This window comes from Endozoicomonas arenosclerae, assembly GCF_001562015.1.
Lineage (GTDB): Bacteria > Pseudomonadota > Gammaproteobacteria > Pseudomonadales > Endozoicomonadaceae > Endozoicomonas_A > Endozoicomonas_A arenosclerae.
In genome coordinates, this window is the sequence record NZ_LASA01000068.1 from 1 (window position 1) to 42,486 (window position 42,486).

Annotated in this window: 43 protein-coding genes and 1 pseudogene; 27 read left to right on the top strand and 17 right to left on the bottom strand. The window is 48.1% G+C overall.

Translation table 11 applies throughout. The annotated features are described in order from the left end of the window. On the top strand, window positions 1–197 hold a 197-nt coding region (locus tag WG89_RS29305), incomplete at its 5' end, for a transposase (RefSeq protein WP_172806770.1). On the opposite strand, the gene WG89_RS10120 is transcribed toward WG89_RS29305, so the two are convergent. Genes WG89_RS10120 through WG89_RS10130 form a run of 3 tightly spaced genes read right to left on the bottom strand, consistent with a single transcriptional unit; the run spans window position 147 to window position 2,337 of the window. Next, window positions 147–797: a LysE family translocator gene (locus WG89_RS10120; protein WP_245662895.1), complete on the bottom strand. Its 651-nt coding sequence runs from the start codon at window positions 795–797 to the stop codon at window positions 147–149. The two genes, WG89_RS29305 and WG89_RS10120, sit on opposite strands and share 51 nt — an antisense overlap. Continuing rightward, the gene (locus WG89_RS10125; RefSeq protein WP_062265129.1) at window positions 794–1,603 is read right to left on the bottom strand and encodes a PhzF family phenazine biosynthesis protein; all 810 of its coding nucleotides are present in this window, start codon (window positions 1,601–1,603) and stop codon (window positions 794–796) included. Before WG89_RS10125 ends, WG89_RS10120 begins: the two co-directional genes overlap by 4 nt. Further along, the gene (locus WG89_RS10130) at window positions 1,600–2,337 is read right to left on the bottom strand and encodes an alanyl-tRNA editing protein (RefSeq protein ID WP_062265132.1); all 738 of its coding nucleotides are present in this window, start codon (window positions 2,335–2,337) and stop codon (window positions 1,600–1,602) included. The genes WG89_RS10125 and WG89_RS10130 overlap by 4 nt, the downstream gene beginning before the upstream one ends. A gap of 122 nt (window positions 2,338–2,459) precedes the next feature. Between WG89_RS10130 and WG89_RS10135 the strand changes: the two genes are divergently transcribed. The 6 genes from WG89_RS10135 to selD all read left to right on the top strand — a co-directional run bounded on the left by WG89_RS10135 (window position 2,460) and on the right by selD (window position 9,364). After that, window positions 2,460–3,857 (top strand): aminotransferase-like domain-containing protein, encoded by a 1,398-nt coding sequence (locus WG89_RS10135; RefSeq protein WP_172806771.1) that lies wholly within the window; start codon window positions 2,460–2,462, stop codon window positions 3,855–3,857. A gap of 11 nt (window positions 3,858–3,868) precedes the next feature. Beyond that, window positions 3,869–4,393, top strand: a complete 525-nt coding sequence (locus tag WG89_RS10140; protein ID WP_062265144.1) for a DUF2878 domain-containing protein — start codon at window positions 3,869–3,871, stop codon at window positions 4,391–4,393. 250 nt (window positions 4,394–4,643) lie between these two features. Further along, the gene (locus WG89_RS10145; protein WP_062265147.1) at window positions 4,644–5,129 is read left to right on the top strand and encodes a hypothetical protein; all 486 of its coding nucleotides are present in this window, start codon (window positions 4,644–4,646) and stop codon (window positions 5,127–5,129) included. 250 nt (window positions 5,130–5,379) lie between these two features. Beyond that, window positions 5,380–5,736: a hypothetical protein gene (locus WG89_RS10150; protein WP_062265150.1), complete on the top strand. Its 357-nt coding sequence runs from the start codon at window positions 5,380–5,382 to the stop codon at window positions 5,734–5,736. A 387-nt stretch (window positions 5,737–6,123) separates the two neighbouring features. Then, window positions 6,124–8,208, top strand: a complete 2,085-nt coding sequence (locus WG89_RS32695; RefSeq protein WP_172806772.1) for a S8 family serine peptidase — start codon at window positions 6,124–6,126, stop codon at window positions 8,206–8,208. A 106-nt stretch (window positions 8,209–8,314) separates the two neighbouring features. After that, entirely contained in the window at window positions 8,315–9,364 is a 1,050-nt protein-coding gene (selD, locus tag WG89_RS10160; protein WP_245662896.1) for a selenide, water dikinase SelD, read from the top strand. Between the two features lie 142 nt (window positions 9,365–9,506). On the opposite strand, the gene WG89_RS10165 is transcribed toward selD, so the two are convergent. Together WG89_RS10165 and WG89_RS10170 are read right to left on the bottom strand one after the other, a co-directional pair. Beyond that, window positions 9,507–9,752: a hypothetical protein gene (locus WG89_RS10165; RefSeq protein WP_216638466.1), complete on the bottom strand. Its 246-nt coding sequence runs from the start codon at window positions 9,750–9,752 to the stop codon at window positions 9,507–9,509. A 225-nt stretch (window positions 9,753–9,977) separates the two neighbouring features. Continuing rightward, the gene (locus WG89_RS10170; protein WP_062265156.1) at window positions 9,978–10,409 is read right to left on the bottom strand and encodes a secondary thiamine-phosphate synthase enzyme YjbQ; all 432 of its coding nucleotides are present in this window, start codon (window positions 10,407–10,409) and stop codon (window positions 9,978–9,980) included. 74 nt (window positions 10,410–10,483) lie between these two features. Here WG89_RS10170 and WG89_RS10175 point away from each other — a divergent pair, with 74 nt between their 5' ends. The 3 genes from WG89_RS10175 (at window position 10,484) to WG89_RS10185 (ending at window position 11,526) form a co-directional block, all read left to right on the top strand. Further along, window positions 10,484–10,933, top strand: coding sequence for a hypothetical protein (locus tag WG89_RS10175; RefSeq protein WP_062265159.1), 450 nt, complete (start codon window positions 10,484–10,486; stop codon window positions 10,931–10,933). A 79-nt stretch (window positions 10,934–11,012) separates the two neighbouring features. Continuing rightward, entirely contained in the window at window positions 11,013–11,246 is a 234-nt protein-coding gene (locus WG89_RS10180; RefSeq protein WP_216638467.1) for a CopG family ribbon-helix-helix protein, read from the top strand. Continuing rightward, window positions 11,236–11,526 (top strand): type II toxin-antitoxin system RelE/ParE family toxin, encoded by a 291-nt coding sequence (locus WG89_RS10185; RefSeq protein ID WP_062265165.1) that lies wholly within the window; start codon window positions 11,236–11,238, stop codon window positions 11,524–11,526. The genes WG89_RS10180 and WG89_RS10185 overlap by 11 nt, the downstream gene beginning before the upstream one ends. A 59-nt stretch (window positions 11,527–11,585) precedes the next feature. On the opposite strand, the gene glpK is transcribed toward WG89_RS10185, so the two are convergent. Next, entirely contained in the window at window positions 11,586–13,067 is a 1,482-nt protein-coding gene (gene glpK / locus WG89_RS10190) for a glycerol kinase GlpK (RefSeq protein ID WP_079253763.1), read from the bottom strand. Window positions 13,068–13,365: 298 nt separating this feature from the next. On the opposite strand from glpK, the gene WG89_RS10195 reads away from it, so the two are divergent. Both WG89_RS10195 and WG89_RS10200 read left to right on the top strand, forming a co-directional pair. Continuing rightward, entirely contained in the window at window positions 13,366–14,643 is a 1,278-nt protein-coding gene (locus tag WG89_RS10195; RefSeq protein WP_062265171.1) for a sensor histidine kinase, read from the top strand. Window position 14,644: 1 nt separating this feature from the next. Further along, entirely contained in the window at window positions 14,645–15,208 is a 564-nt protein-coding gene (locus WG89_RS10200; RefSeq protein WP_062265174.1) for a response regulator transcription factor, read from the top strand. Between the two features lie 120 nt (window positions 15,209–15,328). Here WG89_RS10200 and WG89_RS10205 read toward each other — a convergent pair whose 3' ends face one another. Continuing rightward, window positions 15,329–16,789, bottom strand: coding sequence for a PepSY-associated TM helix domain-containing protein (locus WG89_RS10205; RefSeq protein WP_062265176.1), 1,461 nt, complete (start codon window positions 16,787–16,789; stop codon window positions 15,329–15,331). 159 nt (window positions 16,790–16,948) lie between these two features. Between WG89_RS10205 and WG89_RS10210 the strand changes: the two genes are divergently transcribed. The 3 genes from WG89_RS10210 (at window position 16,949) to WG89_RS10220 (ending at window position 21,232) form a co-directional block, all read left to right on the top strand. Then, entirely contained in the window at window positions 16,949–18,094 is a 1,146-nt protein-coding gene (locus tag WG89_RS10210) for an AraC family transcriptional regulator (protein ID WP_062265178.1), read from the top strand. 166 nt (window positions 18,095–18,260) lie between these two features. Beyond that, window positions 18,261–19,817: a hypothetical protein gene (locus tag WG89_RS10215; RefSeq protein WP_062265180.1), complete on the top strand. Its 1,557-nt coding sequence runs from the start codon at window positions 18,261–18,263 to the stop codon at window positions 19,815–19,817. Window positions 19,818–19,828: 11 nt separating this feature from the next. Continuing rightward, window positions 19,829–21,232: a sulfatase family protein gene (locus tag WG89_RS10220; protein ID WP_079253768.1), complete on the top strand. Its 1,404-nt coding sequence runs from the start codon at window positions 19,829–19,831 to the stop codon at window positions 21,230–21,232. Here WG89_RS10220 and WG89_RS10225 read toward each other — a convergent pair. Next, window positions 21,229–22,104: a LysR family transcriptional regulator gene (locus WG89_RS10225; protein WP_216638468.1), complete on the bottom strand. Its 876-nt coding sequence runs from the start codon at window positions 22,102–22,104 to the stop codon at window positions 21,229–21,231. The two genes, WG89_RS10220 and WG89_RS10225, sit on opposite strands and share 4 nt — an antisense overlap. A 135-nt stretch (window positions 22,105–22,239) precedes the next feature. Between WG89_RS10225 and WG89_RS10230 the strand changes: the two genes are divergently transcribed. Together WG89_RS10230 and WG89_RS10235 are read left to right on the top strand one after the other, a co-directional pair. Beyond that, window positions 22,240–22,920 carry a pirin family protein gene (locus WG89_RS10230; protein WP_062265188.1) on the top strand — a complete coding sequence of 227 codons (681 nt, stop codon included), beginning with the start codon at window positions 22,240–22,242 and terminating at the stop codon, window positions 22,918–22,920. A gap of 296 nt (window positions 22,921–23,216) precedes the next feature. Further along, window positions 23,217–23,924, top strand: a complete 708-nt coding sequence (locus WG89_RS10235; RefSeq protein WP_062265191.1) for a glutamine amidotransferase-related protein — start codon at window positions 23,217–23,219, stop codon at window positions 23,922–23,924. 32 nt (window positions 23,925–23,956) lie between these two features. Here the strand turns inward: WG89_RS10235 and WG89_RS10240 are convergent, their stop codons facing one another. From WG89_RS10240 to glnK, 4 genes are all read right to left on the bottom strand, one after another. Further along, entirely contained in the window at window positions 23,957–24,781 is an 825-nt protein-coding gene (locus WG89_RS10240) for a TauD/TfdA dioxygenase family protein (RefSeq protein ID WP_062265194.1), read from the bottom strand. 35 nt (window positions 24,782–24,816) lie between these two features. Further along, the gene (locus WG89_RS10245; protein ID WP_062265197.1) at window positions 24,817–26,358 is read right to left on the bottom strand and encodes a BCCT family transporter; all 1,542 of its coding nucleotides are present in this window, start codon (window positions 26,356–26,358) and stop codon (window positions 24,817–24,819) included. 265 nt (window positions 26,359–26,623) lie between these two features. Next, window positions 26,624–27,865 carry an ammonium transporter gene (locus WG89_RS10250; protein WP_414630390.1) on the bottom strand — a complete coding sequence of 414 codons (1,242 nt, stop codon included), beginning with the start codon at window positions 27,863–27,865 and terminating at the stop codon, window positions 26,624–26,626. 237 nt (window positions 27,866–28,102) lie between these two features. Further along, window positions 28,103–28,441, bottom strand: coding sequence for a P-II family nitrogen regulator (gene glnK, locus WG89_RS10255; RefSeq protein WP_034841855.1), 339 nt, complete (start codon window positions 28,439–28,441; stop codon window positions 28,103–28,105). Between the two features lie 356 nt (window positions 28,442–28,797). Between glnK and WG89_RS10260 the strand changes: the two genes are divergently transcribed. The 5 genes from WG89_RS10260 to WG89_RS10280 all read left to right on the top strand — a co-directional run bounded on the left by WG89_RS10260 (window position 28,798) and on the right by WG89_RS10280 (window position 33,196). Then, entirely contained in the window at window positions 28,798–29,061 is a 264-nt protein-coding gene (locus WG89_RS10260) for an accessory factor UbiK family protein (protein WP_062265201.1), read from the top strand. Between the two features lie 213 nt (window positions 29,062–29,274). Beyond that, the gene (locus WG89_RS10265; protein WP_062265204.1) at window positions 29,275–29,967 is read left to right on the top strand and encodes an isochorismatase family protein; all 693 of its coding nucleotides are present in this window, start codon (window positions 29,275–29,277) and stop codon (window positions 29,965–29,967) included. A gap of 330 nt (window positions 29,968–30,297) precedes the next feature. Continuing rightward, window positions 30,298–30,699, top strand: coding sequence for a DUF2541 family protein (locus WG89_RS10270; RefSeq protein ID WP_062265207.1), 402 nt, complete (start codon window positions 30,298–30,300; stop codon window positions 30,697–30,699). Window positions 30,700–30,816: 117 nt separating this feature from the next. Then, a complete protein-coding gene (locus WG89_RS10275; RefSeq protein ID WP_079253766.1) occupies window positions 30,817–31,536 on the top strand; it encodes a hypothetical protein in 720 nt (239 codons plus the stop codon). A gap of 148 nt (window positions 31,537–31,684) precedes the next feature. After that, window positions 31,685–33,196, top strand: a complete 1,512-nt coding sequence (locus tag WG89_RS10280) for a YifB family Mg chelatase-like AAA ATPase (RefSeq protein ID WP_062265210.1) — start codon at window positions 31,685–31,687, stop codon at window positions 33,194–33,196. Here WG89_RS10280 and WG89_RS10285 read toward each other — a convergent pair. From WG89_RS10285 to phnW, 5 genes are read right to left on the bottom strand one after another with little or no spacing between them, the layout of a single operon-like run. Beyond that, window positions 33,193–34,551 carry an MBL fold metallo-hydrolase RNA specificity domain-containing protein gene (locus WG89_RS10285; RefSeq protein ID WP_062265213.1) on the bottom strand — a complete coding sequence of 453 codons (1,359 nt, stop codon included), beginning with the start codon at window positions 34,549–34,551 and terminating at the stop codon, window positions 33,193–33,195. The genes WG89_RS10280 and WG89_RS10285 overlap by 4 nt on opposite strands. Window positions 34,552–34,587: 36 nt before the next feature. Next, window positions 34,588–35,298, bottom strand: coding sequence for a redoxin domain-containing protein (locus WG89_RS10290; protein WP_172806774.1), 711 nt, complete (start codon window positions 35,296–35,298; stop codon window positions 34,588–34,590). A 57-nt stretch (window positions 35,299–35,355) separates the two neighbouring features. Next, window positions 35,356–36,417: an aspartate aminotransferase family protein gene (locus tag WG89_RS10295; RefSeq protein WP_245662897.1), complete on the bottom strand. Its 1,062-nt coding sequence runs from the start codon at window positions 36,415–36,417 to the stop codon at window positions 35,356–35,358. After that, window positions 36,374–36,724: an aminotransferase class III-fold pyridoxal phosphate-dependent enzyme gene (locus tag WG89_RS32065; RefSeq protein ID WP_245662898.1), complete on the bottom strand. Its 351-nt coding sequence runs from the start codon at window positions 36,722–36,724 to the stop codon at window positions 36,374–36,376. Before WG89_RS32065 ends, WG89_RS10295 begins: the two co-directional genes overlap by 44 nt. A gap of 4 nt (window positions 36,725–36,728) precedes the next feature. Further along, a complete protein-coding gene (phnW, locus tag WG89_RS10300; protein WP_216638469.1) occupies window positions 36,729–37,883 on the bottom strand; it encodes a 2-aminoethylphosphonate--pyruvate transaminase in 1,155 nt (384 codons plus the stop codon). A gap of 245 nt (window positions 37,884–38,128) precedes the next feature. On the opposite strand from phnW, the gene phnR reads away from it, so the two are divergent. The 5 genes and pseudogenes from phnR to WG89_RS10325 form a co-directional block, all read left to right on the top strand. Then, window positions 38,129–38,845, top strand: a complete 717-nt coding sequence (gene phnR, locus WG89_RS10305) for a phosphonate utilization transcriptional regulator PhnR (protein ID WP_062265217.1) — start codon at window positions 38,129–38,131, stop codon at window positions 38,843–38,845. Window positions 38,846–38,945: 100 nt separating this feature from the next. Continuing rightward, complete coding sequence (locus WG89_RS10310; protein ID WP_062265220.1) at window positions 38,946–39,614, top strand: phosphonatase-like hydrolase; 669 nt, start codon at window positions 38,946–38,948, stop codon at window positions 39,612–39,614. A gap of 263 nt (window positions 39,615–39,877) precedes the next feature. After that, complete coding sequence (locus tag WG89_RS10315) at window positions 39,878–40,900, top strand: putative 2-aminoethylphosphonate ABC transporter substrate-binding protein (protein ID WP_062265223.1); 1,023 nt, start codon at window positions 39,878–39,880, stop codon at window positions 40,898–40,900. A gap of 88 nt (window positions 40,901–40,988) precedes the next feature. After that, window positions 40,989–42,050 (top strand): putative 2-aminoethylphosphonate ABC transporter ATP-binding protein, encoded by a 1,062-nt coding sequence (locus tag WG89_RS10320; RefSeq protein ID WP_062265226.1) that lies wholly within the window; start codon window positions 40,989–40,991, stop codon window positions 42,048–42,050. Between the two features lie 12 nt (window positions 42,051–42,062). Further along, window positions 42,063–42,486 (top strand): annotated as a pseudogene (locus WG89_RS10325) (hypothetical protein); the annotation flags it as partial.

Below are 42,486 nucleotides of genomic sequence, written 5' to 3' on the forward strand. Positions count from 1 at the left end.
TCAAGAAAAACCCTGAAGTTAAGCAAAAGTTATGGGGTGGAGCATTCTGGAGTTCAGGATATTTTATGAATACTGTCGGCCAGCATGGTAATGAAGATGTAATTGCAAATTATGTCAAAAACCAAGGCAATGCGGAGTACAAGCAGCTACACCGGAAGGAAATAAGTCCGAACCAAATCAGTCTGTTTATGGACTGACCACTCAAGTTGCACTGAGGATACCCCGCAGCTTGCTGCGGGGTAGTTCATTGCTCTTTGATACGAGGGTTGTTGCAACACCCTTTTCAGTCGAACCCCGAAAAACAGCCAGGCCCCAACACAGGGAACCGATGCGACTAAAAATGCTAAAGCAATGACCAATACCTGAAGAAAGACATCGCCAGACACTGTTGTATAGGCCGCCACAGCACCCGTAGCCATTATCCATGCCTTTGGGTTGACCCATTGAAACAGTGCTGACTGCAAGAAGGTCAATGGCTTGGACTGGCTACCCTGTAAATTCGATGGCTCTGACTTAGCAATGAGCCAGGCGAGATACAAAAGGTAAGCCACCCCAAGCACTTTGATGACATCGTGGAGAACCGGAAAAAGATCAAAAACAGCACCCAGTCCCAGCCCAACAAACAGAACCATTAGAGGGAAGCCGAGACAGATGCCTAAAAAGTGAGGCATGCTCTGACGGGTACCGTAATTCATACCTGATGTCATGATCATCACATTATTGGGCCCTGGTGTAACCGTGCTTGAAAAAGCAAAAGCCAGCAGAGGCCACAAAACAATACTCAACTCGCCCGTCACGTTGAACCTCCCGGCAGAGTTATTTGCCCACGCATATAAAGGACTGCATTTCCACGAATCAGTACTCTGCTGTCTTGCCACTCACATTCCAGATAACCTTTTCTTTGGGAAATCTGCTCAGCGGTGAGCACTTTCTTATCTAACTGTTCAGACCAGTAGGGGGCCAGCATGGTATGAGCGGAGCCTGTTACCGGGTCTTCTTTTATGGCCACTTCAGGGCCACCAAACCAGCGAGAGACAAAGTCCACTCCGGCTCTTTCAGAGCGAGCAGAAATGACTACACCACGAACCCGACTGTTTTCAAGAACAGTAAAATCAAGATCCAGCTGTGACACTGTCTGCTCATCGGGAGCAACAATGAGCAGGTCATCCCTGTTAAATCTTGAGTCGACAGGCTGGAAAGGCAGTTCTTTTGCCACTTCCTCTGGAACGGGCTCCTGCGTGAAAGAAGCCGCAGGAAAATCCAACTCAATTAAATCGTCTATAAATCGAACTTTTAAAACACCGGACAGGCTTTCAAATGAAAGCTCTTCAGAGCGATCACCCAGCTCATGGCGAATGATATAGCTGGCTGCCACTGTCGCATGACCACAGAGGCTGACTTCTGTCCCCGGAGTAAACCAGCGAATATGGTAATGACCCTGGGCACCACGAATAAAAGCAGTCTCTGAAAGGTTATTTTCCAGAGCAATGCTTTGCATCAGCTCTTCTGAAAGGTCTTCCTCAACAGGACAAATCGCTGCAGGATTGCCACCAAACAATTGTTGAGTAAAAGCATCTACCTGATAAATCGGAAGCTGTTTCATGGTGACAATTCTCCAGATGTGTCATCAAAAACAATTTGAACTCTTTTATTTTGTTTTCCTTTGCTCTCAACTTTGGCCACCCTGACTCGACCTATTTCGCCAGTCCTGACTACATGGGTACCGCCGCAAGGCTGGAAGTCTGTTTCGTGTACTCTAATCATCCTGAGCAGGCCAGTTCCCCTTGGGGGCTGAACGGACATGGTCTTCACGAGCTCAGGCTGGTCATCCAGAATGCTTTCATCCAGCAGTTCAACGGTGACAGGAAGATCTCTCTCAATCAGACTGTTCAAGGAATCAGTTAGTTCCTGCTTATCAGGCAATCCATTCTGAAGGCAGAAGTCCAGCCTTCCCTTTTGATCCGTCATCCCTCCCCCCGTCACACTCTCGGGAATCACAGCACACAAAAGATGTAAGCAAGTGTGCATCCGCATATGGGCATATCTTCTGTCCCAATCCAGCTGCAATGTGACCCTATCAGCCGACTTCAGAGAGACTGACGCCTCTTCAAAAAAATGAAGCACTCGACCTGACTCCCTGCAGCGACGGGTATCCATTATTTTTAGTGTCTCGCCACTTTCAGTCATCAGATAACCTGTATCACCCGGCTGCCCACCTCCCGTGGGATAGAAAATCGTATCCACTAGAACCAGTTGATTCTCCGAAACCTCCACTACGGCGGTCTGAAGTGTTTTCAAATAGGGATCAAGATTATAGGACTGGCTGGTATTGGACATGGAATTGTCACCATACAATTTTATTTTTATATGAATTACTGAGTTGATTGCAGTCTAGATGCTGCCTAAACTGGTGAAAATATTTTTATTGTCACCATGACAATCTAAAAACAATGACAATCATGACAAACTGGATCCCTAAGCTGGATCGTTTTTCAGGTCCCAAATACAAGGCTCTTGCAGACGCGATTGAAGTCGCCATAACCGAAGGTGAACTCAACAGTGGCGACAGACTCCCGACGCACCGCTCACTGGCGGATAAACTGGGCGTCACGATAGGTACCATTACCCGAGGTTATGCTGAGGCTGAACGTCGAAGACTGGTCACTGCCAGAGTGGGCAGTGGTACATTTATCCTGGGCAAGGTGTGGGAAAAAAGAGACTTCACCATACCAGAGCCCCAGGAGACAGACTTCATCGACCTGAGCCTGAGCCTGCCCGTTCCAGCCCGCAGAGAGCAAATTCTGGCCAAAAGTTTATCTTCCATTGCAGAAGAATGGGGCCGCCTTTCACCTTTGCTGGATTACCACCCGGAAACAGGGATTGCCAGACACCGTGAGGCCATGGCTCGCTGGATGCGCTATCACGGCATGGAGGCCGATCCGGACAACATCCTGATCACATCAGGGGGGCAACAAGCCAATATGCTCACCCTTCAGGGGCTTTTGAGACCTGGTGATATTATTGCTTCAGAGAATTTGACCTATAGAGGCTTTACTAATGCCGCCCGCCAATGGCAGCTTCGTCATATGGGCTTAGCCATGGATAAGCATGGTCTAACCCCGGAAGCTCTGGAGCAATGCTGCAAACAATTCAGCCCCCGTCTTCTTTATCTGACGCCTAATCTGCAGAACCCTACTGCAGCAGTCATGCCACTGGAGCGACGACAGGAAATTCTGGAGGTTGCCGGCCATCATAATGTTGTGATTCTAGAAGACGACGTTCAGTTTATTCCGCCTGAAAACAGACTTCCTTCTCTCTACAGCCTGGCACCTGATCGGGTGGTTTATACCTCCAGCTTTTCAAAATCATTGGCTGGCGGGCTGAGAGTGGGTTTCATCTGCAGCCCGGATGATCTGAACCAGAAAATCAGGGTGGCCATGCGTAATAACTGCTGGAGCTCTCCGCCATTGATGTCAGAGGTGGCTACTGAATGGATTGACTCAGGAGAAGCCTGGCAACTGACTGCATGGCAACGGGAAGAAATACTGCATCGCCAGAAAATTCTGGAAGAAACGCTTGGCCATCTTGATATTCAGTCTCAGCCCTACAGTTTTCATGCCTGGTTAAAACTGCCTGAGCCCTGGCGAGCCGAAACTTTTGTACAACAGCTGGAAAGTAAAAATGTTAAAGTGCTGCATTCTGAAGTGTTTGCAGTGGGCAGCTCACCAGCACCACAGGCAGTGAGAATCTGCATCAGCAGTCCATCTACAAGAGACCGGCTCAGACAGGGCCTGGAAATCATCAGCGACATGCTGGCCTCTGATCCCAATCCGATATTAAGACCCATAGTCTTTTAAGTGGTTTTTAAATGAAACAACTACACGCTTCCCTGTTGAATGCTTCACTGGCTCTGGCAGGATGGTTGATTTGTCTGGTAACCCAATCAACTCTGGCTGTTTTTGCTGCCGCCATCATTGTCGCCATTCATCTGTATTTCTTCGGCTCCTGGAAAAAGGAACGGGAGATTCTCGCTATCACCCTGATTCTTGGCAGCGCTCTGGACAGTGTCATGAGTAATATGGGCGTTCTTCACTTTCTAGGAGAAAGCCGCATTCTTCCTCCCTGGTTAGCTTGCGTGTGGGTTATGCTGGGTATCACGATTCGTCATAGCCTTAGCTGGGCAGGAAAGAACAGGCTGGCAGGTAACTTATTAATTGTCGTATTAGCGGCCGCGCATTATTTGGCATTGATACAATTCTCCGATATTTCAGTGACTATGCCGCTGTGGCAAGCCATTATGATTCTTTCTATTTCAGCAACAATTCTCATCAACATTATCCTTACATTTTCTGCTGTTTGGTTAGAAAAATACCGAAGACAGAACCCGGAATAATTATCAGTTAATGTTTGGGTTCAGCGTAAGATTGAGCCCAAGCCTTGATTCATTCATTAATTAAACAGCCATGGGCGAAGAAAAAGAATGCACTAAACAAGGGCACTGCTGGTGAAGTTTACATAAAACTATCATTTTCCCTACATAAAATATTGCAAGATGCAGTCATTTCTGTGTAGCCTGACAGCATTGTCAGGTGATGGGCGCAAGATTTTTTTAGCGCACGAACAATAACAAAGGAACGTATTTGATGACCGTCTCAGCATCCCCTGTTAATGCCGGTGACTTTCTGAATCAAAAGGCAGTTGATATCAAGTCCTGGTATGAATCCGACATTCAACCTATAGAAGGCCTGAATGTTCGAAAAATGCCGGCCCGTGCTGAACCTCTTAACTTTATCCCGAGCAGTGGTAAGGCAAAGAACAAGGCTCGCTTCGAGCTAATCGTCAGTAAAAACTTCAAACTCTGGTCCATCAATCTTGAAATGAGTTTCTTCTGCCAACCCTGGTTAAGCAATGATGGTATTGCCAACCCTCCCGGCTTGTTATTCTCGGTCATAGACGATGAAGAAAAAGCCCACCCAGTTGAATACCTTCCAGTTGTTTTTGACCATGAAGAAGATGAAATGAATGCCCCTCAATGGTTCAGTTTCTGGATCCAGAAGATGCTTAAGAGGCCTTCTATCAAGATTGTTTTTGCCTATAAACAACTAATTTCTTCTGAACTGGATGATTAAGTCGTCTTGAAAAGTCGAGACAACCTTTTGAACAGCTTAAGGATGAAAGGTCATTCAAGATAGAACCTATATCCATCGTCCCTCATACCCAGCAAGTCCCCTCTATGAAGCGGAGCCTTTTCTGTAACTGGATTATTACCAGAAACAGGCTCCTCGTTTTTCTAGTGGAATAGAGCCCCCCCAGAGCATACAATAAATTCATGACACCTTTGAGCACTGATGTAAAACTCATTTTCTGCCTGACAATAAAATGATCTGGCATGAAGCTCAATATAAGGAAAAAAGCATGTGGAAGACATTCACAATTGTTATTGGCCTTTCTCTCTCACTTTCTTCGATTGCAGAATTCAGTCAATCGCCCTATCGCTGGATTGCAGTTTTCAACCCTGACTTTGTAGAAAGTTGTAATGACGAATATCTTTTTGAAAAGCTGAATGACCTGGCCTCAGCAAATCTATCTTTGATCCGCCCTTTCAATAACTGTGGAATTATTTTAGTGTCTGATAAACCATTAGATATTAAAGCCTTGGAGAAGAACCCATCGATTCGATACATCGAACAGGATGGAGTTAACCAGCCTCTTCCGGTTCCCCCACCCATTGAATAATAAATCTTTCATAAAAGTCTGATAATAATTTAAGCATACTGCTTATACTGACTTTTATAAAAATCGTTGAAATATAAGTATCACTATAAAAACAAACCAATATACGACTATGTAACCATTAATAATAATGATATTTAAAATTCATCCTTCCATCTTGATTCCATTAAATCGCCAACAGATGCACAAAAAATGCAAACGCAATTAAAAATCATTTGAATTTCACCCACTCATGCTGATTTAATTTATTCTCTCTCAATATCCAGCTTTGGTTTTGAGAGGTTATTCGATAAATGCTGAATCCCAGCATCTTATGGATAAACAATACCCTCAAACACGGAAAACCCTTTCGAACCTGCAGGGTGTTAAATACGGATATCAATAAAAATAATGAAAACAAAAAAACAAGCACTATCAAAACTGGCGGGCTCAATATTGCTATCAACAGTAACCACTGTTGCTATAGCAAATGAGGTGGATAATTTATCAAACAGCACAAACCGTTTGATTATCAAATACGCATCGCCAATGAGCGCAATGGCTGTTTCTTCTGATCCAGTTATTGCGAATATCACGGGGCAACAGTTACTGAATGTTCGATCTCTGACTAATGGCGCCAGCGTCGTTGATCTGGGAGAGCTCAAGTCACTGGATGACATGCAGGCATTGGCGGCAGAAATTGCTCAGCAATCCAATGTTCTTTACGCAGAGCCTGATTACATGATGTACCCCATGGCTACGCCTAACGATACTCGCTACAACGAGCAATGGCACTATTTCGAATCAGCCGGCGGTATTAACCTGCCTGCGGCCTGGGATATCACGACGGGCTCTCCCAGCGTCACTGTGGCTGTTATCGATACCGGTATTCGCGCCCACGCTGACCTGGCACCCAACCTGGTTTCCGGTTACGACTTTATCACCGACACGAATGTTTCTCAGGATGGAAACGGTCGGGACAGTGATGCATCCGATCCGGGTGACTGGACACCTGCCGGTGCCTGCGGAAATGGCTACCCACCCTCAACAACCAGCAGCAGCTGGCACGGAACACACGTTGCCGGCACCATTTCTGCTGCCAGTAATAACGGCACTGGTATTGCCGGCGTCAGCTGGAATACCAAAATCCAGCCTATTCGTGTCCTGGGACGCTGTGGTGGTTACACTTCCGACATCGTCGACGGCATGCGCTGGGCTGCTGGTCTTTCAGTCTCTGGCGTTCCTACCAACCCCACTCCTGCCAAAGTACTTAACCTGAGTCTGGGTGGTGGTTCTCCATGTAGCCAAACCTATACTGATGCAATTAATAGCGTCAGGGCAGCAGGTGCAACCATTGTTGTTGCTGCCGGTAACAGTAATCAAAATGCTTCCGGCTTCTCACCCGCCAGTTGTGACGGGGTCATTACCGTTGCTTCCAACAAGCGCGACGGTGGCCGTGCATATTATTCCAACTACGGAAGCGTTGTTGATGTCACTGCACCTGGCGGTGAAACCCAGAACCCTGCCAACGGTATTCTTTCCACGCTTAACAGTGGTTCCCAGTCTCCTGGCAATGACAGTTATGCCTTTTACCAGGGCACCAGTATGGCTGCACCTCACGTAGCCGGTGTGGCTGCATTGATGTACTCGGTTAAGTCCGATCTGACCCCTGATCAGGTTGAGACCACTATTGAGAACACAGCCAGAGCCTTCCCTTCTGTGAGCACACGTCAATGTTCCACCAGCAACTGTGGAGCAGGTATTGTTGATGCTCATGCTGCTCTTGAAGCGGTAAACGGCGGTGGCACAACACCTCCTCCATCAGGTAATGCTCTGGAAAAAGGTGTGGCTAAATCCGGCCTGAGTGGGAATTCTGGCCAGGAACTGGAGTACACCTTTGAAGTACCAGCCGGTGCTACTAACCTGTCGTTCAATATGTCAGGTGGCACAGGTGATGCTGATCTCTATGTTCGCCGTGGCAGCAAGCCTACCACCAGCAGCTACGACTGCCGTCCATACCGTTCCGGTAACAGTGAAAGCTGCTCATTCAGCTCTCCTGGTTCCGGCACATGGTACGTTATGCTGAGAGGCTACAGCGCCTTCTCTGGCGTATCACTGGTAGCTGATTACACTGCTTCCAGCGGTGGTGGATCTTCCGATGAGTTCTCAAACACCACACCTGTGGCCATCCCTGATAACAACACTACCGGTATCACCAGCACTGTGAACAGCACTCGCAGCGGTGACTCAGGTACTGTGACTGTCAGCGTGAACATTACCCACACTTACCGTGGTGATCTGAAGATTCAGCTGGTTGCCCCCAATGGTCAAACCAGTGTTCTGAAGAATGTCAGCAATGACGGCACTGATAACCTGGTGACCAGTTACCAGGTCAATATGTCGGGCGTTGAATCCCAGGGCACCTGGAGCCTGAAGGTCAGCGACCACTACAGAAGGGACACCGGCACCCTGAACAGCTGGAGCATCAAGTTCTGATACTGATGCAGCAGGAGCCCTCGTGGCTCCTGTCTCTCCTACTTGCTTCTACTTCTGTTAGTGCTAGAGTGCATAGCTTTCCTCTATTCCCCTCTTGAGCACTTCAATGACTTCTGTAGACATTGCCAACATCAAGCTGACTGAATACAGCCATGGCGCAGGTTGCGGCTGCAAGATATCTCCCGAAATTCTCGATGGCATCCTGAAAACCAATCTTCAATTGCCTGATTTCCCCAGTCTGGTTGTGGGCAACTCCAGTAAGGATGACGCCGCAGTGTTTGATATAGGCAATGGTGAAGGCGTTGTCAGCACCACCGACTTTTTCATGCCGATCGTGGACGATCCCTTCGATTTCGGCCGAATTGCTGCCACTAACGCAATCAGCGATATCTATGCCATGGGTGGTAAACCCATGATGGCCATTGCCATTCTTGGCTGGCCCGTGAATATTCTGCCGCCTGAAATAGCTGCAAAAGTGGTGGATGGTGGCCGTCAGGCCTGTGCTGATGCGGGTATCCCATTGGCAGGAGGGCACAGTATTGATGCTCCCGAACCTATTTTCGGACTGGCTGTAACCGGTAGAGTACCGCTAGAAAAGTTAAAGCGTAATGATCAGGCTCGAGCGGGCAGCAAACTCTATCTCACAAAACCCCTGGGAGTTGGGATTCTCACTACCGCCCAGAAGAAAAAACTGTTGCAGGAAGAACACAGTCATCTGGCTCGTGACGCCATGTGTACTCTTAACAAAATCGGTGCAGAACTGGCCGAACTGCCTGGTATCAGCGCAATTACCGATATCACCGGCTTTGGTCTGCTTGGCCACTTGATTGAAGTTTGCGAAGGCAGTGGTGTCACCGCCAGGCTTTCCATGGAAAAACTGCCTCTTCTGCCTCATGTCCAGCATTATCAGGAGCTGGGCTGTATTCCCGGGGGCACCCATCGCAACTTTGACAGCTACGGTCACAAAGCAGGTTCCATCACTGAACAGCAGAAACAGATTCTCTGTGACCCTCAGACCAGTGGCGGCCTTCTGGTAGCCGTTGACCCGGACTCCGAGCAGGACTTTCTCAAGGTCACTCAAGACCATGGACTGGCTCTGGAAGCTATTGGCACACTTGAGGAAGGACAAGAAGGAGCTCTAGTTACTGTTAACTGAAGAATAATGGTGCTTCAGGAAGGGTCAGCTATCAAAGAGTCTGAGTGAGTCTATAGAACCCCAGAAATTGCTCCTGCATTTCTGGGATACATTACATCCATGTAAATAAAAAAGCCCGACAGTGTCGGGCTTAAAAAGCGCATCAGATTGGGCGGTTACCGTATTCGCTCGAAGGCTTTTTGGGCGGATCCGCAGTAACGTTTGATGGAACTTCTTCTATTTCGCCGCCAGATTTGAGAAAGGCCTGAATCTGAGCATCAAGACTTTCTCTGAGTTTCTTCCGGGACTCTACAGTACGTTGATCGGCTGGTTCGTCTCGACTCCCCAGAAAACCGATATCAACCCCATCAAAACCAGCAGCAGCTTTTTTCGGCGTTTTCCGTGCCATAGCTCTTTCCTCTTGGATACTGGTCAGTGGAGCAATCTATGCTCCAACCCATTGATTTATGACTTTAGTTCCGATTTTTTTTAGTTATAGTCCAGCGCTGTAAAAACGCCAGTCGGTTTGAGTCCTCCATTGATATTCTTGTTATTAATCAGCCCTGAGCGGCTGAACACTTTCTTGTCACCATTGGGGACAAAAAATTCATATAAAAAGCCAATAAAATTATAATTACCTATATAGCTGACCTTGTAAAGTCACAATAAGACGCCTGCTTCCCCCATGCTCCCTGTGCTCTCCAAGCCATATGCCTTGCCAGGTACCCAGATTGAAACGTCCCTCCGAAACAGGAATCGTCACACTGACACCCCACAGGCTGGACTTAACGTGAGCCGGCATGTCATCAGGCCCCTCAAGAACATGGCGATAGTAGTCGGCATTATCCGGAATAGCTTGAAGGGAAAATGTTTCCATATCGTGACGTACATCCGGGTCTGCATTCTCATTCAATGTCAGGGAAGCCGAAGTATGTTGAATAAAAACATGAGCCAACCCCATCTGATAATTGGAGAGCTCTGTCAATTGCGACTCAACCTCATCCGTAATCAAATGAAAGCCTCTTCGCTTGGGTGACAGCTGAATCTTTTTCTGAAACCAGCTCATAAAGTCTTCTCCTGCTTTGCCGAACTGCCTTGAGCAGCTGAGTCAGTTTTTTAATAGCTTAACAGGCAAACGGAATGTACTTTAAATACCCAGTCACGCTCTTCCTCAGTTTTTTTCTTACTATTCCCGCCCACTCAACAGAAGATCTCAATCACTTTGGTTGTGATTTTATGGATATGCAGTCTTTCTATATGGATGAACTCGGTATTACCGGCGTCAGTATTCAATATCTCACCAAAAGAATGGATAGACCGGGATTGAAAGGCTATGCCAGAAAACTGGGAGCAAGGAAATATCTGATAGCACTGGCTGAAGGTCTGGAGCCCAGTGAAATAAGAGTCACTATGGCCCACGAACTGGTACATGTTCGCCAGCTCGAAGAAGGCTCAATAGAAAAGAAAGAGTTTGAAAAGCATTACCTGGACCGGAGCTTTGAAGATGAAGCCTTCCGGCTCAGCCTGCCACTGGCTGCCCGGTTTTACACTGAGCATCAATGTGATGAGCCTGACAAACCTCTCGAGTAAAACCAAAAAGCCCTAAACCAGTAAATGTATTATATTGTGTACATTACCGCACAATTGAGTACTTCAAATGAGCAGCACAATGACTGTAAGGCTCGAGGAGAGCTTAAAAGATCGACTGGAAAAGCTCGCAGAGGCTACCCAGCGCTCCAAGTCTTTTCTTGCCGCTGAGGCTATTCGTGAGTTTGTTGAGCTTAACGAATGGCAGATAGAGGAACTAAAGGCAGCAATCAGAGAAGCTGATTCAGAGGATTTTGCCAGCAACCAGGACGTTGACAACGTAATGGAGCGCTGGAGAAATTCTGGTGGAAATTAAATGGCTAAAAAAAGCCCTTTTAAATCTTGAGGCAGAAGCCGAGTTCATTGCCCAAGAAAATCCCCAAGCCGCTAAAACAACAGTTGAAACTATTTTTCATTCAGTAACTTTACTTGCAAACAACCCTGCTCAAGGCAGACCAGGACGTATTGCAGGAATCAGAGAGCTTGTGGTTCCTGGGACCCGGTACATAATCCCATATAGAGTGAACATCAGAAAAAACAGAATTGAAGTTCTACGAGTCTTCCATACTTCTCGAAAGCCACCCACCCACTGGTAACAGAGAATAAAGCCTGAAAAATATGACTTTATTCTCTGAAGCAAAACGACTCCTCTGAATCAATCACTCCAGTGCTGACTGCGCTCAACAGCTTTTTTCCAGCCTTTATAGAGCTCTGAACGTTTTTCGTCCGCCATTTCAGGTTCAAACTGTTTATCAACCTGAACCAGTTTTGACAGCTCTTCTGTACTTTCCCAGAAGCCAACAGCCAGACCAGCCAGATAGGCTGCACCAGCAGCAGTGGATTCAATCAGCTCAGGTCTGGAAACGGTCACACCCAGAATGTCGGACTGGAACTGCATCAGGAAATCATTAGCCACAGCACCACCATCGACTTTCAGCTGACTGAGCTTGATACCGGAATCCTGCTCCATGGCATCAATCAAATCACGGGATTGATAAGCAATGGCTTCCAGAGTGGCACGTACAATGTGATTTCGATTGGCACCACGAGTTAATCCGAAAATAGCACCACGAGCGTATGGGTCCCAATATGGAGCACCCAGTCCAACAAAAGCTGGCACTACATAAACACCATTGGTGTCTTCTACTTTGCTGGCAAAGTAAGCTGTATCTGCTGCATCCCTTACCAGACCCAGTTCATCTCTAAGCCATTGGACAGAAGCACCTCCCATGAAAACAGAACCTTCCAGGGCATAGTTCACCTGACCATTCAGGCTGTAGGCAATAGTCGTAAGCAATCCATGGGTAGACTTTACAGGTTTATCACCCGTATTTTTCAACAGGAAGCAGCCCGTGCCATAAGTATTCTTGGCCATGCCCTCCTCCAGACACATCTGCCCGAACAGAGCAGCCTGCTGGTCACCGGCAATACCGGCAACGGGGATATCGCTTTTGCCTACACGGGTATGTCCATACACTTCTGAAGAGCTTTTCACTTCAGGCAACATGCTGCGGGGAATGCCCAGCTTTTCCAGAATGACGTCGTCCCAGTCCAGGTTATGAATATCAAACAACATAGTGCGGGAAGCGTTGGAAGCATCAGTGACATGCACTCTGCCATCGGTGAGCTTCCAGGTCAGCCAGGTATCAATGGTTCCGAATAACAGTTCGCCACGCTCTGCCTGCTCTCGAGCCCCTTCAACATTGTCGAGAATCCACTTCACCTTGGTTCCGGAGAAATAGGCGTCAAGAACCAGTCCGGTCTTGTCACGAATGCGATCTTCGAAACCTTCTTTTCTTAACTGTTCACAGATCTCTGTCGTACGACGGCACTGCCAGACAATAGCGTTGTAGACCGGCCTGCCAGTCTCTTTATTCCAAACGACTGTTGTCTCACGCTGATTGGTTATGCCAATAGCCTTGATTTCTTTGGAAGAGATCCCTGTCTTGGCCAGCACTTCCGTTAATACCGCTCGTTGAGTCGCCCAGATCTCCATAGGATCATGCTCAACCCAACCCGGCTCTGGATAATGCTGGGTGAATTCCCTCTGCGTCACTCCGGCAATCTGACTTTTTCGGTCAAACAGAATTGCCCGGCTACTGGTTGTCCCCTGGTCAATGGATAGAACGTAGCTCATTTGCATCACGCCTTATGTTTTTCACCTCACCATGGCTCTGAAAAATGCGACAGCCAGGCTGAGGGGCTACTTAAACGAACAGCCATCTGTTAAAAGCTATTCCGTTTATGAGCGTAAATTAGTGTTTTTTCATCAATAGTTAGTCATCAGGGTATTTTTAATCACACAAGATCACAATACCGGACAGGTACGTATAGCTATTAAGACAACTGCTAAAAGCTCATTTAGAGAGTTACTGATAGAAAAACAAAGCACTTGTCAGGTACCATTTCTATTAACTGCTTATTGAGTAACCTGAATGGCTTCATCCCTTCACGCAGGACTGAGGAATCTTAAAATCCTCAACATTATAAGATTGATTATCCTGCTGACAGAAGCCGGGCTGCTGGCAGTCGCTGACTGGTATTTTGGTATCAAACCAGTCTGGCCTCCCGTTCTATTCGCTTTTTTCCTGACAGCCATTCTCATCATTTACACCGGGCTGAGATATCAGCATCAGACCAGCATTTCTTCCAGAGTCCTGTTTACTCAATTACTCTGTGACACTCTGCTGCAAACGACGCTGCTCTATTGGAGTGGGGGTGTTATGAACCCACTGATATCAGCCTATCTGCTAACCGTTGCAATCAGCGCCACACTTTTGCCACTGAAGCGACGATGGATGATTACCACTCTGACCATCGTCTGCTACACACTGCTTCAAAACTGGTATCAGCCACTCCAGTTTGAAAACACCTCGAATCACAGCATGACGGCTCATGGAATGATGGGCTCAATGATGATGCTTCACCTGGCCGGCATGTGGCTTGTTTATTCGCTCAGTGCCTGCCTGATCACGGGTCTGGTGGCCAGTATGGCAGACAGAATCAGAACTCATCGCGCAGAAATAGCCGTCAGCCGGGAAAATCAACTTCGCAGCGAACGCATTTTGAGTGTCGCCACCATGGCAGCCAGTGCAGCTCATGATCTGGGAACAACTTTATCAACGATGAGCGTCGTATTGGGTGAAATGGCAGATGATCACAAGGGAAATGCTGAACTCAAGGACGATATTGCCCTGCTTCGCTCTCAGATTGAGATATGCCGAAGCCGTCTGGCTGGTTTGGTAGCCACCAGCCAGGAGCAGAAACCTGTAGTTCAGAATGCCCACGAGTTTGGTCTTCAGGTGCTTGATGAATGGCAACTGCTCAGACCGGGCATAGAGATTGGTTTTCACTGCACCGCTTCACAGCCTCTCAATGTGGAAGCTGACTCTTCGTTGAAAGCCGCTCTGATTAATCTTCTTAACAATGCTGCAGACGCCAGCCCAAATCATGTAGAGCTGGAACTGACCCATGAAGAAGACATGGTCCTGTTCAAAATCAGGGATCAAGGCGCAGGCTTTGTGCCAGATATTTCTGAAAGACCTGGTTATACCACGATCTCTACCAAGGAAGAGGGCTTTGGGCTTGGCCTGCAACTGAGCGCAGCCAGCATAGAAAAGCTGAACGGCATTGTGAGACTATATAACGCCTATACAGGAAACAATCCGGAGCCTTGCGGTGCTATTACCGAAATAAGGCTGCCCAAATATTAGAATGAATGATTCAGTACCCACAGCCAGTAATCATCACCCGAAAATTCTGCTTGTCGATGATGACCAGACCTTTTGTCAGGTTCTGGCCAGAGCCTTCAGAAGAAGAGACCTTGACGTCAGGGTCGCACATTCTGCCGAACAGGGTGAGGACATTTTAAACCAATTCCAGCCAGACCTGGCCGTGATTGATTTAAAAATGTCGGGCGCCAGTGGCCTGACTCTGATTCCTCACCTGCTGAACAGCAATCCAAAAGTACGCATTCTGGTTTTGACAGGATACGCCAGCATCGCCACAGCCGTTGAGGCCATACGACTGGGTGCCACCAACTACCTGTGCAAACCAGCGGACGCAGAACAGATTCTTGCAGCATTATTCTCCCAGCCAGAAATCCCCCACGAAGTTCCGGTACCGGAAAAGCCCATCTCCCTGGAAAGGCTGGAGTATGAACACATACAAAGAATACTGCTGGAAAACGAGGGTAATATCAGTGAGACAGCCCGGCAGTTAAATATGCACCGCCGGACCTTGCAGAGAAAGCTGGGAAAGAACCCGGTAAAAGCTTAAGAACTCGTCTGAAGAAAACCTCTCAAAGCCCGTTCGGGCTGAGCCTGTCGAAGCCCAATAACACCCCCCTTCGACAAGCTCAGGGTGAACGGACCCCGTGTATAACTCGGGAAGTTAACCCTAAGAGCTTTCCAAAGCCTTCTCTCCTCTTCCTTCATTGAGGCCTAGCAACCAATCTACAGCAAAAAACAGCAGCATGGCGGCGCCCGATAATGGGAATAGAACGCCTGTAGCCAATGTCAGAATGACAACCACTTTCTCTCCACCAGACCTGGCAGAGAGAGGCTGTTTTGGTGGTGGATTCAAGATGGTGTCTGTAGTCGCAGTCCGTCTTTTCCACCAGAGAATAGTGCCGGTAATGGACAATAAAATCACACCGACGCATACCAGAATCGCCAGCACCAGATTCCACCAGCCCGCATCCCCTTTATGCAGAGCCACTCCAGCCGCCATAGCTTTGGCCGCCAGGTTGTAATCCTTCCAGCCAACATCCACCAGTACATCGCCTGAATATTGATCCAGATGCACTGTTCGGTCACCCAACGGATTATTGATGTCACCATACATAGTGACAGACATAATCGAATAGACGCCCAACTCATCCCTTGGCAAAGCTATTCGAAAAGACTGACTGAAGGCTCCTTCCTGAGTCTGTTTGAAACCCAGCCCATGAGCTGTTGAAAACACCTGATCCAGAGTTATAGAGCGACCACCATTCCCACTCAATTCGGAAACAGGCATTGGCGTCAGTTCCAGATTCCAGGGCACTTCATTTAACGTTTCGGTATTGAGGTCAGCATGGGTTTTAACTGCGGGTGTTTCCTCCGCGCTGGATTGCCAGAAGCCAGCACTTTCTTCAGCCGGAAATGAATTATATGGCTGAACCAGTTTCGCTCCCCAAATACCGGTCCACGACATACCGGTGATAAGAAAAAACAATAAAAATATACTGAGATAAAAACCGATTGAAGAATGGATATCTTTCCAAACGCCACGTTTGCCTTCGCTGACTGCTTTTCTCCAGGTGGAAGGCCTGATGAATTTTGGTAACAGGAGGGTTCTGGCGGCAGCCCCCGTTTTGGGCCAGTGAAGGTAAAGCCCGGTAATTAACAACAAGATTCCGAGCCCTGCTGCCACTTCAATAAAAGCGTCACCCGTTTTTCCCAATAGCAATGTTCCGTGGATCTCGTCACTGATGCTGTACCAGCGATCGGCATTGCTGAAATCTCCCAGAACCTCTCCCGTATAAGGATTAATAAACACCAGAAGTGTATTACCTTCAGACCCTACCACTTTAAACTGAGCTGACTGAGTTTCATAAACCGGCGAATCGTACTCTGCAACGGTATAGTCAGGGTAAGCTTTGCTGACGATCGCCCTCTGCTGTTCCAGTAAAAGCGGTTTATCCTGAAGCTCTGTAGCAGTCACTATTGTTAATTCTTCACCGTATTGCCAGTTATCAACCCAGGGAGCAGCCAGCATAACTAAGCCGGTAATACAGAGCATCAGCAAAAAGGGAATTACGTAGAGTCCGGCAAAAAAATGCCAGCGCCATATTGAGAGGTAAAATTTTTTGTTCATCGAGCACTTGGATTGAATCATCTTCTGATACGAAAATCATAAAGTGCCTGACTGACTTGGGAAGGTGACAAAGTGTCGCAGGAAAGGCCGCTCTGATTTCGGTTCAGTCATCCTGGGCTTTTCGTTAAACTCTTTCCCTGTTGAAGGGGGAAGTGTTGAATGGTTCTTAACTGGGTCAGTGTACTCACACTGGTTGGATGTTCTCAGGGAATTCTGCTGGCAGCCGTGCTGATGACGCTGCCATCCGGCAATTTGAGAGCCAATCGGATACTGGCAGCTATCGTTGCGGTACAAACAGCGACACTGGGCGTTTTTTTCCTCGTATACACTCCTGTTGATCAACCCTATCCTTTCTTTGTATTTCGCCTGGCCACAATCCATTTTCTCACGGGGCCACTCCTCTACTTTTACATACGATACCTGGTTAAGCCCGATAATCCGCTTGTCTGGCGAGACTGTTTGCACCTGCTTCCCTTCCTGCTGGCCTTTATCTCAACTTTTTTGATGGCAGGCCCGGAACAGTTTCAACACGCCCCTTTCGAGCAGTTAACTCACGACATCAAAATAGAACTGGCACTTCGAAGCCTGATAGGTGATCTGGTCCTGCTGACGTATGCCGCTGTTTCTCTGATAAAACTCAGACAACACCGGAAAAGCATTGAGCAGCAATTCTCCTCTCTGGAGAAAGTCACTCTTCAATGGCTACAGGTCCTCGTACTTATTTGTGTGATGGGAGCTTCGCTGAGTTTAATGTTTGAACTGGTCGGTGTTTTGTTTGGCATTTTCCTTCCTGAAGTCAGAGTAGTAGCTGTCGTCTACCGTGTAATACTGCTTTACGGCATCGGTTTTATGGGTATGAGACAACCTCTGATTTTTGAGGCCGGAAGCCGGTCAACACTCAATAGTCCACCTGAATCTGAGAGCAATAAAACAAAATACCAACGCTCAGGGCTGACTGAACAAGATGTACAGCGCTTATGGCAAAAGCTTGAATCGCATATGGCCACCGTTAAAAGCTATCGAACCCAAGGATTGAAAGTGGGTGATCTGGCGGCTGAATTGGGCATGCGAGAGAACTATCTCAGTCAGGTCATCAACAGTTGCGCCAGGAAAAACTTTTTTGAGTTCATCAATGAATACCGGCTCAACGAAGCCCGAAGCCTCCTGATTGAAGCTCCGGAAAAACCCATTTCAGAAGTAGCCCTTGAGGTCGGTTTTGCCAGTCAGAATGCTTTTAACAACCAATTCAAAAAGCATCTTCAGCAAACACCCAGCAGTTTCAGAAAGAATTACAGTGAAAATTAAAAGCTATACTTTTCAATGAGTTAAAATTTTTAACGTCACCGCGTGGAAGCAGTGAAATACTGGATTTCACGCTTGCTGGCGGTCTGGCCCAGCATTTTCCATCATCCACCATGCCCAATAAAAAAAGGGGGCTTGCCCCCAAACAAAAAAGTCATGGACACCCAAAATGAAAAAGTTTGTTCCAGTATTAGCATTACCTCTGGCCGTAGTCGTTGGTGCTCTTGGATATACGGCATGGGATAAAGTAGAAAGAATTGTTGACCTGATGACAGGTGTTGGGGAACTTGGAACACTGGCCGATGGCAGCGGCCAGGCCAACATCAAACTGAAAGAAGGCATTACAGTACCAGCCCGCAAGGGTAACCAGCCACTGGCGTCTAATCCGTTACCGCCACTGCCTATGGAAGATCATCCTTACATGCTGGATGAATACAATAGTGCTGGTGTACATGGCGACAGTTACAACTCCAGTGTTTCGTCTTTACCAGGACCCTTCGGTCAAAACCCTGCAACGACCTATCAACCCGCTTTGCCAGGTGATGATCTGGCCATGTGTACTCCACTGCTGAGAAACCTTGATGACTTGATGGCATCTGTCTGCATTGCCATCAGTGGGCCCAGTCAATTAGTACTGTTCGACCCCAAAGATAACTTCAACGTTCTGGCCCAGACCGATATTCCTGAACGTAAAAGCCTGACAGATCCTGCAGGAGGCTGGTATACCCGCATGGATAATCAGGGAAGACCTGTGGTGGCCACTCCAGATCAGGATGTGCGGGTCTATGAAACAGTAAAAAAGGATCAACAATATAGCTGGCAGATCGCTGAAACCTGGGATCTCAAGGAACACCTTCCTGAAGGGGTATCACCACTGGACGTTATTCCAGACTGGCAGGGTAATTACTGGTTTATGACCGGCTATGGCCATGTGGGTTATATCAACCGGAAAACAGGGGGTGTAAATGTCATCCAGCTGGGTGGTGAGAAGGACAAGTTTGGAACAGCCATGGCTGTTACCCGTGACGCATCCTTTATTTTAAGTACCCGCTCGCTTTATCGGCTTGAAGTAGATAAGGACAGTAAAGTTAACATTCGCTGGCAATACGACTACGGTCAATCATCTACCACTAACGGAGACCTGACAGCTCCTACCCTTTTTGATGAGGGGCGTTTGATTGCTTTTGGACTTAACGACGGCCGAGAACAAGGGCGCACCGTTGTCCTGAAAACCACAGGGGAATCCATCGATAATCGGGTTGTTTGCCAGCAACCCATGTTCAAACCGGGAAAAAGCTTTCTGGATAACACCATGGTGGGCTACGACAAGAGCCTTGTTGTTCAGAACAACTTTGGCGGTGTTTTCTATGAACTGGTCGAATACGAGCCAGGTCTGGCCCGTGTTGATGTCCGCGTGGATTACAGTGGCTGCGATACTGTCTGGGAAGATTACACCGTTTCTTCTCAAACACCTCCCCGACTCTCAACCGGTGACGGCCATGTTTATCAGTATTCCAGAAAGATGGGAACGCCGGATGATGTTCATGCCTGGTATCTGAGCGCCCATGATTTCGAAACCGGAAAAGTCAGCTCTGAATTGTTTGTAGCCAGTGGTGAGCGGGCTGACAATCCAATGCTGTCCATCGACTTTATGCCTGGCAATGTCATGGTCAGCGGGGTTCGCAACGGTATCCTGGTACTGAGCGATAACGAGACGGCCCAGTGAGAGGTTCAGCAATGAAAACTATACGCTTTTGTATTGGCTGCCTCCTCATGCTGGCCCTATCTGCGCAAGCATCAAATCGCCCAAACATTATTCTGATTCTGGCGGACGACCTGGGAGTGGAGAACCTGGGTGTTTACGGTGGCGAGTCCTACAAAACGCCCAATCTGGATCAATTGGCCCATGAAGGCATGCGGTTTGAAAGGTTTCACAGTAATCCATTGTGCACTCCGTCACGGGTAAAACTGATGACAGGCAAGTACAACTTCCGTAATTATCAGGACTTTATGGTGCTGCCCAAAGGAGAAACCACCTTTGGTCATGCCATGACAGAGCTTGGCTATCGAACCCTGATCGCTGGTAAATGGCAGTTGCACAGCAGTGGTTTTGAAGAACAGAAGGGAATGCTCCCGGAAGAATCAGGGTTTGAAGATTACCGTCTGTGGCAGGTAAAACGTGAGGATCGAGGTTCGCGTTACTGGGGCCCTACTCTGGTCACTAATGGTCAACCTGAAACTTTTCCGGAGGATCACTTCGGACCTGATCTGATAAACGACTATGTACTGAATTACATAACAGAGCATCAAAATGAGCCATTCTTCATCTACTATCCGATGATTTTGCCTCATGATCCTTTTGTTTCTACGCCTGACCACCCGGATGCTGACAGCAAGGAAGAAAAGTATGCAGCCATGATGTCATACATGGACAAGCTGGTAGGAAAAGTGAAAGCCAAACTGATAGAACAGGGTCTGGCCGATAATACTGTACTGCTTTTCCTAGGCGATAATGGCACCAGCTATCGCATCAGCTCGATGCGTAATGGCGTCAACATCAATGGCGGCAAGGGTCAGACCACTAACAACGGCACTCATGTTCCTTTCATTGCCTGGTGGCAGGGTACTATTGGCTCGGACAGCGTCAATCATGAGCTAATCAATCTCAACGACTTTTTTCCTACCTTGCTTGAACTTGCGGGAGGTAAATCCAAAACTGATCTTAAGCTGGATGGCACCAGTCTGGCACCCCTCTTTTATGGCCAGCCAAGCCTTGGACGACAGAGTGTTTTTATTCACTATGACCCCAAAGCCTATCTGTTTAAATCGGCTCGCTATGCCTTCAATGAAGACTGGAAGCTTTACGAAGATGGACGATTCTTCCACACAACCAGTGACCCACAGGAAAATAACGATCTTAGCCTGGCAGTAATGGATGATACCCAACAGGCTGCTCATGATTTATTGCAATCTCGTCTGGCAAGTATGGGAGGAGAACCTGTCAGCGGCTTTTACTCGCTCCCAGCCAAAATAATAACCCGTGCATTCCAACTGGGCGCAGTGATTCTGGTGCTGATTCTGGGTGTCATGACATGGCGCCGTTTCCGGAATAAACGAAAATCAGCCAACAGGACAGGTTAGGCCAGTGCCTGACTCAAATAATCAACCATAGCCCTGACTTTAGGTGTGGCTCCCCGGTGACTTGGATAAATGGCGTACAAGTTCACCGGTTCAAACTGCCAGCTTTCCAACACCCGAATCAATTGACCCGATTCGAGCAAATCTGTTGCCATGTAGTCAGGCAGTTCAGTGATTCCAACACCATTGGAAGATAATTGCTTCAATACTAAAAAGTCATCCGCTCTTACCAACGGTTTGAATGCCAGCTTCACTTCAGAACCCCCAGAAATTAAAGACCAGACGGGTTTTCTTTCCTTGGCACTCATCAACAGCAGAGGATGCTCAAGCAAATCCCCCGGTTGATTGATCTCTTTGTTTTGATACTCAGGCGAGGCGTACAGACTCAAAGTGATCTCAAGCAGTTTTTTGGCTATTAAACCCGAATCCGATAACTCCCCTACCCGAATCACCAGATCAAAACCTTCCTCAATGATATCCACACGACGGTTTGCCAATGTTATATCCAGTTCAATCTCCGGGTATTGCTGACAGAATATCGTGAGTAAAGGCGTCAACAGAGCTTGTCCGACGCCGACCGAAACACAAAGCCTTAGTCGACCCTGAGGCTTTTCCAGTAAGGTTTCCACCGCTGTTTCAGCGGAGATCACTTCTTCCTTTATCCGCTGGCAATAGCGGTAATACTGCCGCCCTACTTCAGTCAGGTTCTGGGTTCGAGTGGACCGTTCAAGCAGGCGAACACCCAGATACTGCTCCAGTCTCGTTATCTTCCGGCTGATATTCGACTTGGGCGTACCCAGCACTTCAGCAGCAGAAGTAAAACTCCCCTGCTCCACAACAGTGGCAAACACCAGCATGTCATTTAGGTCATTCAAAACAATCTGCCCTGCCTACTCTTTTTGTTATCAAATATTGAACAATATTATCAATGAAAGCATATATATCAATTTAATTGAACGATCTAATCTATAGCCATGGTTGAAAAGAAACTAACAAAAAGGAAACGAGCTATGGATATTCTTACTCTTGATCAACTTCCCCAGGGCGGCTTTGCAGGACTGAAAGAAAAGCGGGTTGTCACAGATGAGCGCTTGTTCGGCGACAGAAAACACCCTGCAGCCAGCAACGGCCTTGGCAACTTTGTATACCTCGCTGACGCCAATTTCCTGCCTCATGGCGAAACCGGTATGCATCCTCACAAAGAGATTGATGTAATCAGCATCATGGCCAAAGGGCGGGTCACTCATGGAGGTTCGCTGGAACACGGACAAGGGCTGGACGAAGGTGATGCACAGGTTCAACGAGCCGGTGGTGAAGGCTTCAGCCATAACGAAGCCAATCCGGACAACGAACCCAATCAGTTGATTCAAATCTGGGTACTGCCTGAAAATGAAGGTGAACCTGCAGGCTATAAGGTTTATCAGCCTGAATCCGGCGAGCGCATCCGTATTTACGGAGGCAAAAAAGATCAGGACGCTACCTTTGACAGTCATACCGTGATCGAAATGCTTCAGGCAGAAAAAGGACAACAAACGCAGCACACTGGAGAAGTTCTGGCTTATCTCAGCAAAGGCAGTGCCATCATCAATGGTGAGGAGATCAAGGCAGGTACTCTGATTCGCACCCATGAACTGAACTTTTCAGCTCAGGAAGAGAGCCAACTGATCATGGTGTTTACTGAGGATTTTTAGGTCTCATATCCCGCCTTTACGCTCGACTAGCGGACTAATAAGTTTACGGCCACTGCTACTTTTGCAATACCAGTGGCCTTTGATGGGTTCTTGCTATCAAGCTCATTGCAGCTAATTACCAACAGATTCTATAACTTGCAGCTAGAATACCATGACAGGATATATGACTCTCAAGGATAAGGATTACCTGCAAGCAGCCATGAATCGGAAATCCAACTCGCTCCGAATCATAAAAAACCTCACCCGAATCAGCTGCATTTTCATAGTCAATAATACCGAAAGGATGAGAGCCCGAAGTGAAAAGCTTAGGTATCTTGAATGCAGACACCCTGAAACCTGAGTTTGTTGCTCAGTTTGGTGACTATCCTGATATGTTCACTCACCGACTGACGACACTGAACGTACCAATTAGACCGGTGACATACCACGTACATCGCGACCATTATCCAGCCTCAATTGACGATGTGGATGCTTATCTGATTACGGGAAGTAAGCTCAGCGTCTACTCCGAAGAAGCATGGATAAAAGCACTCAAGAACTTCGTTATAAAAGTCCATGCCGCACGAAAAAAGTTAATAGGTATCTGCTTTGGACATCAGTTGGTGGCTGAGGCTCTTGGAGGCAAAACCTGTAAGGCTGCTCAGGGCTGGAACGTTGGAGTGCAAAGCATTTCGCTTCAAAAAACGCATCATTTTCCATACCTGGACAATAATCACTTTCGTCTAATTTTCAACCATCAGGATCAGGTCGTCAGACTTCCTGAAGGGGCTGAGTTGATAGGCAGCACGCCTAATTGCCCAATTGCAGCCATGCTTATTGGTGATCATATTCTGACTTTGCAGGGTCACCCGGAATTTACACCAGAATATGCACGCGAACTTTTAATCATGCGACGACATATTCTCGGTGAGTCTCTGTTTCAACAGGCTACAGAATCCCTGCATCAGCCAACGGATCACGCTCATGTCATTCAATGGCTCATAAACTTTATTTTGAAGGATTGATACTTCTGAATAAGACCGCATAGCTCATCATTCTAATAGGGCTTATCACCATCAATTGAAATGCGTTCCATACGACGATGGGCCGGGAAATAATCGTTGATAGGCTTATGTTGAGTGCTTCGATTATCCCAAATAGCGATAGAATCAGGCTGCCAGTTAAAGCGGCAGGTATACTCTGGTCGGGTGACATGTTGATAAAGATAATTCAGCAACGTATCACTCTCGCTTTTATGCATACCTTCAATGTGAGTGGTAAACAGAGAATTCACGAAAATAACTTTCTTTCCGCTCTCGGGATGAACTTGAATAACAGGGTGTTTTACCGGTGGATTATCGGCTATTGCCTGAGCCAGACGTTCCTTACCTCCGGGTTCTTCCAGACTTTCTTTGAACCCCCAACAAAAGTCATGCACCGCAACCAGATCTTTAAGGATTTTCTGCATGGTATGTGACAGGCCGTCGTAAGCGGCAGTCATACTTGACCACAGTGTGTCGCCGCCTTTTGGAGGAATAATCCTGGCGCGAAGAACCGATCCCAGCGGTGGATGTAATCGATACGTCATATCCGAATGCCAGCACTCAATTTTGGTCTGTTTTTCCGGGGTGCTCTCCAGAATCGTAATCTCTGGATACCCTTCTACCGTGCCATAAGCAGGATGAGTCTGTAATGGGCCAAAACTGCTGGCCAGCCGCTTATGCTGTTCATGACTGATGTCCTGACTCCTGAAGAAAATGACTTGAAATTCAACGAGCAGACGACGAATTTCCTGCAGTACTTCACTGCTCAGCTCTTTAGTCAGATCGACTCCATGCAGCTCAGCGCCTAAAGCTCCAGCGACGGGTTTAACATCAAACATAAAAGCCCCCTGTATTTCGTTGCTTAACTGACTGATCAGAGCCCCTGCTGATCAGCCATTTTTCGGGCAATAAAGGGTGCATTCCATAGCGACGGTAAAAGTATCAGGGAAACAGGTACTGCGGTAATGACTATAAACGACTGCAAAGCTGAGACACCACCTGAACCAATAGAGATCAACAGCGCTGCAACTACACCCATCATGACACCCCAGAAAACCCGTATATAGGCTTGCGGATGATCGTTCCCGGTCATCACCATGGATACGGCATAGGTCATGGAGTCGCCGGTAGTTGCCACAAAAATGATGGTCAGAAGCAGGAAAGCAATTGAAACCACGAAATCCATGGGCAATTGTTCAGTGATCGCAAACAGCGCAGCAGGTAGATTGATCCCGGCAAAAGGCTCCGAAATCACGCCTGGATTTTCCAGCTCAAATGACAAACCCGTACCGCCTAATATTGCCAGCCAGAAGGTAGTCATAAGAGGCGCCAGTATTGAGGTCAGCACAATCATTTCCCGAATTGTGCGGCCACGGGATATTCGAGCAACAAACATAGCGGTTAAAGGGCCGTAGCCCAGAAACCACCCCCAGAAAAATACGGTCCACCAGTCCAGCCATTCAGGACTCCCCCGGTATGTAGCCATGGGAATAAACTTACTCAGATATACCCCGAAGGAGTGAAAATAACCGTTAAAGATAAAAGAAGTTGGCCCACAGGTAAGAAGGAACAACATCAATACAACAGCCAACAACACATTTGCACTGCTCAGGATTTGAATGCCCCGCGTAATTCCACTGACAGCAGACACTGTGTAGATGCTGATCAGCCCAACCAGCACCATAAGCTGCATTCCATAGGTATTCGGTATGTCGAACAATTTCTCCAATCCATAACCCACCTGCAGTCCCAGAAACCCTATTGGGCCAACAGTACCTGCTACAACAGCCAGAACAGAACTGGCATCTACTATCGTTCCCAGAGGCCCTTTCAGAGCTTTCTCTCCAAACAGTGGATACAACAAAGTACGGGGCTGAAGCGGGAGGCCTTTTTCATAGTGCAGATACATGAAAACGATGCCCGTCAGACTGCTGAGAATGGACCAGGGCAGAAACCCCCAATGCATAAAACTCTGGGCCATAGCATTAAAAGCAGCATCGGTTGAGCTACTTTCTTCACCAAACAGAGGAGGGGGAGAGATAAAATGAGCCATGGGTTCAGCTGCAGCCCAGAACACGCCGCCGCCAGCCAGCAAGGTGCACATAATGACCGAAACCCATTTAAAGTTGCTCATTTCAGGTTTCTTCAGGCCACCCAACTGCACTCGTCCCGTTCGTCCTGTGGCAAGCACAAGACTGATCACAAAAGTGGCTAACAGCAGCCCCTGCCAATAAACACCAAACAGTCGTGTTGAATTTAAAAAACCTACACTGATCCAGTGGGAGACCTTATCAATATCATGCAGGGACAAAAGTACAAAAAGTCCTAAACTTCCTCCGCTGACCAGAAATACGGGCAGATCAATATCAGAAAATAAACTTTTACGCTCTAAAACAGACTCATTATCAGACAGCATTGAGTTGTGGTTTCATTAAAAAGATGCAGGTAAGTATATTTACTGAAACCGAATCCCGCGAATTAGATAGCTGAACGGTAGTTCTTTGGCACTTCTAACTTGAAACTAATGTTCCATTTATTGCTTCATCAAAAACCAGAATTCCGTTTTAAAAGGCAGGAAATATCAAAAAAATGAATCAGGCAACTGCTGAATAAAGTACGGTTTCAGAGGCATTAAAAAAGGGCGCCGAAGCGCCCTTTCTATCCACCCGATTTACTCTTTATTATTGTTTACCAGTAAATTCAGGATAAGCTTCCATACCGCATTCGGTCAGGTCAGCGCCTTCATACTCTTCTTCTTCAGTGATACGCAGGCCGAGGATCAGCTTGATAGCACCCCAGACGATCAGTGAAGCGAAGAACACCCACGCAAAGATAGTGACGATACCCAGCAGCTGTGCACTGAAGGTTGCACCATCGTTGGTCAGAGGTACAGCCAACAGACCCCAGATACCTACCACACCGTGAACAGAGATGGCACCGACTGGATCGTCAATGCGTACCTTATCCAGAGCCAGGATAGCGAAGACTACCAGAGCACCACCGACACCACCGATCAGAGTAGCTGATACAGCGCTTGGGGTCAGAGGTTCAGCAGTGATCGATACCAGACCAGCCAGAGCACCGTTCAGAGCCATAGTCAGGTCAGCCTTGCCGAACAGGATACGGGCAACAATCAGTGCAGCAATCACGCCACCGGCAGCGCCAGCATTGGTGTTTACGAAGATTTGAGCGACAGCGTTAGCATTTTCAACATCTGACAGTTTCAGCTGAGAACCACCGTTGAAGCCGAACCAGCCCAGCCACAGGATGAAAGTACCCAGAGTAGCCATTGGCAGGTTAGCGCCGGGAATAGCATTAACTGCACCGTCTTTACCGTACTTGCCTTTACGGGCACCCAGCAGCAGAACACCTGCCAGAGCAGCAGCGGCACCGGCCATGTGAACAACACCGGAACCAGCGAAGTCCTGGAAGTTAGCTTCGTTCAGGAAACCACCGCCCCACTTCCAGAAACCCTGTACTGGATAGATAAAGCCGGTCATGAATACTGCGAACAGCAGGAAAGACCAGAGCTTCATACGCTCGGCAACCGCACCGGAAACGATGGACATTGCAGTAGCAACAAAGACAACCTGGAAGAAGAAGTCAGAACGTGCAGAGTAGTAAGGCGCATCATCGCCACCCGCAGTCACAGCTTCAACGGAGTTTTCAGTACCAATCAAAGAGCCAAGGACAGGCAGGATGCCGCCTTCGTTAGCCCCTGGATACATGATGGCGTAACCGCAGAGCAGATACATGGTACAGGCGATCGCAAACAGCGCGATGTTTTTGGTAAGAATTTCAACCGTGTTTTTAGAACGGACCAGGCCAGCTTCGAGCATGGCAAAACCTGCAGCCATCCACATTACCAGCGCACCGGACATCAGAAAGTAGAAAGTGTCGAGTGCGTACGACACTTGAGCCAGATTTTCCACAGGGCTCCTCCCAAGAAAGTTCAAGCAGATTAGTAGTCTTTAGCTAAAGGCGTAGTTGCCCTGGAAACAGTCCGCTGTGTAACAGTCACTGTTTCCGTGTTAGCTGTATTCTTATTGTTAGAATGTCGTATTCAGTGTTTTTTTAGTTTTCCGAAAAACGACAGTCTTTAGTTATTCTGTCCAGCCTGAGAGCCATGACTTCTGGCTATGGTCTCTTTACTCAGTTAATCAGATAGCGTCTTCACCGGTTTCACCGGTTCTGATCCGAATAGCCTGCTCCAGTGTGGTTACGAAGATCTTTCCGTCACCAATCTTGCCTGTATTCGCCGCTTTTGAGATGGACTCAATCACCTGGTCCAGCAGGTCGTCAGAGATACCAACTTCCAGCTTTACCTTGGGAAGAAAATCCACCACGTACTCAGCGCCACGGTAAAGCTCTGTGTGCCCTTTTTGTCGACCGAATCCCTTAACCTCGGTGACAGTAATCCCCTGAACGCCAATCTCGGACAGAGCTTCACGCACGTCGTCCAGTTTGAATGGCTTAATGATGGCTGATACCAACTTCATAAAAGCTCTCCTGAGTGTTGCCCGTCGGCCTGCAGGGAATGCCTCGACATTATTATTCTGATCGGCACCCCAGGCTTAAGTATTCAGCTGACTACGTCTCAACTGAGTTTGATGGCATATATGCAGGCTCCATGCCAATTTCAGTAAGTCGTGTGTCAGTAAGGCTTATGGAGTTGTAGATTCGGAAACCCGTTCACTAAATTCGCCCCTCGCACCAATTAAGCGCACTCTTTTAGGTTGACGCACGCAAATAATGCACTTTTTTAGTGCAATGGATCATCATCTGTTTGTGGTATCATCCCGACAGTTTTAAATCACAACGGCTCTGGGGCTGTTTCAGGAAGCAGGAAAGATCAATGATCGATAAAGCCTCTCTAATCGGTAATATTGCCGGCAAAGCGGGTCAGGTACTGGGTGGGCAGAAGAGTCAGACCCGGGAAGATATTGAGCACAACATCAAGGCACTGGTGGGTAGCGCCCTGGCCAAGTTTGAGCTGGTCACCCGTGATGAGTTTGATGCCCAGATAGCAGTACTCAAGCATACCCGCGAACGACTGGAAGCCCTTGAGAAGAAAGTGGCCGAGCTGGAAAAAACAGAAAGCTCTGATTCCTGCTGCTGATTTGGATGGCCGTTCTTTTCTCAAGGACGGCTCTATCATTCCGCTAAAGAAACGTCTTTTCCTCTATCTTGTTCAATACTGAATCCATTCATATAAACGACTAGTACCCAATACCCCACCTTCTCCTTGTGACATGAATGGACATTCACCCATGCTGCTGCCATAAGTACCAGGAATTAGGATTGTACAGTGCTGGCTCTCCAGTAATATTTGATGATGGCATTCCGATGGCTGCTCGTTTTAGTGTTGATCATAATGCCAGGCTACTGCTCAGCAGACCTGAAGACGTCTATCGCTACGATTGAGACTCTTTTAGCCCAGGGAAAAACTGTCGCTATTCTGTTCATTGATATGCAGACCGGCTTTGTAAAACGCTTCTGGGCGCCCGAAGCCTATAGGGTGATCAGTGCTCAAGCTGAATTACTCGATCATTTCTCTGGCAATAAAGGGGTTCACTTTATTGACGTGAATTATGTAGAAGAAGGCGAGACACTAAGCTTTCTTCATCAGAAGCTACTCCGCAATAGTTACTACCGCCTACTGGTAAAAAGTGAAGACAGTGCATTTGATAAAAGGGAATCACTACCGGTTGATAATCCGGGTGCCACCGCCCAAGAGATCAATACCTCATTAAAAAACTACCTGCACAGCATAAAAGCGGAAGATGTTGTCGCCACTGGCTGCTTTGATGGAGGCTGCCTGATGCAAACCACCGAGGACGCTCTGGAAGCCGGTTTTAATGTTCTCGTCGACCGCAGCCTGAACATAACCACTGACCTGATCGACAGGGATGCGCCTTCTGAGAGCGAGCAAAGGGGGATCGGTATTGCCTGGGAAGAACTAAAAGAGAAATACCCCGATACCCTCAAAGTGCTTCCTTCTGAATCTCCTGCTCCATGCAATTAAAAGCCCATGGATGTATAAGTTATCTGCACACAGCTTAAATAACGTTCCATTTTTTGAAAATCTCCTTCCAAGATAATGACCACCATCAACTTTTACTTTCTCCTGACAGTTTTAACATTTCAAAAAAACCAATAAGATCAACGACTTAAATAAGATTATTGATTAATTTACTCGGTAATTATCCCTATAGAGCTACTACTCCCTTCGCTATAGCATTGCCACGCAAATTAAGATAATCGCCTCAATAAGGCGAAGTTGCATTGGCCAGGCGCCCTTCATCATGACCTGGCTTCAAGGACAAATAGTGAGAATCCCGGGAGAACCATCACTATGAAACGCTCGCTTTCCATTTTTACCCTGCTCGTCACCATGATCATGTCTGGCTTTACGCAGCCCGCTCTTGCCAGTGGCTGGGAACTGCTGGGCGAAAGAAAAGTCAGTCGTCGTGCAGAAGTAGACACCATTCGCGTGGGTCTGAGAGACGGTGTATTCAAGCGCATTCAATTCAAGGTCAAAGGTGCTGACGTTGATTTCAACAAAGTGGTTGTTCACTACAAGAATGGCCAGAACCGTGAAATCGCCATGCGCAGCAAAGTCAGAAAAGGCGGCAGCTCCCGTGTGATCGACCTGCCTGGCAAGGCAAGAGCTATCGAAAAAGTAAGATTCTACTACGACACCGAAGGTACTGGTCGCGTTCAGGCCAACGTACTGCTGTGGGGCAAGGCTGCCTGATAAGCAGGCTCCTGCGAGATGCTGCCCGGCGTTCTGCCGGGTTGCATACCCAACATTGATAAGAATGAAAAACCGTTTTGAGCCCACAAGGGCTGTTTGATACCGAGTCGATAAAGAATGAAGAAGTTTCTCTGCACCGCACTGCTGTCTTTTATGGTGATTGCACCACTGGCAAATACAGCTCATGCGCTACCAGGCAGTGACCGTAGAGAAGACCGTCGCGATGATCGTCAGGATAACCGTGAAGATCGCAGAGATGATCGTCAGGACAATCGCGAAGACCGCAGAGATGATCGTCAGGACAACCGCGAAGATCGCCAGGATGATCGCCAGGATAACCGTGAAGACCGTCGTGATGACCGCCAGGATAATCGCGAAGATCGTCGCGACGATCGCTGGGGGGGACCAAAAGTCATAAAGAATAATATTGTGGTGGTCGCACCCAGAAAAAGGGTTCTCAGAAACAATGTAGTGGTCGTAAGAACCTATGGTCACTCTTACTACGGTTATGGCCACTACCATGACGACAACGATGCTTTCAAATGGATGGCCTTTACCGCCATCACACTGAAAATTCTCGACAATATTAATGAAGCCGCCCAGCGTGCTCACGAAGAAGCCCAGATTAAAGCCACAACAGCCCCTGTGGGTGAAAAAATCATCTGGGAAGAAGACGACGCTTCCGGCTATGTTGTCACCACCAAAGAAGGCAAGAGCGCTTCTTCCGGTCTGGTTTGCCGTGAATTCCAGCAGTCCATTACTGTGGGTGGAAAAACAGAAGATGCCTGGGGTCAGGCCTGCCTCCAGGAAGACGGTTCCTGGAAAATCGTAAACTGATGCCCTCGCCGGTCAGCCCCTTGCTGACCGGCAACGCCTGCTGCACATTTCTAAATCACTGCTATCCTCACTCCTTCGGATACATACTGGTATTCCATACAGGGATACCAAAAAATAAGAACACAAGTACAACTAGAAGGTAGTGTGTATGTCGCGGTTAGCTGTAGTTCAAACCCGCGCTAAAACCGGTCTGGACGCCCCTGCTGTTTCCGTTGAAGTGCATTTGTCCGCCGGTCTGCCCGCACTGAATATTGTGGGTTTACCAGAAGCCGCTGTCAGGGAAAGCAAGGACAGGGTGAGAAGCGCCATTCTTAACAGCGGTTACGAATTTCCGGTTTCCAGAATCACCGTTAACCTGGCACCCGCTGACTTGCCAAAAGAAGGTGGACGCTTTGATCTGCCCATAGCCCTGGGCATTCTGGCAGCATCAGGACAGATTACCCAGGACTCCCTGCAAGGCTATGAGTTTCTGGGCGAACTGGCCTTATCCGGTGAGCTGAGACCTGTTACGGGTTCTTTGCCTGCATCCATAGCCTGTAATAAGGCTGGAAACAAACTGATACTGCCAAAGAACAACGCCAATATTGCCGCACTCAGTCCAGGTTCCACAGTGATTGGCGCTACAGACCTTCTTAAAGTCTGCTCTCATCTTTGTGGGATGGAAGTTCTTGAGAAAGCAATATCCACACGCGATCAGGAGAGTTTTACCTATCCGGACCTTATGGATGTGAAAGGACAACTGCAGGCTAAAAAAGCCTTGATGACATCTGCAGCCGGTGGCCACCACCTGTTGTTCTATGGGCCTCCCGGCACCGGTAAAACCATGTTGGCCAGTCGGCTACCCGGCATTCTTCCTCCAATGAATGATCAGGAGGCCCTGGAAGTGGCTGCCATTCATACACTGGCATCCTACAACCAGTCTCCCCAGTGGAAGCAGCGCCCTTTTCGAAATCCTCATCACACCGCCTCAGCTGTTGCTTTAGTAGGAGGAGGGAGCCAACCCCGACCGGGAGAAATATCTTTTGCCCACAACGGCATCTTGTTTCTTGATGAATTGCCCGAGTTTCAGAAAGTAGCTCTGGAAGTACTGCGTGAACCTCTGGAAACCGGAGAAGTGGTTATCTCCCGCGCTAAAGGTCAGGCCAGTTTTCCCGCAGGCTTTCAGCTGGTTGCCGCCATGAACCCTTGCCCCTGTGGCTTTCTGGGAGACCCTCAAAAAGCCTGTCAGTGTTCACCGGAACAGGTCAGACGCTATAAAAGAAAACTGTCTGGCCCTTTACTGGATCGTATTGACCTACAGGTAGAAGTGGCCAGCCAAAAGACAGAGTTATTGTTTCAGGCCCAACAAGATAATTCTGACCTTTCCTCCGAAGCCATTCGCATCAGAGTCAATCAAGCTCATGCCATTCAGCAAGACAGACAAGGAAAAAGTAATGCCCGATTGTCCGCCAGTGAAATCAACCAATACTGTTTATTGAGTCAGAAAGAACAGAATTTTATGACCCGGCTTTGCGATAAGCTTGGATACTCTGCCAGAGCCGTACACCGAATTCTGAGAGTAGCCAGAACCCTTGCCGATCTGGAGGAACAGAAAGATATTCTGCAAAAACATCTGGCAGAAGCGGTTCATTATCGAAAGCTGGATCGGGAGCCAGGCTAACTCAGTTCGGACTTATCAAATAGCTCAGGAACTTCTGCGGGCCAGCCCAGTTCAGTCTGTATTTTCTGAGCCATAGCATTGGCAGACTCTACCTCACCATGGGTGACAAACACCTGCTTGGGTGGGGTTTTGATGCTTCTAAGCCAGTCTATGATCTGCTTACCGTCGCCATGGGCAGAGAAGTTGTCGAAATGCTTGATCTTAGCCTTGACTGGATAATCCTGACCATGAATTTTGATCGTATCAGCCCCATGAATCAGCTTTTCGCCCCGGGTTCCCATAGCCTGGTAGCCGGCAAAAATGATGGTATTTCGGTGATTGGGCAACATGTGTTTTAAATGATGCAATACCCGACCACCACTGGCCATACCGCTGGCAGAAACAATAATACTCGGGAAGGTCTGAGCTGCCAAAGCCCTGGATTCCTCAACGGTTTTGACGTAATGGGTCATATCATCAATACGTCGGCAGTCTTCTTCTGTCAGACGATGTTTCTCATGGAATCGATGGAATACTTCCGTAGCCTTAATCGCCATCGGGCTGTTCAGGTAAACAGGTAGGTTGGGAATACGCTGGGCTGACTTCAGCTTTTCAAGCAGATGCAGCATCATCTGGGCACGACCTACGGCAAAAGCCGGGATCAGTACCGAGCCTCCTGCAGCAGCCGTTTCTGTAATTAACTTGGCCAGTGCTTCCTCCGGGTCCTTGTGAACATGCTCACGATCACCATAGGTAGACTCAACCACCAGAAAATCTGCACGCTTGAGGGGTTCAGGTGGGTACATGATCAAGTCATCAGGTCTTCCAACATCTCCTGAAAATACCAGCAAACGATGACCATCAAATATTTCTACACAGGCCGCACCCAGAATATGACCGGCAGGCCTGAAGCGCACACTCAGCTCTGGCAGAATCTGATTGATCTCTTCAAACACACAGGGCTTTAGCTGTTTCAGAGCCCTGATGGCATCTTCTTCGGTGTAGAGAGGTTTTGGGGGATTGTGTCTTGAGTAGCCGTATTTAGCGGCATGTTTAGCATCTTCTTCCTGTAAAAAACCAGAATCCGGCAACAGAATTTTCGCCAGTTCACAGGTCCCGGGAGTTGCATAAACAGGCCCTTTGAAACCATCCTTCACCAACAGCGGCAGGTAACCACTGTGGTCCAGGTGAGCATGAGTCAGAACTACGGCATCCAGATCCGAAGGTGCCACAGTCAATGGCTGCCAGTTCATCTGTCGATAATGCTTGATCCCCTGATACAGCCCGCAGTCCACCAGTATTTTTTTACCGTCAGACTCCACCAGATATTTTGATCCGGTCACCGTACCTGCTGCCCCCAGAAACTGAAGATCCATTGCCTTCCCCCTTATTTTCTATCCACCTGTCAGGCTTTACTGCCCTTTATTTTTCAGCTGTTTTCTCACACCCTGATGATCGGGTGTCATACCTGAATCACCTGGCTGCCAGCCTTCTGGTGTAACCAGCCCTTCATTTTCTTCAATAAATTTGACGGCGGCAGCCTTTCTCAGGATTTCATCAACATCACGACCAATACTGTTGCTCTGAACATCCGATATTCTTACCCTACCATCAATGCCAATATAAAAAGTTGCTCTGAATGCCAGTCCGTCTTCGTTTTGAATACCGTATTGCTTGAGCACTTTACCTTCCGGGTCAGAAAGCATAATGAAATCTGCATTGCCAATCCCTATCGGAGTATCTTTGCCACCCTCACCCGACTTATCCGACTTCAGTCGCCAGGCCTGATGGGACGCTTCTTTATCTTTAGCCATGGAAGCCTGATCCGTAGAGAGTACCAGGACTTCGTAACCTAACTCCTGGAACTGGTCCAACTTATTCTTGATCGCAATCAACTCGGTCGGACAGATGAAAGTACAGTTTTTGGGGTAACTGAGCAGCAGTACCCGATTCTTTCCCAGCAGACTGGATAGCTTAAAGTTATCCACAATCCTGCCTTCCGGTTTGTCTTTATCCGGCAGCACTGCGGTGGTTTCAAAATCAGGGGCCATGGTTTCTGGCAGAGGAATAGCACTGGCCAGGGCAGGCAGCAAGGCTGCAAACAAGAGGGGAGCGTACTTCATTACCACCTCACAGGGCATCGATGTGTTCACACCCTGTAAGGTTTAGCAGATAAATGATTAGTCAGCGCTTATTTCCGAAATAGCCTGCTCCACAATATCCAGAGCTCGGATCAGTTCACTGCGATCAATAACAAGAGGTGGGCTCAACTGTAAAACATTACCCTGTGAGACTTTGAAGCTCAGTCCCAATTCAAGACAACGGTAGAGTATTTTTTCAGCCTCAAAGGTAGCCCGCTCTTTGGACTGACGACATTTGACCAGCTCCACACCCCAGAGCAGCCCAACACCTCTGACATCGCCAATCAGATTATATCGGGACTTCATGCCTTCCAGACGGTCACGAACAAAAGCTTCATCGCCTCTGACTTTTTCCAGCAGTTGCTCCCGTTCAATGACTTCCATGGTGGCCAGCGCTGCTGCACAACCAACCGGGCTTTTCTCGTGGGTGTAATGCCCCAGCGAGATATGCTGCGCCACATTAAAACGATCCCGGGTGATCATCGCGGCCATGGGCACAATGCCTCCACCCAGACCTTTGCCGAGACAGAGAATGTCGGGAGTAATGCCGTAACGCTGATAAGTAAACCATTGGCCACTGCGTCCCATGCCATTGGGAATCTCATCAATGATCAGCAGTACATTGTGTTTGTCGCAGATTTCCCGGACTCTTTTCCAGTAGGCCTGACTGGGCACCTGAACATCAGTATTGCGAACTGTTTCAGCAATAAATGCCCCCACGCCACCTTCTTTTTCAATAACGTATTCGAGATAGTCTGCGTAGTGCTCATCACTTCCATCGTCTCTGGGCCAGACGCCACGGTAACTGATGGCAGGTGGAATTCTCTCTACTCCCGGCGTTAAAGGCCCCATACCCTCACGAAAACAGGCTTCTCCTCCTACGCCAATGGCATCCAGTGATGCACCATGAAAAGAATCCCAGAGGGAAATCACCTTGTGATTCCCTGTCACCACTCTGGCCAGTTTCAGAGCCATACCGATAACAGAGGTGCCACCTGGTGCAAACAGAACCCGGTTCAGGTCTTCACCACAGATATCCCCCAGCTTTCTGGCACATTCAATGGCGGTCTGGTTGGTAAATCGTCTGGGTGAAAATGGCAATGTATCCAGCTGATGCTTTATGCTTTATGCTTTGAACAACATGGGGGTGTCCATAACCCAGCTGATGAACATTATTGCCGTGGAAGTCCATATAACGTAATCCACGGGCATCTTCTATATAAATGCCATCGGCCTTCTCAAGGACGTCCAGACACGGAGTCGACATGGATTGATGCAGGAAATAGCGGGCGTCCTCTTCCAGCATGGCTGAGGTTTCAGGATGGTCCAGCTGTTCCTGCCAGCGCGTTCGTTCCGCCGTGGTATTGATGTCACCTTCGGCATGAAGGTGTTTTTTTACCGCTTCCATGCTGTCAGCACTCCGCCCAGTACATGCTTTCTGAAACGGCTTTAATCAAACAACCGATGTCTGCCGGGTAAACCTCACCGATATTGCCAATTCTGAAACAGTCAGCATCAGAAACCTTACCGGGGTAGATCACAAAGCCTTTTTCTTTCAGCTGTTCATAGAACCGATGGAAGTCATAATCCGGATGTTCGGGAGAATAGAATGAGGTAATAAAAGGTGAATGCAAATCTTCTGATAAAAGACACCGGAAGCCCAGTTCTTTCATGCCCTGAACCAACATACTCTGGTTGGTTGAGTAGCGCTCATGACGGGCTGCAATACCACCTTCCTTCTGCAGCTCACTCAGAGCCTGGTGGAAGGCACGAACCGTGTGAGTAGGGGAAGTGAAACGCCACTTGCCATGATTCTTTTCCATACAATGCCACTGATCATAAAGATCCAGAGACAGAGAACGGGCATGACCCTTACACTGGGAAAGAATGTTTCTGCGGGCAATCACAAAGCCAAAACCGGGAACGCCCTGAATGCACTTGTTGGCAGAGCTGATCAGAAAATCAATGCCCAGACCGGCAAGGTCAATGGGAATACCGCCAAAACTGCTCATGGCATCAACAATTAATACACAGTCGTGCTTTTTGACGACAGGCGCCAGAGCCTCAATGGGGTTGAGCATCCCGGTCGTAGTTTCACAGTGCACTACAGCCACGTGCGTTATCGTTTTATCTTCAAGCAGTAACTGCTCTACCTCAGCTGGAGTTGGAGGATTGATTTCACCACAATTCAGAACTGTGTGAGCAATGTTCAGATATTCAGCAATCTGGGCAATACGGGCACCGTAAGCACCATTATTGATCACCAGCAGCTTGCCTTCATCGGAAATCACAGACCCGATCGTAGCTTCTACAGAAGCAGTCCCACTGCCCTGCATCAAAACGGCGGTGTAATCCTCAGTATCCGAAGCCAGCTTCACCAGCTGACTGCGAATCTCTTCCACAACCCCGAGGTTGTAATCATCATCCCAGGTGCACCAGTCACGAAGCATGGCTTCACGGACGCTGCCAGAGGTTGAGAGAGGCCCCGGGGTCAGCAGGAGATAGGGATTTTCCAGGTTCTTTTCTTTCACAGTGGACACTTTATTTGCTGTAGGTACGGCTTTCATAAGACACCTGTAGAGAGCAGAAAACGTCTAAAATCTGGTCTATACCAATTTACACAAAATCATGAAGGGGACACTTTTTTCTGTAAATACCCTGCTGCCATTCTTCATAAAAACTTCATATTCCATCCGGAGAATTCCAAACATGATTTTCAGCTTTACAGAGTCGCTCATCTTATTGTCATAAAACCTGTTTAGAATGGTATATACCAGTTAAGCAGCAACACACCGCCTAGAGAAAAGTATTGATGGGACAGGGAAAAAATCAGTATCAGATTATTCGTACCGCCCTTAACGAGCAGATAGAAAGTGGCGCACTGAAGCCTGGCAGCAAGCTCCCTTCGGAGCGACTGTTGAGCGAGAAGTTTGGTACCACACGCATCACCCTGAGAGAGTCACTGTCCTCTCTGGAAGCGGATGGACTGGTCTACCGTGAAGACCGCAGGGGCTGGTTTGTTTCTCCGGAAAGAGTGACCTATGACCCGACAGTAAATGCCAACTTTCACACCATGGTCACCCGGCAAGGCAGATTGCCCGACACCCGGATGATTCATGCAGATCTTGTACCGGCCACAGGCCGGGTTCAGAAGTTGCTTCAGCTTCCGGCCCTGACCCCTGTTTACCGTCTACAGAGACTTCGTTCAGTGGATGGCCGAAATGTTTTATACGTTGAAAATTACATTAACCCTGCCTACTTCCCGGACCTGTTGAAGCACGACCTTTCACGATCACTGTCTGACGTTTACCAGGAACACTACGAACGCCAGTATGCAAGAGTCAGTTTCAGGATATACCCAGTGGGATTGAATACCGAAGCATCCTCTCACCTGAAAGTAACAACAGGGAGTTCCGGGCTTCTGGTTGAGCGAACAAATTACGATCAATCTGGCGTACTGATTGACTGTGACTTCGAATATTGGCGACAGGATGCAGTGGTCATCTCGGCCGATACACGTGTTACCTGAACTATAGGAATCCAGCCAATCTCGTCAAGGCCGGCTGGACAAACAAAGAATATTGATAACGGCTTAACTCTCCGAGCTAACGACAAATCAAGAGGTCGAAATGAGTAACATCAAACTCGCAGTTTTTGATATGGCAGGCACCACAGTCGATGAAGACAATGTCGTATATAAAACGGTGAACAGAAGCCTTACTGAAGCGGGCTATGAGTTCACTTTGGAGGACGTACTCGAACACGGTGCAGGCAAGGAAAAACATCAAGCCATTAAAGACGTTCTTGCCTCAAAAGGTTTCAACAACGCTGATTCTGAACAGATTTTCCAAGCCTTCAAAAACAATCTGGAGCGTGCCTATTCTGAGCTGGCGGTCACCACTTTCGAAGGTGTCGAAGAACTCTTGAAAGAGCTACGCAAAAGAGAAATCAAAATTACTTTAAACACCGGTTATAGCTATGAAGTGGCCACCAAGCTGCTCAGTAAAATGAATTGGCAAGCCGGTTCTCAGTTTGACGTACTGGTGACAGCCGATGACGTTACTAACGGTCGCCCCGCGCCAGACATGATATTACTTGCCATGGAAAAAACCGGGATCAGCGCCAGTGCCCAGGTTCTCAAAGCCGGTGACTCTGCAATCGACATCCATGAGGGTAAAAACGCTCACTGCGGCATCACAGTAGGTGTCACAACCGGTGCCCAGACCCGAGAGCAACTGCTCACTGCAGAACCCACTTTTGTGTTCGATAATTTAGCAGACATCCTTCAGCATATTTAAACCAGCTTCACCCATTTAGATACGGAGGAGAAAGGGCTTTACCGTAAACCTTTCTCCGCTCTTCAAAAGCTGCTTCAACGACGTCCCTTTCCTGAACTTTTCCATTGCTAAAAAGCAAATTAATAAGCCGTCAAGTTTGACCAGGCAAGATGTCACATAGACGAAAAAGATCTGTAATATTTTAGTCACCTCTCTCTCGTAGGATTTCGTTATCCAATCTGGTCTAAACCAGATTTATTATTTGCCTGACTGGAGAGAGCCCCATGAAAAAGCGTCTGACAGCCCTGGCCCTTGCAGCAACCTCGATTTTCAGTGTCTCATCTTTTGCCGCTTCCCCGGTAGAGCTGACCGTTTACACCGCTTTTGAGTCAGACCTGCTGACCCGTTACAAAAAAGCCTTTGAACAGGAAAATCCTGATATCCGTATCAAATGGGTTCGGGACTCAACCGGCATCATGACCGCCAAGCTGCTGGCAGAAAAAGCCAACAATCGGGCTGATGTCGTATGGGGACTGGCAGGCTCCAGTATGGCCCTGCTTAAGCAGGAAGGTGTGCTTGATAACTATAAGCCTGCCGGTTTGACTGAGATAAAAGCAGAACTGGTAGACCCTGAAGCCAGTAAAGCCTGGTTTGGTAACCAGGCGTTCTTCAACGTTGTTTGCTACAACGAAGCAGTTGCCAAAGCCAAGAACCTGCCCAAGCCTGAATCCTGGCAGGATCTGCTGGACCCGGTCTACCGTGGTCAGATTGCCATGCCTAACCCGGCCTCTTCCGGTACCGGCTATATGCAGGTTTCTGCCTGGCTGCAAAGCATGGGTGAAGACAAAGGCTGGTCTTACATGGCCAAGCTGAACAATAACATTGCCCAATACACCCATTCCGGTTCCAAACCCTGTGTACAGGCTGCCATGGGCGAAGTGGCCATTGGTATTTCCCAGGCTATCCGTGGTGCCCAGCTGAAAACCCAGGGCGCACCTCTGGATCTGATTCTGCCTGAAGGCGGTATTGGCTGGGACGTTGAATCTGTAGGCCTGGTTGCAGGCACTCCCAAAGCCGCTGCAGCCAAGAAGCTGGTTGACTGGTCATTGAGCCAGCAAGCCAACGAACAATATGTTCAGGCTTATGCGGTAGTTGGCCACAAAGATGTCAGCAAAGAAGTCCCTAACTATCCCGACGTGGAAAGCGCCATGGTGGAAATGGATTTCAATCAAATGGCCAGTGAACGTAAGGCAGTTTTGTCAGAATGGTCCAAGCGTTTCGATCACAAATCAGAGCCCAAATCCTGAGTCTTTATCACTCTATGCAGTAAATGCCGCTTATATCCTGCGAGATATAAGCGGTCTTTGAGGTTTGGACCTAAAGGAAGTTAATGCCATGCAACCTTTTCTCACTATCGATAACCTGGGGAAACGCTTTGGCGATTTCACCGCTCTGAAAGAGATTGCCCTGTCCGTCAACAAAGGCGAATTCATCTGTTTTCTTGGTCCTTCTGGCTGTGGAAAAACCACTCTGCTGAGAATGATTGCCGGACTTGAAGCCTGCCATCAGGGTGAGATCTGGCAAGATGGCGTAAACATTACTCCCCTGCCACCCGAGCAGAGAGACTTCGGAATTGTTTTCCAGTCTTATGCTCTGTTCCCCAATCTGAGCGTGTCAGAAAACATTGGCTTTGGTCTGAAAAATCAAGGCAAAAGTCGACGCGAGGTGGCAATGAGTGTGGCTGAATGGCTGGAAATTATTGGCTTGCCTGATTCCGGCCTCAAATTCCCTTCTCAACTCTCTGGTGGTCAGCAACAGCGTGTAGCACTTGCACGGGCTTTGGCACTCTCACCAGGCTTACTGCTACTGGATGAACCACTCTCTGCCCTGGATGCAAAAGTCAGAATTAAACTGAGAGAAACCATCTGCAAGTTACAGAGAAAACTGGGCATCACCACCATTATGGTGACTCATGACCAGGAAGAAGCCATGGTCATGGCTGATCGCATTGTGGTGATGAATTACGGCCACATTGAACAGATCGGCACCCCTGAAGAGGTTTATCGAAACCCGGCCTCTCGTTTTGTCGCAGAGTTTGTGGGTGCAATGAACTTTCTGGAAGATGATATTAACGACAACAATCAGATGTTTCTGGCCAATCAGCCACTCTCTCTTAAAGTAGCGGACACTGCTGAGCGTAAAGTGATTCTGGGTATTCGTCCGGAAGACCTCAGTTTTGGCAAAACCGAATCAGCGTTGCCAGTGAACGTTGAAAGCCTGGAGTTTCAAGGCTCCTTTGTTCGTGCTGAATGCAGCCCTGTAGGGTGGACCAGCAACCATCCGATCAAGGTCGACGTACCTATCCACCAGCTGGCAGATCTGGAATTAAAGCCAGGCAATCTTAACCGGTTATCCCTGAGCGAACAGCATATCCATGTCTTTCCAGCAGCGTTGTGAGCCAGTACTGATATGAGTATCTCTACCCACACACAGGTGGACACAAGTGCCCCTGTAATGAGCCGAAAGCCGGTACTGCCAGTCATCAACAAGGACCGATGGATTCTGGGTCTGGTGGTCACAACAGTGGCGTTGTATCTGATCATCTCGTTGCTTCTGCCCCTGCTTTCCATGCTGGCAAGAAGTGTTCAGGACAGTGATGGTGCTTTCGTTGGTCTCAGTTACTTCTACGAGTATCTTGGTAATCCGGCATTGAGCCAATCCATTGGAAACACTCTAAAAACCGGAACCATTGTCACGACGATTGTCGTTAGTATTGCCTTTCTGTTTTCTTATGGACTTACTCGTACCCGCATGCCTTTCAAACCTGTCTTCAAGGTCTTGGGTATGCTGCCTATTCTGGCCCCTTCCCTGCTGCCAGCCATCAGTATGATTT

Coding starts and splice junctions, on each gene's coding strand:
- WG89_RS10245 (WP_062265197.1), bottom strand. CDS start 26,358: ATGCTGTCTGATAATGAGTCTGTTTTAGAGCGTAAAAGTTTATTTTCT.
- WG89_RS10125 (WP_062265129.1), bottom strand. CDS start 1,603: ATGAAACAGCTTCCGATTTATCAGGTAGATGCTTTTACTCAACAATTG.
- WG89_RS10135 (WP_172806771.1), top strand. CDS start 2,460: ATGACAAACTGGATCCCTAAGCTGGATCGTTTTTCAGGTCCCAAATAC.
- WG89_RS10275 (WP_079253766.1), top strand. CDS start 30,817: ATGAAGAAGTTTCTCTGCACCGCACTGCTGTCTTTTATGGTGATTGCA.
- WG89_RS10265 (WP_062265204.1), top strand. CDS start 29,275: ATGATGGCATTCCGATGGCTGCTCGTTTTAGTGTTGATCATAATGCCA.
- phnR (WP_062265217.1), top strand. CDS start 38,129: ATGGGACAGGGAAAAAATCAGTATCAGATTATTCGTACCGCCCTTAAC.
- WG89_RS10310 (WP_062265220.1), top strand. CDS start 38,946: ATGAGTAACATCAAACTCGCAGTTTTTGATATGGCAGGCACCACAGTC.
- phnW (WP_216638469.1), bottom strand. CDS start 37,883: ATGAAAGCCGTACCTACAGCAAATAAAGTGTCCACTGTGAAAGAAAAG.
- WG89_RS10220 (WP_079253768.1), top strand. CDS start 19,829: ATGAAAACTATACGCTTTTGTATTGGCTGCCTCCTCATGCTGGCCCTA.
- WG89_RS10140 (WP_062265144.1), top strand. CDS start 3,869: ATGAAACAACTACACGCTTCCCTGTTGAATGCTTCACTGGCTCTGGCA.
- glnK (WP_034841855.1), bottom strand. CDS start 28,441: ATGAAGTTGGTATCAGCCATCATTAAGCCATTCAAACTGGACGACGTG.
- WG89_RS32695 (WP_172806772.1), top strand. CDS start 6,124: ATGAAAACAAAAAAACAAGCACTATCAAAACTGGCGGGCTCAATATTG.
- WG89_RS10320 (WP_062265226.1), top strand. CDS start 40,989: ATGCAACCTTTTCTCACTATCGATAACCTGGGGAAACGCTTTGGCGAT.
- WG89_RS10195 (WP_062265171.1), top strand. CDS start 13,366: ATGGCTTCATCCCTTCACGCAGGACTGAGGAATCTTAAAATCCTCAAC.
- WG89_RS10130 (WP_062265132.1), bottom strand. CDS start 2,337: ATGTCCAATACCAGCCAGTCCTATAATCTTGATCCCTATTTGAAAACA.
- WG89_RS10230 (WP_062265188.1), top strand. CDS start 22,240: ATGGATATTCTTACTCTTGATCAACTTCCCCAGGGCGGCTTTGCAGGA.
- WG89_RS10215 (WP_062265180.1), top strand. CDS start 18,261: ATGAAAAAGTTTGTTCCAGTATTAGCATTACCTCTGGCCGTAGTCGTT.
- WG89_RS10180 (WP_216638467.1), top strand. CDS start 11,013: ATGACTGTAAGGCTCGAGGAGAGCTTAAAAGATCGACTGGAAAAGCTC.
- WG89_RS10150 (WP_062265150.1), top strand. CDS start 5,380: ATGATCTGGCATGAAGCTCAATATAAGGAAAAAAGCATGTGGAAGACA.
- WG89_RS10170 (WP_062265156.1), bottom strand. CDS start 10,409: ATGAGCTGGTTTCAGAAAAAGATTCAGCTGTCACCCAAGCGAAGAGGC.
- WG89_RS10270 (WP_062265207.1), top strand. CDS start 30,298: ATGAAACGCTCGCTTTCCATTTTTACCCTGCTCGTCACCATGATCATG.
- WG89_RS10260 (WP_062265201.1), top strand. CDS start 28,798: ATGATCGATAAAGCCTCTCTAATCGGTAATATTGCCGGCAAAGCGGGT.
- WG89_RS10165 (WP_216638466.1), bottom strand. CDS start 9,752: ATGGCACGGAAAACGCCGAAAAAAGCTGCTGCTGGTTTTGATGGGGTT.
- WG89_RS10290 (WP_172806774.1), bottom strand. CDS start 35,298: ATGAAGTACGCTCCCCTCTTGTTTGCAGCCTTGCTGCCTGCCCTGGCC.
- WG89_RS10175 (WP_062265159.1), top strand. CDS start 10,484: ATGTACTTTAAATACCCAGTCACGCTCTTCCTCAGTTTTTTTCTTACT.
- WG89_RS10240 (WP_062265194.1), bottom strand. CDS start 24,781: ATGTTTGATGTTAAACCCGTCGCTGGAGCTTTAGGCGCTGAGCTGCAT.
- WG89_RS10205 (WP_062265176.1), bottom strand. CDS start 16,789: ATGAACAAAAAATTTTACCTCTCAATATGGCGCTGGCATTTTTTTGCC.
- WG89_RS10280 (WP_062265210.1), top strand. CDS start 31,685: ATGTCGCGGTTAGCTGTAGTTCAAACCCGCGCTAAAACCGGTCTGGAC.
- WG89_RS10145 (WP_062265147.1), top strand. CDS start 4,644: ATGACCGTCTCAGCATCCCCTGTTAATGCCGGTGACTTTCTGAATCAA.
- WG89_RS10285 (WP_062265213.1), bottom strand. CDS start 34,551: ATGGATCTTCAGTTTCTGGGGGCAGCAGGTACGGTGACCGGATCAAAA.
- selD (WP_245662896.1), top strand. CDS start 8,315: ATGACTTCTGTAGACATTGCCAACATCAAGCTGACTGAATACAGCCAT.
- WG89_RS10200 (WP_062265174.1), top strand. CDS start 14,645: ATGAATGATTCAGTACCCACAGCCAGTAATCATCACCCGAAAATTCTG.
- WG89_RS10315 (WP_062265223.1), top strand. CDS start 39,878: ATGAAAAAGCGTCTGACAGCCCTGGCCCTTGCAGCAACCTCGATTTTC.
- WG89_RS10210 (WP_062265178.1), top strand. CDS start 16,949: ATGGTTCTTAACTGGGTCAGTGTACTCACACTGGTTGGATGTTCTCAG.
- glpK (WP_079253763.1), bottom strand. CDS start 13,067: ATGAGCTACGTTCTATCCATTGACCAGGGGACAACCAGTAGCCGGGCA.
- WG89_RS32065 (WP_245662898.1), bottom strand. CDS start 36,724: ATGGAAGCGGTAAAAAAACACCTTCATGCCGAAGGTGACATCAATACC.